The 57,671-nt window shown below is 61.3% G+C and carries 50 protein-coding genes (1 of these 50 running past the window's edge); 26 read left to right on the top strand and 24 right to left on the bottom strand.

Annotation, left to right across the window (positions count from 1 at the left end; genetic code table 11):
- The 6 genes from PMI03_RS22275 to PMI03_RS22250 form a co-directional block, all read left to right on the top strand.
- Positions 1-186 carry the final stretch of a sugar phosphate isomerase/epimerase gene (locus PMI03_RS22275; RefSeq protein ID WP_012649921.1) on the top strand. Its footprint begins 768 nt before the window's first position, so only the last 186 of its 954 coding nucleotides appear in the window; the start codon falls outside the window, past its left edge; its stop codon occupies positions 184-186.
- A 58-nt stretch (positions 187-244) separates the two neighbouring features.
- Positions 245-1,477: an ABC transporter substrate-binding protein gene (locus PMI03_RS22270; RefSeq protein ID WP_007698379.1), complete on the top strand. Its 1,233-nt coding sequence runs from the start codon at positions 245-247 to the stop codon at positions 1,475-1,477.
- Positions 1,478-1,545: 68 nt separating this feature from the next.
- The gene (locus PMI03_RS22265; RefSeq protein ID WP_007698377.1) at positions 1,546-2,433 is read left to right on the top strand and encodes a carbohydrate ABC transporter permease; all 888 of its coding nucleotides are present in this window, start codon (positions 1,546-1,548) and stop codon (positions 2,431-2,433) included.
- Positions 2,433-3,317 (top strand): carbohydrate ABC transporter permease, encoded by an 885-nt coding sequence (locus PMI03_RS22260; protein WP_007698375.1) that lies wholly within the window; start codon positions 2,433-2,435, stop codon positions 3,315-3,317. The genes PMI03_RS22265 and PMI03_RS22260 overlap by 1 nt, the downstream gene beginning before the upstream one ends.
- Before the next feature lie 4 nt (positions 3,318-3,321).
- The gene (locus tag PMI03_RS22255; protein ID WP_007698372.1) at positions 3,322-4,404 is read left to right on the top strand and encodes an ABC transporter ATP-binding protein; all 1,083 of its coding nucleotides are present in this window, start codon (positions 3,322-3,324) and stop codon (positions 4,402-4,404) included.
- Positions 4,405-4,434: 30 nt separating this feature from the next.
- On the top strand, positions 4,435-6,087 hold the full coding sequence (locus tag PMI03_RS22250; RefSeq protein WP_007698368.1) for a GMC oxidoreductase: 1,653 nt from the start codon (positions 4,435-4,437) through the stop codon (positions 6,085-6,087).
- 76 nt (positions 6,088-6,163) lie between these two features.
- On the opposite strand, the gene PMI03_RS22245 is transcribed toward PMI03_RS22250, so the two are convergent.
- Positions 6,164-8,365 carry a M48 family metalloprotease gene (locus PMI03_RS22245; protein ID WP_007698361.1) on the bottom strand — a complete coding sequence of 734 codons (2,202 nt, stop codon included), beginning with the start codon at positions 8,363-8,365 and terminating at the stop codon, positions 6,164-6,166.
- A 252-nt stretch (positions 8,366-8,617) separates the two neighbouring features.
- Here PMI03_RS22245 and PMI03_RS22240 point away from each other — a divergent pair, with 252 nt between their 5' ends.
- Positions 8,618-9,289: a hypothetical protein gene (locus PMI03_RS22240; RefSeq protein WP_007698358.1), complete on the top strand. Its 672-nt coding sequence runs from the start codon at positions 8,618-8,620 to the stop codon at positions 9,287-9,289.
- Here the strand turns inward: PMI03_RS22240 and PMI03_RS22235 are convergent.
- The 7 genes from PMI03_RS22235 to PMI03_RS22205 all read right to left on the bottom strand — a co-directional run bounded on the left by PMI03_RS22235 (position 9,286) and on the right by PMI03_RS22205 (position 18,023).
- Positions 9,286-9,789: a lysozyme inhibitor LprI family protein gene (locus tag PMI03_RS22235; protein ID WP_309574465.1), complete on the bottom strand. Its 504-nt coding sequence runs from the start codon at positions 9,787-9,789 to the stop codon at positions 9,286-9,288. The genes PMI03_RS22240 and PMI03_RS22235 overlap by 4 nt on opposite strands.
- 86 nt (positions 9,790-9,875) lie before the next feature.
- Positions 9,876-11,810: a beta-galactosidase gene (locus tag PMI03_RS22230; protein WP_007698352.1), complete on the bottom strand. Its 1,935-nt coding sequence runs from the start codon at positions 11,808-11,810 to the stop codon at positions 9,876-9,878.
- Positions 11,810-12,901, bottom strand: coding sequence for an ABC transporter ATP-binding protein (locus PMI03_RS22225; protein WP_007698349.1), 1,092 nt, complete (start codon positions 12,899-12,901; stop codon positions 11,810-11,812). The genes PMI03_RS22230 and PMI03_RS22225 overlap by 1 nt, the downstream gene beginning before the upstream one ends.
- Before the next feature lie 5 nt (positions 12,902-12,906).
- A complete protein-coding gene (locus tag PMI03_RS22220) occupies positions 12,907-14,997 on the bottom strand; it encodes an alpha-galactosidase (RefSeq protein ID WP_007698347.1) in 2,091 nt (696 codons plus the stop codon).
- Positions 14,994-15,845, bottom strand: a complete 852-nt coding sequence (locus PMI03_RS22215; RefSeq protein WP_007698344.1) for a carbohydrate ABC transporter permease — start codon at positions 15,843-15,845, stop codon at positions 14,994-14,996. Before PMI03_RS22215 ends, PMI03_RS22220 begins: the two co-directional genes overlap by 4 nt.
- The gene (locus PMI03_RS22210) at positions 15,845-16,663 is read right to left on the bottom strand and encodes a carbohydrate ABC transporter permease (RefSeq protein WP_012649910.1); all 819 of its coding nucleotides are present in this window, start codon (positions 16,661-16,663) and stop codon (positions 15,845-15,847) included. The genes PMI03_RS22215 and PMI03_RS22210 overlap by 1 nt, the downstream gene beginning before the upstream one ends.
- Positions 16,664-16,832: 169 nt before the next feature.
- A complete protein-coding gene (locus PMI03_RS22205) occupies positions 16,833-18,023 on the bottom strand; it encodes an ABC transporter substrate-binding protein (RefSeq protein WP_051696718.1) in 1,191 nt (396 codons plus the stop codon).
- A 202-nt stretch (positions 18,024-18,225) separates the two neighbouring features.
- Between PMI03_RS22205 and PMI03_RS22200 the strand changes: the two genes are divergently transcribed.
- Complete coding sequence (locus PMI03_RS22200) at positions 18,226-19,140, top strand: helix-turn-helix domain-containing protein (RefSeq protein ID WP_007698333.1); 915 nt, start codon at positions 18,226-18,228, stop codon at positions 19,138-19,140.
- Between the two features lie 34 nt (positions 19,141-19,174).
- On the opposite strand, the gene PMI03_RS22195 is transcribed toward PMI03_RS22200, so the two are convergent.
- Positions 19,175-19,621: a DUF1772 domain-containing protein gene (locus tag PMI03_RS22195; RefSeq protein WP_007698330.1), complete on the bottom strand. Its 447-nt coding sequence runs from the start codon at positions 19,619-19,621 to the stop codon at positions 19,175-19,177.
- 53 nt (positions 19,622-19,674) lie between these two features.
- Entirely contained in the window at positions 19,675-20,043 is a 369-nt protein-coding gene (locus PMI03_RS22190; protein WP_007698327.1) for an antibiotic biosynthesis monooxygenase, read from the bottom strand.
- Positions 20,044-20,140: 97 nt separating this feature from the next.
- On the opposite strand from PMI03_RS22190, the gene PMI03_RS22185 reads away from it, so the two are divergent.
- Together PMI03_RS22185 and PMI03_RS22180 are read left to right on the top strand one after the other, a co-directional pair.
- The gene (locus PMI03_RS22185) at positions 20,141-20,614 is read left to right on the top strand and encodes a MarR family winged helix-turn-helix transcriptional regulator (protein WP_007698319.1); all 474 of its coding nucleotides are present in this window, start codon (positions 20,141-20,143) and stop codon (positions 20,612-20,614) included.
- Entirely contained in the window at positions 20,598-21,125 is a 528-nt protein-coding gene (locus PMI03_RS22180) for a cytochrome b (protein ID WP_007698316.1), read from the top strand. Before PMI03_RS22185 ends, PMI03_RS22180 begins: the two co-directional genes overlap by 17 nt.
- Before the next feature lie 89 nt (positions 21,126-21,214).
- On the opposite strand, the gene PMI03_RS22175 is transcribed toward PMI03_RS22180, so the two are convergent.
- The gene (locus PMI03_RS22175; protein ID WP_007698313.1) at positions 21,215-21,844 is read right to left on the bottom strand and encodes a TetR/AcrR family transcriptional regulator; all 630 of its coding nucleotides are present in this window, start codon (positions 21,842-21,844) and stop codon (positions 21,215-21,217) included.
- A 129-nt stretch (positions 21,845-21,973) separates the two neighbouring features.
- Here PMI03_RS22175 and PMI03_RS22170 point away from each other — a divergent pair, with 129 nt between their 5' ends.
- The 4 genes from PMI03_RS22170 (at position 21,974) to PMI03_RS22155 (ending at position 27,813) form a co-directional block, all read left to right on the top strand.
- Positions 21,974-23,053, top strand: coding sequence for an efflux RND transporter periplasmic adaptor subunit (locus PMI03_RS22170; RefSeq protein ID WP_007698305.1), 1,080 nt, complete (start codon positions 21,974-21,976; stop codon positions 23,051-23,053).
- The gene (locus tag PMI03_RS22165; protein ID WP_007698303.1) at positions 23,050-24,135 is read left to right on the top strand and encodes an efflux RND transporter periplasmic adaptor subunit; all 1,086 of its coding nucleotides are present in this window, start codon (positions 23,050-23,052) and stop codon (positions 24,133-24,135) included. The genes PMI03_RS22170 and PMI03_RS22165 overlap by 4 nt, the downstream gene beginning before the upstream one ends.
- A complete protein-coding gene (locus PMI03_RS22160) occupies positions 24,132-27,200 on the top strand; it encodes an efflux RND transporter permease subunit (RefSeq protein WP_007698301.1) in 3,069 nt (1,022 codons plus the stop codon). Before PMI03_RS22165 ends, PMI03_RS22160 begins: the two co-directional genes overlap by 4 nt.
- Before the next feature lie 199 nt (positions 27,201-27,399).
- On the top strand, positions 27,400-27,813 hold the full coding sequence (locus PMI03_RS22155; RefSeq protein ID WP_007698298.1) for a hypothetical protein: 414 nt from the start codon (positions 27,400-27,402) through the stop codon (positions 27,811-27,813).
- 80 nt (positions 27,814-27,893) lie between these two features.
- On the opposite strand, the gene PMI03_RS22150 is transcribed toward PMI03_RS22155, so the two are convergent.
- From PMI03_RS22150 to PMI03_RS22105, 10 genes are all read right to left on the bottom strand, one after another.
- A complete protein-coding gene (locus tag PMI03_RS22150) occupies positions 27,894-29,396 on the bottom strand; it encodes an aldehyde dehydrogenase (protein WP_007698281.1) in 1,503 nt (500 codons plus the stop codon).
- A gap of 11 nt (positions 29,397-29,407) precedes the next feature.
- Complete coding sequence (locus PMI03_RS22145; protein WP_007698277.1) at positions 29,408-30,991, bottom strand: GMC family oxidoreductase; 1,584 nt, start codon at positions 30,989-30,991, stop codon at positions 29,408-29,410.
- Between the two features lie 92 nt (positions 30,992-31,083).
- On the bottom strand, positions 31,084-31,383 hold the full coding sequence (locus PMI03_RS22140; protein ID WP_007698274.1) for a putative quinol monooxygenase: 300 nt from the start codon (positions 31,381-31,383) through the stop codon (positions 31,084-31,086).
- On the bottom strand, positions 31,383-32,897 hold the full coding sequence (locus tag PMI03_RS22135; protein WP_007698271.1) for an amidase: 1,515 nt from the start codon (positions 32,895-32,897) through the stop codon (positions 31,383-31,385). The genes PMI03_RS22140 and PMI03_RS22135 overlap by 1 nt, the downstream gene beginning before the upstream one ends.
- 77 nt (positions 32,898-32,974) lie before the next feature.
- Positions 32,975-33,676 carry an ABC transporter ATP-binding protein gene (locus PMI03_RS22130; RefSeq protein WP_007698268.1) on the bottom strand — a complete coding sequence of 234 codons (702 nt, stop codon included), beginning with the start codon at positions 33,674-33,676 and terminating at the stop codon, positions 32,975-32,977.
- Entirely contained in the window at positions 33,673-34,401 is a 729-nt protein-coding gene (locus PMI03_RS22125; protein WP_007698266.1) for an ATP-binding cassette domain-containing protein, read from the bottom strand. The genes PMI03_RS22130 and PMI03_RS22125 overlap by 4 nt, the downstream gene beginning before the upstream one ends.
- Position 34,402: 1 nt before the next feature.
- The gene (locus tag PMI03_RS22120; RefSeq protein ID WP_007698264.1) at positions 34,403-35,452 is read right to left on the bottom strand and encodes an ABC transporter permease subunit; all 1,050 of its coding nucleotides are present in this window, start codon (positions 35,450-35,452) and stop codon (positions 34,403-34,405) included.
- Entirely contained in the window at positions 35,452-36,318 is an 867-nt protein-coding gene (locus PMI03_RS22115) for a branched-chain amino acid ABC transporter permease (protein WP_007698260.1), read from the bottom strand. Before PMI03_RS22115 ends, PMI03_RS22120 begins: the two co-directional genes overlap by 1 nt.
- Before the next feature lie 67 nt (positions 36,319-36,385).
- Positions 36,386-37,624, bottom strand: a complete 1,239-nt coding sequence (locus tag PMI03_RS22110) for an ABC transporter substrate-binding protein (protein ID WP_007698255.1) — start codon at positions 37,622-37,624, stop codon at positions 36,386-36,388.
- Positions 37,625-37,692: 68 nt separating this feature from the next.
- On the bottom strand, positions 37,693-38,742 hold the full coding sequence (locus PMI03_RS22105) for a substrate-binding domain-containing protein (protein ID WP_007698252.1): 1,050 nt from the start codon (positions 38,740-38,742) through the stop codon (positions 37,693-37,695).
- Positions 38,743-39,031: 289 nt separating this feature from the next.
- On the opposite strand from PMI03_RS22105, the gene PMI03_RS22100 reads away from it, so the two are divergent.
- The 3 genes from PMI03_RS22100 (at position 39,032) to PMI03_RS22090 (ending at position 43,809) form a co-directional block, all read left to right on the top strand.
- Positions 39,032-39,442 carry a MarR family winged helix-turn-helix transcriptional regulator gene (locus PMI03_RS22100; protein WP_007698250.1) on the top strand — a complete coding sequence of 137 codons (411 nt, stop codon included), beginning with the start codon at positions 39,032-39,034 and terminating at the stop codon, positions 39,440-39,442.
- A gap of 303 nt (positions 39,443-39,745) precedes the next feature.
- Complete coding sequence (locus PMI03_RS22095; RefSeq protein WP_039974517.1) at positions 39,746-40,255, top strand: (2Fe-2S)-binding protein; 510 nt, start codon at positions 39,746-39,748, stop codon at positions 40,253-40,255.
- Positions 40,252-43,809 (top strand): molybdopterin cofactor-binding domain-containing protein, encoded by a 3,558-nt coding sequence (locus tag PMI03_RS22090; protein WP_007698245.1) that lies wholly within the window; start codon positions 40,252-40,254, stop codon positions 43,807-43,809. The genes PMI03_RS22095 and PMI03_RS22090 overlap by 4 nt, the downstream gene beginning before the upstream one ends.
- Before the next feature lie 4 nt (positions 43,810-43,813).
- Here the strand turns inward: PMI03_RS22090 and PMI03_RS22085 are convergent, their stop codons facing one another.
- On the bottom strand, positions 43,814-44,656 hold the full coding sequence (locus tag PMI03_RS22085; RefSeq protein WP_007698242.1) for a ferredoxin--NADP reductase: 843 nt from the start codon (positions 44,654-44,656) through the stop codon (positions 43,814-43,816).
- A 142-nt stretch (positions 44,657-44,798) separates the two neighbouring features.
- Positions 44,799-45,245, bottom strand: a complete 447-nt coding sequence (locus PMI03_RS22080) for a MarR family winged helix-turn-helix transcriptional regulator (protein WP_007698241.1) — start codon at positions 45,243-45,245, stop codon at positions 44,799-44,801.
- A 363-nt stretch (positions 45,246-45,608) separates the two neighbouring features.
- On the opposite strand from PMI03_RS22080, the gene PMI03_RS22075 reads away from it, so the two are divergent.
- From PMI03_RS22075 to PMI03_RS22045, 7 genes are read left to right on the top strand one after another with little or no spacing between them, the layout of a single operon-like run.
- Positions 45,609-47,102, top strand: coding sequence for a hypothetical protein (locus PMI03_RS22075; protein WP_007698238.1), 1,494 nt, complete (start codon positions 45,609-45,611; stop codon positions 47,100-47,102).
- A gap of 19 nt (positions 47,103-47,121) precedes the next feature.
- Positions 47,122-48,063 (top strand): UPF0280 family protein, encoded by a 942-nt coding sequence (locus tag PMI03_RS22070; RefSeq protein WP_007698235.1) that lies wholly within the window; start codon positions 47,122-47,124, stop codon positions 48,061-48,063.
- Positions 48,056-48,640, top strand: a complete 585-nt coding sequence (locus PMI03_RS22065) for an amino acid synthesis family protein (protein ID WP_007698232.1) — start codon at positions 48,056-48,058, stop codon at positions 48,638-48,640. The genes PMI03_RS22070 and PMI03_RS22065 overlap by 8 nt, the downstream gene beginning before the upstream one ends.
- Positions 48,637-49,221, top strand: a complete 585-nt coding sequence (locus PMI03_RS22060) for an amino acid synthesis family protein (protein WP_007698229.1) — start codon at positions 48,637-48,639, stop codon at positions 49,219-49,221. Before PMI03_RS22065 ends, PMI03_RS22060 begins: the two co-directional genes overlap by 4 nt.
- A gap of 51 nt (positions 49,222-49,272) precedes the next feature.
- Positions 49,273-51,372 carry a hydantoinase/oxoprolinase family protein gene (locus tag PMI03_RS22055; RefSeq protein WP_039974514.1) on the top strand — a complete coding sequence of 700 codons (2,100 nt, stop codon included), beginning with the start codon at positions 49,273-49,275 and terminating at the stop codon, positions 51,370-51,372.
- Positions 51,369-53,114, top strand: a complete 1,746-nt coding sequence (locus PMI03_RS22050; RefSeq protein WP_007698220.1) for a hydantoinase B/oxoprolinase family protein — start codon at positions 51,369-51,371, stop codon at positions 53,112-53,114. The genes PMI03_RS22055 and PMI03_RS22050 overlap by 4 nt, the downstream gene beginning before the upstream one ends.
- Positions 53,115-53,157: 43 nt before the next feature.
- Positions 53,158-54,339, top strand: a complete 1,182-nt coding sequence (locus PMI03_RS22045; protein WP_007698217.1) for an acyl-CoA dehydrogenase — start codon at positions 53,158-53,160, stop codon at positions 54,337-54,339.
- A 54-nt stretch (positions 54,340-54,393) separates the two neighbouring features.
- Here PMI03_RS22045 and PMI03_RS22040 read toward each other — a convergent pair whose 3' ends face one another.
- Complete coding sequence (locus PMI03_RS22040; RefSeq protein WP_039974512.1) at positions 54,394-54,879, bottom strand: MarR family winged helix-turn-helix transcriptional regulator; 486 nt, start codon at positions 54,877-54,879, stop codon at positions 54,394-54,396.
- Between the two features lie 253 nt (positions 54,880-55,132).
- On the opposite strand from PMI03_RS22040, the gene PMI03_RS22035 reads away from it, so the two are divergent.
- Both PMI03_RS22035 and PMI03_RS22030 read left to right on the top strand, forming a co-directional pair.
- Positions 55,133-56,320, top strand: coding sequence for an ABC transporter substrate-binding protein (locus PMI03_RS22035; RefSeq protein WP_007698210.1), 1,188 nt, complete (start codon positions 55,133-55,135; stop codon positions 56,318-56,320).
- A 139-nt stretch (positions 56,321-56,459) separates the two neighbouring features.
- Positions 56,460-57,671, top strand: a 1,212-nt coding sequence (locus PMI03_RS22030) for a branched-chain amino acid ABC transporter permease (RefSeq protein ID WP_007698205.1), incomplete at its 3' end; no start/stop codon positions are given.

Raw genomic sequence — 57,671 nt, 5'->3', positions numbered from 1 at the left:
CACCGCCCTTATTTCTGCGGCTTTGGCCTGGGCCGCGTCGATTGGCCGGGCTGGATCCGGCTGCTGCGCGATCGCGGCTATCAGGGCTGGGCCATTCTCGAGCTTGATGCCGCGCCCGATCCGATCAGTGACATCGCAAACGGGCTGACGCTCGTCCGGCAGGCGCTCTTGCCGATCTATCGCTGAATTTCATAATCCTGGAACCAACGGCCCCGCCAAGAGGGCCTTTTGAAGAGGTGGAACAATGAAGAACAAAGTGAAACTGCTACTGGCGGGCGCTGCACTGTTTGCAGCCCTCGCTCCGGCCCATGCCGAAGACAAGCCTAAGGTCGAGGTGATGACCTCCTGGACCTCCGGCGGCGAAGCGGCGGCTCTTGACGTCATCAAGAAGGAATTCGAAAAGCGCGACGGGGTCTGGACGGATTCCTCCATCGCCGGTTTCGGCGCCGCCGACGCCGCCTTCCAGAACCGTCTGGTCGCCGGCGATCCGCCGACCGCCAAGCAGAGCGTGCTTGGTGTCGCCAACGCCGATTTCGTCAATCAGGGCCTTATGAGCCCGATCGGCGAGGTGGCTAAAGCCGGCAAATGGGCCGATGTGCTGCCGAAATCGATCTATGATCTGATCTCCTATAACGGCCAAGTCTACCTTTCTCCGACCGGCGCCCATGGCGAAAGCTGGGTGTTCTACTCCAAGGATACCTTCGCCAAGGCCGGCATAACCGAAGAGCCCAAGAGCTGGGACGAATTCTTCGCAGCGCTCGACAAGCTCAAGGCCGCCGGCGTGCAGCCGGTCGCCTGGGGCGGGCAATCCTGGCAGGAATCCAAGGTCTTCAACATGATCCTGCTGACCCAGGTCGGCATTGACGGCTTCCTCAAGATCTATGCCGACAAGGATAAGGGCGAAGCCTCCACCGCCGGTGTGAAGAAGACCCTCGACATCCTCGGCAAGCTCCGCGCCTATGTCGACGAAGGTGCTCCGGGCCGCAACTGGAACGACGCCACCGCCATGGTCATCACCGGCAAGGCCGGTGTGCAGTTCATGGGCGATTGGGCCAAGGGCGAGTTCATCGCCGCCGGTAAAGTAGCAGGCAAGGATTACGGCTGCATGCTCGCCCCGCAATCGCCGGGCATGGTCTATGTCGCCGATTCCTTCTCCTTCCCCAAGCTCACTGACCCGGCTGCCCAGAAGGGCCAGACGCTGCTTGCCGAAGTCGCCATGGATCCGGCCGTACAAGTCGAATTCTCGCTGAAAAAAGGCTCCGTGCCGATGCGGACCGATGTCGACAAATCGAAGCTCGACGTTTGCGCGCAGAAAGGTCTCGAGCTTATGAGCGCCGGCAAGATCGTGCCGGATCAGGCGCTGATCCTGTCCCCGCAGCAAGCCGGAGCACTCAACGACTTCGTCGACGAGTTCTGGAGCAATCCTTCCGAGGATAGCGCATCCGGCGTCGAGAAGTTCTTCGCGATCTTTGAATAGCGCTGTGGCAGGCCGGTTGGAACAAAGCGTCCGATCGGCCCGCGCATCCCTTTTGAGAAAGTTTGCTGATGCAAGCCAAGCGCAGACGTTCCCCTGCTGCGACCATCGCGCTCCTGCCGACCTGGATTGCGGCGATCTTCATCTATATCGGCACCATGGTCTGGTCCGTGAGGCTGTCGTTCACGGATTCGACCATCTTTCCATCGTCAAATTATGTAGGCTTCGCCCAGTATGCGAAGCTGTTCCGGACGTCGAGATGGCTCGCCTCCCTGGAGAACGTCCTGATCTTCGGCGTGCTTTATGTCGCGGGCTGCCTGGCGCTGGGCTTCGTGCTGGCCGCCTCGCTTGACCGCAAGGTGCGCTTCGAAGCCGTGTTCCGCACTATCTTCCTCTATCCTTACGCCATGTCCTTTGTGGTCACCGGCCTCATCTGGCAATGGATGCTGAACCCGACCTTCGGCATTCAGGCAACCGTCAGGGCGCTCGGCTGGCAGAGCTTCGCATTCGACTGGATCGTCAGTCGCGACATGGCGATCTACACCGTCGTCTTTGCCGGCATCTGGCAGGGGGCGGGCCTCGTCATGGTCATCGCGCTCTCCGGCATGCGCGGTATCGGCGAAGAGCAATGGAAAGCCGCACAGATCGACGGCATTCCTGTCTGGCGCATCTACCTGTCGATCATCCTGCCGCAGCTGGGACCGGCGCTTGCAGCATCCGGCATGCTGCTCTCCATGGGCGTCATCAAGACCTACGACCTCGTCGTGGCGCTGACCGGCGGCGGGCCGGGCAATGCGACCGAAGTGCCGGCAAAATTCATCATGGACAATCTGTTCGAGCGCCAGAATCTCGGCCTGGCGAGCGCAGGCGCCACGGTGCTGGTACTTTCCGTCGTCATGGCTGTCGCTCCGTTTCGTTATGCGCTCTACATGCGCGCCAGAAGAAAGGGATCGCACTGATGACAGCCCTTCGTCCAAACGGCCCCAAACCATCCAGGCTGACGGTCGGCCGTATCGGGCTCTATGCGTTCCTGATTTTTTCCGCACTGTTCTTCCTGCTGCCGCTCTATACGATGCTGGTCACCTCCTTGAAGACGATGGAAGAGATCCGCCAGGGCCGCATCTTCGCACTTCCCGGCGCTCTCGATTTCAACGCATGGAAAACCGCTTGGTCGGGCGCCTGCATGGGCACGCAATGCCTTGGTGTGCGCCTCGGCTTCTGGAACTCGGTGAAAATCACCGTTCCGGCGGTGGCAATTTCCGTCTTCATCGGCGCGATCAATGGCTATGCCCTCTCCTTCTGGCGACCGAAAGGCTCAGGCTTCCTGTTCGGGCTGCTAATGGCCGGCGGGCTGATCCCCTACCAGATCTTCCTCTATCCGCTGGTGCGGCTGCTCGCCAATCTCAGCCTCTATAATTCGGTGGCGGGTGTCGTCCTCGTTCATGTGATCTTCGGCCTGCCCCTGGTCACGCTCTTGTTCCGCAATTATTTCGTCGCGATCCCCGAAGAGCTCTGCAAGGCCGCGCGCGTCGACGGCGCCGGCTTCTGGCGGATCTTCTTCGAAATCATGCTGCCCATGTCGGTGCCGATGGTGGTCGTCGCCTCCATCTTCCAGTTCACCGGCATCTGGAACGACTTCCTGATCGGGCTGGTCTTTGCCGGGCGAGACAATCTGCCGATGACGGTTCAGCTCAACAATATCGTCAACACCACCATGGGCGAGCGTGCCTACAATGTGAACATGGCCGCCACCATCCTGACCGCCATCGTTCCGCTCGCCATCTATTTCTTTTCCGGCCGCTGGTTCGTGCGCGGCGTGGCCGCTGGCGCAGTGAAGGGATAATTCCATGCAATCCGCCGTTTCCGTAAAGGATCTGAAGATCGCGTATGGCGATCATACCGTGATCGAGAAAATGTCGATCGATATCGCCCCGCGTGAATTTCTCGTGCTGCTGGGACCGTCGGGCTGTGGGAAATCCACGCTTCTGAATGCCATAGCGGGACTACAGGACATCACCGGCGGCGAGATCTCGATCTCCGGCAGGAACGTCACCTGGGAGGAGCCGAAGGATCGCGGCATCGGCATGGTGTTCCAGTCCTATGCGCTTTACCCGCATATGACGGTAAAGAAAAACCTCTCCTTCGGTCTGCGCGTGGCAGGTCTTGCCAAAAACGAAATAGAAGCGCGTATCGCCCGCACCGCATCGCTTCTGCAGCTCGAAAAGCTGCTCGACCGCCGCCCGTCGGCATTGTCCGGCGGTCAGCGCCAGCGGGTGGCGATCGGCCGCGCCCTGGTGCGCCAGGTCGACGTCTTCCTGTTCGACGAACCGCTCTCCAATCTCGACGCCAAGCTGCGCAACGAGCTGCGCGTCGAAATCAAGAAGCTGCACCAGAGTCTCGGCAACACCATGATCTATGTCACGCATGATCAGGTGGAGGCGCTCACCCTTGCCGATCGCATCGCCATCATGCGCGACGGCGTGATCCAACAGCTCGGCAGCCCATCCGAGATCTATCACCGCCCAGCCAATCTTTTCGTTGCCGGCTTCATCGGCGCACCCGCAATGAACTTCATCGAAGGTGAGATCGCGTTCAAGGCGGACCTTCCGATCTTCGAAAGCAACGGGCTCAGCATCGACCTTTCCGACTATCCCTTTCTCGCATCTCCCAAAGCGGGCCCGGCCACCCTCGGCGTCCGCCCGGAACATATCGCGCCCGACGGCAAGGCGAAGGGCTGGCCCACCATCCCGGGCGTGGTTTCCGTCGTCGAGCCGATGGGGGCCGATGCGGTGATCTGGTTCGATTGGGCGGGGCAAAACCTTTCCTACCGGATTATGGGCGATGCGACGCTCGATCCGGGCGCAGAGATCGCGCCTGGGCTCGATATCGCCAAGGCCTCTCTCTTCGGCGCGGACGGCGTGCGCCTGTAACACAGCTTTCAGACCATACGGAAATTGCTCATGTCTCAGACTATCTATGATGCGCTGGTGATCGGCTCCGGCGCGGCAGGCTCCTTCGCCGCCAAGGAATTGACCGCTCAAGGGCTTTCGGTCCTGCTGCTCGAGGCGGGGCCTGCCGTCTCGCATAGGGATTTCGATCCATCGCGAAAGAAGGAGCCGGCGAGCAGCATCAATATCTGGGAGCGCGCCCGCGCCACGCTCAAGGGTCAGCCCATCCAGGCGCGCGCCGCCTTCTTTACCGAGCGCTTCAGCCACTTCTTCGTCAACGACCGCAAGAACCCTTACACGACACCAAAGGATGCGCCGTTTCTCTGGATTCGCGGGCGCCAGAGCGGCGGACGCCTGCATAGTTTCGGCCGCGTGTTGCTGCGCTGGACCGACGATGATTTCAAGATCCAGTCGCGAACCGGCAAGGGCGTCGACTGGCCCGTTTCCTATGACGTGCTGGCCCCCTATTATGCCGAGGTCGAATCCTATCTCGGGCTCTATGGCAACAAGGACGGCGTGGAGACCCTGCCCGACGGCGTCTATGCCCATCCCGCAAAACTGACGCCGGCCGAAGAGACCTTCAAGACCGAAGTGGAGGGCCGCTGGCCGGAACGGAGCGTCGTCTCCTGGCGCTACATCGCCCCGGACACCGAGCGCACGCCAAAACCCTTGCGTGAGGCGCTGGCGACCGGCCGCCTCACTATCCGTCATGACGCCATCGTTCGCCGCATCACGACGGATGATGAGAGCGGCCGGGCGACCGGTGCGGAATTCATCGATCGTGAGACGGGCAAAGTGGAGATCGCGCGCGCCGCGCTGGTGGTGCTTTCGGCCTCCCCGATCGAAAGCGTACGGCTGCTGCTCAATTCGGCATCGCCCAAGCATCCCGACGGGCTGGGCAACAGCTCAGGCACGCTCGGGCGCTATTTCATGGATCAGCTGCCCTGCCTCGCCTTCGGGTCCTTCCCGAAAGCGAAAGGCTGGGCGACCGACACTTCCGCGCCGGCCGATCCCTTCTACAACCCTTCGGGCGGCATCTTCATTCCGCGCTTCGCGGCTAGCGACGCTTCTCGCGGAGACTTCGACTATCAGGGCAGCGTCGGCCGCGCTCCGGCACCGAATGACCAGCCTTCCCGGCTCGCCTTCTTCGGCTTCGGCCGGATGCTGCCCTATGCCGACAACCGCATCACTCTTGATGCCCGGCGCAAGGATGCCTGGAACATTTCGGTCCCGCATATCCGCTGTGCCATGGGAGAGGAAGAACACGCCCTGCTGCGCCGTCAGGAAGAGACGCTGATCGAGACGGTGCGAGGCGTCGGCGGCGAGCTGGAGTTCATCGGCTCGCCCACCGGTCTCAAGGAAATGGGCCGCGGCGCATTTCCCGACGCGGATGCCTTCAGCCGCTTCATGTTCCGAAAATGGTTTCGCAAGACCATGTGCATGGGCGCTGCGATCCACGAGACGGGCGGCGCGCGCATGGGGACATCCGAAAAGGACTCCATCCTCAATGCCTATAACCAGAGCTGGGACGTTCCCAATCTGATCGTGACGGATGCGTCAGCTTTTCCCGGCAGCGGTATTGCCGGTACGACGCTGACAGTCATGGCGCTGACAATCCGCGCTTGCCGAAACCTCGTGGACAACTATCGCGCCGGGCAATTGTGATTGCGCGCTCGAAGCTGTTTCGACACTGAGGCTTGGCTTGGTCGTCCAGCTTGAGGTGACTGCCCCAAGGAGCGCATTATTGATCTACGTTTTCGTCAGCGGTCGCGACCTGGATCGACCCTGATGCAGCGGCGGCCAATTCCTGGCGGGCATAGGCGGCATAAAGATACCGGCCAACGAGGGCGCTGAAATCTGCCGGCTTCATGCCTCGTATCCCCATAGCCCCCAATGTGACGATGCTCCGTCGACGGTCGACCTTGCTATAGAGCGCGCTCCAGTCCTTCTTGGGCACGGTTGCGTCTTGATGGAGCCAGAGACGCAGGGAGAAACGAGTTGATGCGTAGACCGCGTATTTGGCAATTTCCGTCCAGGCAATAGGCCTATCCAACCGCAGCGAAACCAGTCCGTCCGGGTTCAACACCATGAGTGGTCTTGCCGCTCTCCGATGGAGAAAAACCGCATAAATGGCAGCTGCCGCCGCGCATGTGCCGGTGACAACAGCCATCATCATCTGCCCGAATTTGTCATAGCCGAGGCCTGCCTGCGCGGAAAACACCACGACCGTCAGGCCGAATGCGCCGAAAATCCCCGCCACGATCCCCATCGTCCAGATCATCGGCTTGACGTTGTCATAGACAACGGTCTCGTCGGCCACATCAGCGACGACCTTTTCAAGCGCTTCGCGACGAAGGGCACGCGCTTTGCGCGCATCATCGATGAAATCCTGGCTTAAATGGCGGCACAAGCCTGTCCAATCCGGAAACAGCTCATGCACGAAGGATCGAACGCCCTGCTCCGGCCGGCGCGTCGCTCTCCTCAGAATATCCTCATCAAGGTGGACACCCAGGGCCGATATGCGCCGGATCGTCGGTGGATGGCTGTCCGTCGGGTGTGATTGCCGGTCTTCAAGAAGCGGAATGGGATCGGCCCATCCTTCCGTGCGAACCAGCTCCGTCGTCTCAGCGACGAGATCGCGCAACGCATCATTATCGGATTCTGCGTGGGCTCGGCCGAGAACATAGGTGACGGCCGGCGCGATGACGCCGGTGCGGATCAGCGCCGAGGCGGCATCTGCCGGCGTACCGAGCAGACTACCCATGCGGTCGGCTTCGAATTCTCGCAGCCGGCTCCAGTGCCAGACCGCGTGATCGAACTGCTGGATGGCATGAAAGCCAAGCTTAACCGCCGGATACAAAACGAAACGGCCGCCATCGACTCGTTGCAGTGCCGTCAGCGCACGCCAGAAACCTGCATAGATGGGGGTAAACCGTTGGCTGTAGCGGGTATCCTCGCCGGAAAAATGCGCGAACTCATGGCCGATGATGGTTGTGATTTCGGGTCGATCGAGCAGATCGAGATAGGGCGCGGGCAGATAGAGCGACCGTCCGGTCAGTAGCCTGTCTTCCGGCCACAGACGCACCTGGCTTTCGGTAACAAAAAAGCCTTCAGTAAGGCCGACGATAATCGTATCGGGCAGCAAGGCATTTTGCCGATCGGCCAGGCTGCGGGCAAAACGCCAAAGTTCCGGTGCCTCCGCTTCGCCAATGGCTCGCCCCGAGACATCAAGAGGCTCGGGCGTGAACAGCGCAAAGACATCCCGCAGTCCGCGCAGGGCCATGAAGGCGCTATAGGCGGCCACGATGGCCAGCGCCAAGGCGGCGACAAAGAGTTTGGCACTTCCCGTCGTCAGGTCCGCCCATAGGCCGATGCTGATCGCCTCGAACAATATTGCCGCGCTGACGCCGATACAAAACCCAATCACCACCATAGCCAGAATAAACGGCAGCACGGATCCGAGACGTTGAAAGCTCTTGATCAACTGGCGCTGCGAGCGGCGCGCCCGCAGCCCGCTTATGGTCGCGGTGATGAGACCGGCTGCGCCACCTATAAAGGCAAGAACCGCTCCGCCGATCGTTACCCAGACCAGCGGCCGACGAATCCGGGAGATCTCAAGATCCTCGTCGGCCTGCGAAAGGGCGTCCTTGATCCGCGAAACCGCAACCAGCGCGGAGAGGTAGATCGGCCCGCCCTCTCCCTCAAAGGTGAGACTGGCATTGGGATTGGTTGCCGCGATTTCCTTCACCTGGGCAGAGGTTGTCGAAAGTTCGGCCGAAGAGCGCTCCGCGTTTTCGAGGGTTTCGGCCGCGCGATGCGCCTGCCAGAGCCCCAGGGCGGTTAGCGCGATGGGCACGAGAAGAACCCACACGACCAAAACCAAGCTCGCGCGGAAATCGATCTTGCGGTTGCCGTTCCCGCCGCTGGTCTGGGTCACATTCATCTCGTGTGCTGCTCCATGCCAATTCGCGGTGACGAAAGTCTTGCCGCGAGGTTTTCTACCATAGCGATATCGACCTCCCCACTGAAAACATCAGCATTCAGCGGGGCAAGCGACGTCGGCGGCACGGCGATGGTGTCGCCAGGATTGTGGCTCGGCCCTAGATTGGCATTCAAGTGTTTTTGATTATAACGGAACGGCTCAACTCAAGGATCACGTCCACGATTCGAGCAATTGAAAGTGGAGGAGACGAATTTGCCCTACAGCCTTGCGCATATTCTGATCTATGTGATCCTCATCGTGCTGTTCGCCGCGGTTTTCCTGAACTCCCGCAGACGCCGCGCCAATCGTCTCGCCGGAACAGGCACGGTAGATCCAACAGACGCGCAAAGCGGCCTGCAGAAGAAGCGTATGAACGCCGCTTTGTTTCTGGCCGCCGTCGGTATTGGGTCGACAGTATATGGCCTCTCCCAGCAGGTGCCATCCGAGCAGGAACTGACCCAGGTCGCCGCTCATATAACGAGCATTTCGACAGTGCATCGGGCGGAAGAAAACAGCGATCAGTCGGCGAGCTCGATCAATCCGTTTGCATCCAACTGGTGGATAGAACTGACAGTCGTACCCACTGGATCGTCGGCCGCGGGAACGGAACCACGGGTGTGGAAGGTCAATGCTGTGATGTCCGATGAGGAGCTTCGCAGCTGGATCGACACCGACATCGTCGGGCTAGTCAAGGATCAGACGGGCCGCTCCGAAGCGTTCGAGCTGAAAAACAAGGCCGGAGAGACGCTGGTCAGTTATGACGCGACGACACAAAGCAAGAAGCTGTCTTCCATGCTTTTCTTGTCATTGGGGGCGATAGCCTTGTTGGCTGGACTGCTGGTCTACCTGATTTTTCGACCGAAAAGAAACCAGCGCATCGCTTAGGGGCCGTCAATGTCCAGCACCCGAACGTAGCGCTCCAGAAGTAACGCGCGCTCCTTGGTCAGAGCCACTTCCGCATCCGCCTCCATCGGGGCATACATGCTGCCGTTCCGGGTCTCAAAGAGGCTTTCCCGCGCCTTCGCTTCCAGATCGCGATAGGCGATCCAACTGCGCTGTGCGGTCTTGAGGTCCTGTGCGGCTGGCGGCGAAAGCTCCTTGAGGAGTGTGGAATAAGCGAGATTCATTCGCTTGTCGTAGGATGCGAGCGCTTTTGTTTCGCAGGCCGTCTGGTCGCCCGTCGATCCGTTATTCGGATCTTGCAGGCAGAGATCAAGGCTGCGGTCGGTTGGATCTTTCTGGTCTGCGGCAAGTGCCGGAAGAGATACGAAAGAGGCCAGCAAAAGTGCTGCGAGGTATTGCTGTGCAGACATCATGGCGGAACAACCGAAGCGAAAATGCTTGTAGCGGTGCAGTCGTCCTTTCTCCATGCCATTCCATCGCAACAAATGAAATAGCTTTTCGTCTCGACATGGGGCCACGGCGGCGAAACCGCCGCCGTGCTATTCCACGTTGCACGCCAGCCCAGTGTCTATTTCCAGGCTGAAAGAGAGAACGGAGCGATCTCCTGCTCGCCGAGCACGAAATCCTGCTCTCCGGGAATTGTCCACGCATCTGGCCCGTAATTGAACGCGAATGTCAGCTTGCCGGCGCGGCGAAGACGGATGAAATCGGGTATCGCCGTGGTTGACAGGTCGAGGCTGGACGCGAGGTAGGACATCAGATTGCCGAGGAGTGCACCGTCCGCCCAGCAGGCGAGGTAGAGATAACGGCCCTTCGACACCAGCGCCGGAGCGCCGTCTTCGAAGGTCGCCACGACAGTCGCATCCGACTGCGTCTCGATATGTTCGCGCCATCTTGTCGCCTGACCGTTGACCGCACCGGCCAACGAGGCGCGGAGCCCCGGCCGCAAGGACGCGACCTGCGTGACCCTGACACCGGTGAGGTCGCCGATCGGTCCCGGCGGAAGATTGGCCGGAATGCGGAAGTGGCGGTCCCGCGATCCGGTCCGCGGACCGAAAAGCACGGTCCCATCAGCCTGTTCGAACGCGGCCAGAGCCACATCGGAGACATGCATCAGGCAGGGAACGAGAACAAGCTTGTAGCCTTTCAGCGACTGACCCGGACGGACGAAATCGACGTCGAGCCCGAGCTTCCTGACCGCCTCGTACCAGCGGAAGGCGAGCTCTTCATAGCGAAAATCCTTGCCCTGCGGCTGAATGACGGCGGACCAGTAGCTTTCATAGTCGTAGACGATTGCGACCGGGGCCTGAGCGGCTTCCGGCAACGGACCGACGGTCTCGATCTCACGCCCGACGATTTCGGCTTCCTTGCCTCCCGGCGAGAGTTCGTTGAGACCGGGCAGGTTCAGGCCGGCATGCATCTGCTCCTGCGCGAACGGCGCCTGACGCCAGCGGAAATAGCTGACGACCTCGGCCCCATGAGCAAGACCTTCCCAGCTCCACAGGCGCACCATGCCCGGCTTGGGCACCGGGTTCCATGGCGCCCAGTTCACAGGCCCCGGCTGCTGCTCCATGATCCAGAACCGGCCATTGCCGACGCCGCGATAGAGATCGTGATGAAAAGCGGCAATGTCGGGGTGGGATGTCTCCGCCCAGCGCACGCGCTCTTCCTCGCTGAAGGGAAACTTCTCGACAAAGCCGATCGGATAGGAATCCCAGGAGGCCAGATCCAGGTTCTCGGCAACCTTCCAATGATCGAAATCGTTGACGAAGCCCATGAAATTATGGGTGATCCAACGGTTTGGAGAGTGCTTTCGGATGATATCGCACTGCATGCGGTCATAGGCGGCGATCTGGTCGGAATGGAAGCGCCAGAAATCGAGCCGGACGGCGGGGTTCGTTTCCGTCACCGTCAAATTCGGCAGCACGACATCCTCGAAGCTCTGGACCTCCATCGACCAGAAGACGCTGCCCCAGGCCTCGTTCAATTGCTGCGCCGACTGATAGCGGAGGCGAAGCCAGCGGCGAAACGCCTTCAGATCTTCGGCGCCCCAGGAAAGGCTGGTATCGTGGCATCCATATTCATTGTCGGTCTGCCAGCCGACAATACCGGGATGCTCACCATATCGCTTCGCGACGACCTCGACGATACGTTCCGACTCCTTCCACCAGACGTCCGATGAGAAAGTGTAATGACGGCGCGAGCCGAAGCCCCGCACCCTGCCCTGCTCATCCACCGGAGCGATCTCCGGATATTCGTCCATCAGCCACTTCGGCGGCGTGGCGGTCGGCGTGCCGAGCACGACCTTTAGACCGGCGGCCGCCAGCGTGTCGATCGCCCGGTCGAGCCAGCCGGAATCGAAGGAGCCGCGCGTCGGCTCAAGACGCGACCAGGCGAACTCGCCGATGCGGACATGAGAAATGCCAAGCGCCCGCATGCGACGCGCGTCTTTTTCCCACCAGCTCTCGGGCCAATGTTCCGGATAATAGCAAACGCCAAGCATTATTTCGTCAGATCTCCGTTGAGGATGGCATTGCCGGCATCGTCGAACAGATGGCAGGCAGCCGCAGGAATATGAATGGCAAAATCATCGCCGGGCTTGGCCTGCGCGAGACCATCCGCCTTCACCGCAATCTCGGTGCCATCGGCAAGGGCGATGTAGAACATCGTTTCCGATCCCAGATATTCGGCAAGGCGCACCTTGCCCTGAAGCGTCGCGTCACCGCCTTCGCTTCGATCGAGGTGTTCGGGGCGGATGCCGAGAGTAACCGATTGGCCTTCTTTCACCGAACCGCCTTGCAGCGTGATCGACTGGCCGCCGGGAAGATCGACCTTCACACCGCCATCGACCGGCGAAGCCTTGGTCTTCAGGAAATTCATCTTCGGCGATCCGATGAAGCCAGCCACGAAGATATTCTTCGGGCGATGATAAAGCTCCAGCGGCGACCCAACCTGCTCGACCAGTCCGCCCTGCAGCACGACGATCTTGTCGGCCATGGTCATGGCCTCGACCTGGTCGTGGGTGACGTAGATCATCGTCGTGCGGATATCCTGATGCAGCTTGCTGATCTCCGTACGCATCTGAACCCGGAGCGAGGCGTCGAGATTGGACAGCGGTTCGTCGAAAAGAAACACCTGCGGATTGCGCACAATGGCGCGGCCGATGGCGACGCGCTGACGTTGGCCGCCCGAAAGCTGGGACGGCTTGCGGTCGAGCATGGACTTCAACTGCAGCATCTCGGCGGCGGCATCGGTGCGGCGAGCGACCTCATCCTTGGAGTGGCCGGTCATGCGCAGGCCGAAGCCGATATTCTCCGCGACCGTCATATGCGGGTACAAAGCGTAGCTCTGGAACACCATGGCGACACCGCGCTCGGCGGGGCCGACCCTGGTCATGTCATTGCCGCCGATCTTGAGTTCGCCGGAGGAAATATCCTCAAGCCCTGCAATCATGCGCAGAAGCGTGGACTTGCCGCAGCCGGACGGCCCGACGAAGACGCAGAACTCGCCATCTTCGATCGTCAGATCGACGCCCTTGATGACGCTGGCAGCACCAAACTGCTTGGTCACGCGGTTAAGCGTTACATTCCCCATGAGACTTAGTCTCCCGTCACTGGTTCGAATTCAAGAAGAAGCCCGCTTTCGGGCCGAAGCATCGGCAGCGGCAAGCCGACATGCCGGAGCGTATCGAGACTGAAGGTCAGTTCGCCGTTCAGAAGCCGCTGTTGTCCTTCCGATATCCGGATGAACTCGGGCTCGGCGGGATGGATCGCCTTCACACGCCACTTGCCAGCACCTTCACCGCTCACCGGCAGGCGAACCGGCGCCGGCTGCTCGCCAACCATTTGCGGACCCTGCGCGACGAAAGCCACGATACGGCTCTCGTCCGCAGCACCCCAGACGTAACGGCCGTCGAGTGGCGGCAGGCGAAATTGCTTGCCAGGCGCATGCAGGAGCGGACGCAGGCTCTTATGAAGCGCGATCCAGCCTTCAAGCTCCTGCTTCTCGTCCGCATCGAGGGTCAACGGGTTGAGTTCGACGCCCAGATGATAGGCGAGCGCGACGAGCGCCCGGAAGGAAAGCGTCAGCCTGCGGCCGGTCTGGTGGTTCGGCGACGCGGCGATGTGCGCGCCGAGAAGTTCCGGCGGAACGAACTGCGAGGCCCCATGCTGTATTTCAAGCCGTTCGAAGGCATCGGTGCAATCGGAGGTCCAGACGCGGTGCGTGTGTCGGAGAACACCATAATCGATACGCCCGCCGCCCGATGCGCAGCTTTCGATCTCGACGGCCGGAAACGCCTGCCGGATCCTATCCATCAGGGCATAGACCGCCCGCGTCTGCTGCGCGGTCCGAGCACGGCCATCCGCGCCGCCTGCATGGGTCAGGTCGCGGTTCATGTCCCATTTGATATAGGCGATCGCATGCTGGGAAAGCACGGCTTCCATGCATCTGAAGAGATAGCCGCTGACCTCCGGCCGCGTCAGATCCAGCACCAGCTGGTTTCTCGACAGAAGCAGCGGACGCCCTTCGACCTGCAGAGCCCAATCGGGATGAGCACGGAAGAGCTCCGACTCGGGATTTACATTCTCGGGCTCGAACCAGAGCCCGAATTCCATGCCAAGGGAAGTCACATGGTCGACGAGCGGCTTAAGCCCTTCGGGATATTTCCGCTCGTCGATGAACCAGTCGCCGAGGCTGGTGGTATCGTCATCGCGCTTGCCGAACCAACCGTCATCGAGGACGAAGCGCTCGATGCCGACGGCCGCCGCCGCATCGGCCTGGGCCTTGAGAGAGTCCATGCGGTGATCGAAGTAATTGCCTTCCCAGGTGTTCAGCGTCACCGGCCGGGGCTTCATCTCGCCGCCCGGCCAAGCAATTACGCTCTCTCGCACGAAGGCATGGAAAGCTTCACTGTCAGGCCCGGCAAAGGCTGTCGGGCTAGCATAGGTTTCGCCGGTTGCCAGACGTATTTCGCCTGGTTCGAAGAGCTCGCCGAGATGCACCAGCCGGCGCCCGTCATCAAGCGTATCGATCGCCATCAGGTGATTGCCGCTCCAGCCGAGATGGAAGCCCATCCGCTCGCCACCGCATTCGAGGCAAGCGAAGGGGAAGCGGTCATGCGAGGTGCGCCCGCGCCGGCTTTCCTGCATCCAGAGCCCGTCGGCAATTGCCGTGCGGCGTGTCTGGAATTCCCGGCCCCACATGCCTGTGAAGGTGGTCAGCTCCGCCGCACCGGCAGGCATGAGGAAGCTCGCCGCCATGCATCGGTCGAGGGTGTAATCGCCGGAACCAAGATTGGTCAGCGATGTCGAAATCGACAACACTTCGGCGGGGCTCGCCTCGATGCAGATCCGCAGGCCGATCTCCGCGAGAGGATCCTCAACCTTCAGAATGACACCGGAAGCGATCTCCTCGGCCTGCCAGTTCTGGAACTCCAGGATGAACGAGCGCCCGTCGCGGTGCCCTGAGATCGCCGGCCAGCCGAAGAAGCCGAGCCCGCCGACAGGCAGCAGAACATTCGACGGCACGGCGATATCCATGCCGTTGACACGGCTCGAACGCGGAACGTCAGGCCAGAATTCCGGCGCAAGCGCTCCGCGACCGAAGCCGAGGATCTCCGGCATGCCGCTTACAGGCAGGCCGAGCGCCAGCGACACCGCGCCGGCTTTGATAACAACAGTCTTGCTCATCCCTTGGTCGCTCCGAGAGTGAGGCCCGCAATAAAGTGCCTCTGCATGAAGAAGAACATCAGAACCGGCGGCATCGCCGCGACGATGGATCCCGCCGACACCAGATGCCACGCGGCAACCCACTGTCCGTTGAGGGAATTAAGGCCGGCGGTGACTGGCATGGCGCTCTGTCCCTGTACGAGTACCGTTGCCCAGAAATAGTCGTTCCAGACGAAGGTGAAGATCAGCACCGACAATGCCGCGATCGCCGGACGCATCAGCGGCAGCACGATATGGACGAAGATCCGCCATTCAGAAACGCCCTCCACGCGAGCCGACTCGATCAGCGCGAAAGGCAAGCCCTTGATGAAGTTGCGCATGAACAAGGTGCAGAAGCCCGTCTGGAACGCGACGTGGAACAGCACGAGCCCGGTTACCGTGTCATAGAGGCCCATCTTCAGCGTCATGTCGCGCACCGGAACCATCAGGATCTGGAACGGGATGAAGTTGCCGGCAACGAAGATGAAGAACAGCGCCAGGCTTCCCTTGAAGCGGTAGACGGCGAGCGCGAAGCCGCAAAGGCATGACAGCCCGACCGCGCCGATGACCGTCGGGATGGTGATCTTGAACGAATTGAGGATGTAGTGGCCGATTGGCGAATCCCGGAAGACAGCGGTGTAGTTCTCGACACCGGCAAAGCCCGAGGGAATGCCAAAATAATTGCCGGCCGCCAAATCCCCCGAGGGCCGGATCGAGGTGACTGCGACGCCGATCAGCGGCAGGAGCCAGATGATCAGCGCGATCGGCAGGATGATCTGGTAGGCGGAGGACACCCATGGTGCCGATTTCTGGACAGGTGTTGGAAACATCAGGAATTCCTTTCCTGTCTCAGCATGCGGATGAGAAAGAAGGTGATGAAGATCATCATGATCAGGAAGAGCACGACCGCGATGGCGGCGCCATATCCCATCCGGAAACCGTATTCGGAGAGGGCTTCTTCATACATGTAGTAGGAGAGAACGCGGCTCGATCCGTAGGGACCGCCGGCCGTCATCACGGAGACGAGGTCGAAGGACCGAAGCGCGCCGATGACCGTCACCACCACCGCGATGAAGGTGGCCGGCCGAAGCTGCGGCAACACGATATTCCAGAACAGGTGCCAGCCCTTGGCGCCATCCATGCGCCCGGCCTCAATCTGTTCCGGATTGATGTTGTTGAGGCCGGTCAGGTAGAGGATCATGCAATAGGCGATCTGCGGCCAGAGGCCGGCCGCGATGATGCCGTAGGTGACCAGACGCTCATCCGCGAGGATGGCGATCTGCGTCCCCGTCAAAGCCTCGGTCAGCACCGAGAATAGCCCGAAATTCGGCGCATAGAACCAGGTAAAGATCAGGCCGACGACGACCTGGCTGATCACGAAGGGGAAGAAGAACAGCGATTTGTAGATCCGGATGCCGGCAACGGTCTGGTTCAGGAACAGGGCCGCGGCCAGGCCCGCCGGGACCGCCAGCAGATAGAGGACGAGCCAGATAATGTTGTTTTCCAGCGACGTATAGAAGGCGTCGTCGGAGAAAAGCTCGACGTAATTTCCAAGACCGATCCAGGTTTTTGGCCCCAGACCATCCCAGTCGTGAAAGCTGATCCATACGGATTGGAAGACCGGGAGGATCACATAGACCAGGAACATCAGGGCGCCCGGCGCAAGAAAGAGCCAGGGTGCGAAGGTCCGCTGATTGCGTTTCCAGAACCCCGGTAGAGCGGTGCTGCTCGTGCCCACTGTCTGCTCCTATGCAAATGCGAGTAAGAACGCTGCCGGACGTCGTGAACGTCCGGCAGCGGGTCATCGTTGGAATGGACTACTTGTAGGCGCGGGCGCGTACCTTATCGAGGCGTGCCAAGATCGCGTCGATCTTGTCGGGCTTCACCATGAATTCCTGGAAGCCTTCCATGCCGGCCTTTGCCATATCGGCCGGAGCGTCGCGGTCGTAGAACTGCGAGAGAGCCTGGGCCTTCGACACCAGCTCGAAGCCGGCCTTCAGGAACTTGTCGTCCGCAGGCGTCGACTGGTTGTTGACGGGCAACTGGCCGAGGGTCGCATTCATTTTCGTCTGCGCTTCCGGGGATGCCAGATAGGCGAGGAACTTCTTGGCGTCTTCCTTGTTCTTCGCGCCCGACGGGATGTGGAACGTGTCGAGCGGTGCTTCTTCTGCCGCAGGCAAGCCAGCGGTGATTTCCGGGAACGGCAGGAAGCCGATCTGGTCTTCCTTCAGCCCGCCATCCTTCATCGGAGCGACGGCGAAGTTGCCCATGAGATACATGGCCGCCTTGCCCTGAACGAACTGAGGCATGGCATCCTGCCAATCGAGTGCTGCATGGTTCTCAAGGAAATAGCCCGGCTTCACCAGTTCCGCCCACTTGGCGAACACGGCCTTCACCTTCGGATCGGTGTAAGGCACCTTACCGGAGGTCAGGTCCATGTGGAACTGGTAGCCGTTGACGCGCAGGTCGAGATAATCGAACCAGCCGGCGGTCGGCCAGAGTGCCTTGCTACCGATCGTAAACGGCGTAATGCCGGCGCTTTTCAGCTTGGCGCAGGCAGCCAGCAGCTCGTCCCAGGTCTTCGGCGGCGTAATGCCCTTATCCTTGAAGATGTCGGCGCGATAATAGATGCCCCACTGATAGTAGGTGTAGGGAACGCCCCACTTCTTGCCGTCGATGGTCATCGATGCCGCGGCAGACTTCAGCTGGTCGTTCAGCCCGTTTGCAGCCCAGACGTCGCTGACGTCTTCGAAAAGCCCTGCCTTGACGAAAGGCTCCATGCGGTTGCCGGCATACCAGGCGACGACATCAGGCGGCGTGGCGGTCAGAAAGTTGCGGATCGCGGACTTATAGCCTTCGTGATCGAAATTGTTCCACTTGACCTTGATATCCGGGTTCTTCGTCTGGAAGTCCGCAATCAGCTGCTCCATCGCCTTTTTCGGCACGGGATCCGACTGGTCGGAATTGAGAACGATTTCACCGGCGCAAGCCGCCGAGGCGACCAGCATGTAGCTCAATGCGATCGAGCTGATATTCTTCAAAAGGGTCACGTATATCCTCCACTGACCTGTTGCGGCGCGGAGCGCCGGCGCGCACATCGCCCCCAATGTGCGGCGTTGATATTCATCATTCAAATTCGTAGACCTCTACCGCCATATTAAAGTTCGTTTCCGGTTTTCTAAGATCGCGACCGCAATGGAGACTCTTGCAATGCTGATCGAAGACGAGTCAGTTCCAGTTCATGACGGCCCGACGCGCCACCCTCTCGTCGTCTTCGGCGATCATCGCTTCTGTGCCGGGGAGCGGTTGGACGTGCGGCGGATGAGCGGTCCGCACATGCACAGCCAGGTGGAACTCAACTATGTCCTCGACGGCCGTATCACATACTGGTTCGACGGCCGCAGGCTTCAGATCTCGCAAGGGCAGCTCTGCCTTTTCTGGGGAATGATCCCGCACCAGGTCGTAGACGTCACCGAGCCGGCAAACTTCGTCTGCCTCTATGTCCCCATGTCCGTGCTCGTCAACCTGCACAGCATGGGCACCTTTCGCGACGCCGTCTTCCGTGGCGGGTTGATAGAGGCATTGAGCGTCAGAGCACACGACCGCGATGTTTTTCTGAAATGGCGCGAGGAGTTGCTGTCAGGCGATCCGGAGCTGGAACAGATCGTCCGCGACGAGCTTGTCGCCCGCATACGCCGAATCGCCCGCGAGGGCTGGCAGGACTTGCGGGAACAGGGCTCCGCCATCGAAGCCTCGCGCAATCAGGATCCCGATCGCCTGCCGAGGGTGGAAAAGATGCTCCGCTTCATCGCCGAACGCGCGCTGGGCGAGATATCGGCGATCGATGTCGGATCGGCGGCCGGACTGCATCCCAACTATGCCATGTCGATCTTCAAGAAGACCGTGGGCCTAACCGTCAATCAGGCGATCACGCGCCATCGGCTCGATACCGCGCAGTCCCTGCTGATCTCCAGCGATTTGCCGGTGGCCGCAGTCGCATTCGAATCCGGATTTGGCTCGCTGTCGCGCTTCTACGAAGCCTTCGAGGAGCGCTTTTCCACGACGCCGGCCAAATATCGCAGCGGCTTCGGTCTGGTGACGACAAAGGGAGCCTCGGCGGCCTAGCATCGTCATTTTGAACTTCGGGCTTGCCCGCCGCTCAGCGTGCGACCGCCAGAATGCCGAGTACCGAAGCCATGGCGGCAAGCACGATCCGTACATTATGGATCATGAGCCAGGTGTCGAGCCGTGCGGAGACCTGATCGAGAGGAACCGACTTGACGGCAAATTGCGCGTTGCTCGGAAAGAACCAGGCAATGGTGAGAACCAGAACAGCCACAACGCAGGCGATCGCCCCTAGCCAAAACACGCGCGCTCCTCCCTCGTTCCAGCCAAGCCAGAGAGAGCCGACCAGACCAATGAGGGTAGGAGCGACCGCAAGAGGAATCGTGCGCGCGACAAACTGGCCGTTCTGGCTGAACCAATCTAGAAAGTCGGAAGCTGGAAGGCTTTTCCAGTAGCCTCCGAGCGTCACGCCGATCGCCAACATGACACCGGCGAACATTGCGGAGCCGGAGATGGCGAGAATGTTGAATAGGAGCCGCATCGGCCTCTCTCCTGTTTCTTTTTACGTCGATCTTGATGAGGTTGACGTTGCGTCTACGCCAGGCAGATGCCCGGAATGGCGACCTTCTGGAACAGGTGCGGGGAGGCAACTGCCGAGGATGGATAAGTCAAGAGCTTCTCCCTGAACTGCGGATGCGTAAATGCGGCGCGAAAATCAGCCATCGTCTCCCAGACGGCATAGTTGAAATACGTCGGGCTTTCACCGATCGCCCGGTGAAGCTGGGTCGAGATGAAGCCGGGTTGCCGCTTCATGAATGTCGCATCGTCTTGCCATGCCTTGAGGAAGATCTGTTCGTCCTGTTTATCGAGCGTGAAGACGTTCACGAGGATGACGGGGGCGGCATCGACCGCGACCTGACGTTCGATAGGAAATGAGGGGTCCATTGGACGCATATGCGACATGGCATACTCCGTTCGATATGGTTACATGGCGTCAATCTGGTGCGGCACACACATAGATAATTGACATTATGATGTCAAACTGATTATATGGTGACAAATGAACAAGACCGAATTGACCCCCGCCGCAACTGCCTTGACCGATCTGATCTTGGACCTGTTCAGGCTCAACAGCCGCGTTCTTGCCTCCGGCGACAGGCTGGTTGCCCCTCTTGGCCTGACGAGTGCCCGCTGGCAGATTCTCGGCGCGATCATCTCGGCCGGCCGGCCACAGCCGGTCGCATGGCTGGCGCGTGACATGGAAGCCAATCGCCAGAACGTTCAGCGCATCGTCAACGATCTGGAAAAGGAAGGGCTCATCGCCTTTGAAGCCAATCCGCATCACCGGCGGGCGCAACTCGTGGTGCTGACCGACAAGGGCAAGCAGACATTCGACGCCGCCATGCGCCTGCAGGCGCCGTGGGCCAACGAGCTCTCCGACGGGCTTCAGATCGAGGACATCGAAACGATGCACAGGGTCATTTTGGCGATGCGCAGCAAGCTGGAAGGAAACGGAGATGAAGAGCACACCTGATCGTTATGGCACGGTCGCAATCTCAATTCACTGGATCAGCGCCATTCTGATCCTAGCTCTGCTCGGCTCCGGTTTCCGGGCGACCAATGCCATGGATGCCGCTGCCAAAGCCGGTCTCCTGCGTTTTCATATTCCGGTGGCGATCGTCGTTCTGTTTCTCACTATCTTCCGCATCGTCTGGTGGCGGTTCGATCTGAAGCCGCTTCCGATGAAGGGATCGCCCGCATGGCAGGAGCGCATCGCTCGCTGGGTCCATCTCGCCTTCTACATCGTCATTCTTGGCATGATTGCCAGTGGCATCGGCATGATGATCCTGAGTGGTGCCACCCCAGCGGTCTTTGGCGAAGCCGGCGCCGCGCTGCCAAATTTCACCGACTATCCACCACGCGCGCCACATGGCCTGGGCGCCTTCTTGCTGGTCGGGCTTCTCATTTTCCACGCGGGAGCAGCCCTCTACCACCAGTTCGTTCGCCACGACGGGCTACTTTGGCGGATGTGGTACGGCGGCTAGTCAGGTCAGTCAGGGATATCCTCAATCCCCGCGCGGCTGCGATCCTGCTTGAGAGCCGACGATCGATGACCGCCTCATTCGCAGCCAGTTCAGTCCTTTGCGATCAATCCGTGGAGAATGACATCCACATGTGCCTTGAAAAACGCCTCCACATCCTGCGGCTTGCGATCGGCAAAGAGCATCTGCCATACGGACAGCATCATGGTCGCCCCTAGTACCGCATCCGGAATCCTGATTGCCGGCGCATTTCGAAACTCACCGGCGGCAACACCTGCTTCAAGGATATCCCTTGCCGCCTCCTTGAACGGCACAATGAATTCTTCATGATGGCGATCCACCACCTGCGGAAACCGCGATCCCTCCGTGAGGACGAAGCGCAGCAACTCTCGCGTATTCCGGTCCATCACGATGCGATCGTAAAGCAAGCGGATAAACATACTGATCCTTTCGGAATAGGATCCACTCAAGTTTTTCGCGTCGGCGCTAATATCGGAAAATGGGACGGAGATATGGTGGATCATCTCCTCAAACAGCCGCTCCTTCGTCTCGAAATAGAAATAGATCGTCCCCTTGGTGACGCCGACACGACTGGCAATATCCTCGATGCGCGTCGCCACATAGCCACGCTCCACGAATTCCTCGAAGGCCGCTTCCAGAATTTCCTGAGGACGCTGCGCCTTGCGTTGCGCCCGCTGCCCGAGTTGTTTTTCCGATGACATGCAACCTCCTCGTTTTCTTAGGAAAATCTGATATAACAATCTCAATTGTAACGGATTATTTCATTGACTAGTCAGTCAGTCAATAATATTGGACAAGCGCAATCGTAAAAACCCGCGCTCGGGGGATATATGAAAAGATCAGCACCCATCATGGGGTTGCTCACACTGACGCTGGCCCTATCGTCCTGCGATCAGAAAGACGCGCCCGCCGTACAGGCGTCACAAAACGTCCGAACTATCGAGACAACGCTCAGCAAGCCCACCGCACAGACAACCGTCACCGGCGAAGTGAAGGCCCGCATCGAGTCGGAACTTTCATTTCGCGTCAGCGGCAGAATCATCGAGCGCAGCGTCGATGTCGGAGCCAAGGTGAAGGCAGGCGATCTCCTGGCGAAGATCGATGCGGAGGAGCAGCGGGCCGACGTCGACGTTGCGACGGCGAGCCTTCAGGCCGCCGAAGCGCAGCTCACCCAGGCGCAACTCGCCGCGACCCGCCAGGAAAGCCTCTTCAAGAACCAGGTCACGACCCGCGCCGCCTATGATTCCGCCAATGAAGCGCTTCTGACCGCCCAGGGATCCGAAGAAGCCGCAAAGGCTCAGCTCGAGACCGCCAAGGACGCACTTTCCTACACGGAACTGCGCGCCGACGCGGACGGGATCATCACGGCGCGCAACGCCGAAGTCGGCCAGGTGGCGCAGGCGGCACAATCCGTCTTCACGCTTGCCCATGACGGTCCGCGCGACGCGGTTTTCAATGTCTTCGAATCCCTGTTTCTGAAGGAACAACCCGACAAGCAGGTCCTGGTCACCCTCCTGTCTGGCACACCCAAGCAGGTAACCGCCACGATCAGGGAGATATCGCCGACGATCGATGCTTCGACCGGCACCATTAAGGTCAAGGTCGGGCTGGATAATGGCGGGGATTTGCCGCTTGGTGCGGCCGTTTCCGGAACATTCAGCAAACCGTCGCCGGAAGCCATCCTTCTGCCATGGAGCGCCATGACTTCGGCGAGCGGCCAGCCAGCGGTATGGGTCGTCGACCCCGCAACGAGCGAAGTCTCCTTGCGGAAAATTCAGGTCGCCGAATACGAAACCGGACAATTCGCGGTCAGCGGCGGACTGAAGCCGCAGGAGGTCGTCGTCACCGAAGGCGGCAAATTCCTGCGCGCCGGCCAGCGCGTGGCCAGCTCCCAGGAGGCTGCGAAATGAGAAACGCCTTGATTGCAGCGTCGCTATTGCTGGCCGCGTCGACACTATCGTCCTGCGACAGCAAACCCGCCGAGGCAGAACAGAAAGTACGGCCGGTTCTTTCGACCATCATCAAATCGGTGCCGGTCGTCAGCCTGCAACTGCCGGGAACGATCGAGCCGAGGATCGAGACGGACCTTGGTTTCCGCGTCCTCGGGCGAGTCATCGCGCGCGACGTCAATGTCGGAGATCTCGTCACCAAGGGACAGGTGGTCGCCGCCATCGATCCGCTTTCCCTCGAACTTGCCGTCCGCAGCGCCCGTGCCGATCTGTCGAACAGCCAGGCGCAACTGACCAATGCTTCGGCATCGGAGGAACGCCAGCGCGCGCTTGCCGAATCCAGATCGGGCAGCGAGGCAGCGCTTGAAAGCGCCGAGCAGGCGCAGAAATCGGCCGTCGCTTCTGTCGCCAAGGCGCAAGCCAATCTGGCAAAGGCGGAAGAACAGCTTGGCTATGCCCAGCTGAAGGCGGAATTCGACGGCGTCGTCACCGCAACCTCGGCGGAAGTCGGCCAGGTCGTCTCCGCTGGACAGACCGTCCTCACCGTCGCTCGCCCCGACGTGCGCGAAGCGGTCATCGACATTCCCGAGGCAAGTCTCGACGGGCTGAAGCCGGGATCGCCCTTCGAGATCTCCCTGCAACTTGATCCCACCATCCGGGTCACTGGCATCGTCCGTGAAATCGCCCCTGAATCGGAGGCAACCACGCGGACAAGACGGACAAAGATCACGCTCAGCAATCCGCCGGACGCATTCCGCCTGGGCTCGATTATCACCGCAAGCGCCGTCATCAATGCCGAGCCCACCGTGTCCCTGCCGTCGACCGCCATTCTGATGCAGGACGGCAAGCCCAATGTCTGGGTGATCGACACGGAAAACGCAACAGTATCCCGCAAACCGGTCACCCTGGACAGCTCCTTTACCGACCCTGACCGCGTGCGGATTCTCGACGGACTGAAGATCGGTGACCATGTCGCGATTGCAGGCGTTCGTCATCTGACAGACGGCCAGAAGGTCAAACTTACGCAGGAGAACCAGCTTTGAAGACCTTCAACCTCTCCGACTGGGCGCTCGAACATCGTTCGATGGTCTGGTATTTCATGATCGTCTTCATTCTTGCCGGCGTGTTTTCCTATATGGGGCTCGGCCGCGAAGAAGACCCTTCCTTCACCATCAAGACCATGGTCATCCAGGCACAATGGCCGGGAGCGTCTGCTGAGGAAGTCACCAAGCAGGTGACCGATCGCATCGAGAAGAAGCTGGAGGAGCTCGAGTCCCTCGACTACACCCGCAGTGAAACCGTTGCGGGGCAGACGACCATCTTCGTCGAGCTGCTTCCGACGACAAAAGCCAAGAATGTCGAAGCCACCTGGGTCCGGGTCCGCAACATGATCGCGGACATCAAGGGCGATTTCCCGTCCGGCGTGGTGGGTCCGTTCTTCAACGACCGCTTCGGCGATGTCTACGGCAACATATTTGCCTTCACCAGCGACGGGCTCACCCAGAGGCAGCTTCGCGACCGCGTCGAAGACGCGCGCGCCAGGATCCTGACCGTTCCGAATGTCGGAAAGGTCGACATCATCGGCGCGCAGGACGAGGCCGTCTACCTGGAATTCTCGACCCGCAAGATCGCGGCGCTCGGCATCGACCGCTCCGCCATCATCTCGACGCTGCAGGCGCAAAATGCCGTCACACAGTCCGGTTTCGTGGAGGCAGGGCCTGAACGCATCGCGCTCCGGGTCGGCGGGCAGTTCTCCTCGGAAGAGAGCCTGCGGGCGATCAACCTCAGGGTCAACGACCGCTTCTTTCCGCTGACCGATGTCGCGACGATCAAGCGCGGCTATGTCGATCCGCCGTCTTCGCTCTTCCGAGTCAACGGCGAGCCGGCGATCGGCCTTGCCATCGGCATGAAACAGGGCGCCAACCTGCTCGAATTCGGGAAGGCTTTGGAAAAGAAGGTCGACGAGATTGTCGCCGACCTGCCGGTGGGCGTCGATGTTCACCGCGTCTCGGATCAGCCGGCCGTGGTCGACGAGGCCGTCTCCGGCTTCACGCGCGCCCTCTTCGAAGCCATAGCCATCGTGCTTGCGATCAGCTTCATCAGCCTCGGCCTCAGGGCCGGTCTTGTTGTCGCGATCTCCATCCCGCTCGTCCTTGCCATTACATTCGTCGTGATGGCCTATTCGGGCATTTCGTTGCAGCGCATCTCGCTCGGCGCCCTGATCATCGCACTCGGCCTCCTGGTCGACGACGCCATGATTGCGGTCGAGATGATGGTGGCGCGCCTGGAGGTTGGCGACGACCTGCGCAAGGCTGCCACCTATGTCTACACCTCGACGGCATTCCCGATGCTCACCGGCACGCTCGTCACCGTCGCCGGCTTCATTCCGATCGGCCTCAACGACAGCGCCGCCGGCGAGTTCACCTTCACTCTGTTCGTCGTCATTGCGGTGTCTCTGCTCGTCTCATGGATCGTGGCGGTTCTCTTCACCCCATTGCTGGGGGTGACGATCCTGCCCAAGACGATGAAGAAGCATCACGAGAAAAAGGGCTGGTTTGCCGCGCTGTTTTCACGACTGCTGACGATGGCGATGCGCTTCCGATGGGCAACCATTGCCCTCACCGTCTTTGCCTTTGCCCTTTCCATCTTCGGCATGGGCTACGTGCAACAGCAGTTCTTCCCATCATCGGACCGGCCGGAGCTCATCGTCGACTGGAACCTGCCGCACAACAGCTCGATTACCGAAACGAACCGGCAGATGGCCCAGTTCGAACGTGAGAAGCTCGCGAACAACCCGGGCATCGATCACTGGACCACCTATGTCGGACAGGGCGCACCGCGCTTTATCCTGTCGTTCGACGTGCAGACGCCGGACGTGACCTTCGGGCAGACGGTCATCGTCACGAAGAGCCTGGAGGTGCGCGACAAGGTGCGGGCGGAGCTTCAGGACTACCTCAACAAGACCTTCCCCGGCACGGACGCCTTCGTGAAGCTGCTCGATATCGGCCCGCCGGTCGGCAAGCCTGTACAATACCGGATAAGCGGCCCGGACATCCAGAAGGTCCGCGGCATAGCTCAGGATTTTGCCGGCGTCATGGGTAGCAATCCCTCACTGACTGGCATCATCTTCGACTGGAACGAGCCGGCGCGCGTCGTCAAGATCGATGTTCTCCAGGACAAGGCGCGCCAGCTGGGCGTTTCGTCCGAAGACATCGCCACCGCGCTCAACAGCATCGTCGAAGGATCGAGCACGACCCAGATCCGCGACGACATCTACCTGATCGACGTGATCGGGCGTGCCCAGACGGCAGAGCGCGGTTCCATCGAAACGCTCCAGAACCTGCAATTGCCGGCCTCGAACGGTAAAGCGGTCCCGCTCTCGGCCGTGGCAACCTTCCGCTACGAGCTGGAACAACCGACCATCTGGCGTCGCGCGCGCATCCCGACGATCACGATCAAGGCCGGCGTCGTCGGTGCGATCCAACCGGCAACGGTCGTCAGCCAGCTCGATGCCAAGGTCGAGCAGTTCGAGAAGACATTGCCGGTCGGCTATTCGATCGTCGTCGGCGGTGCCGTCGAAGAAAGCGCCAAGGCACAGGGACCGATCGCCGCCGTTGCACCCATGATGATTTTCATCATGGCGACGATCCTCATGATCCAGTTGCAGAGCTTCAGCCGGCTGTTCCTGGTCTTTGCGGTCGCCCCGACAGCCCTCATCGGCGTGGTCGTCGCGCTGTTGATGAGCAATGCGCCGCTCGGCTTCGTTGCGATATTGGGCGTGCTGGCGCTGATCGGCATCCTGATCCGAAACTCGGTCATCCTCGTGGTGCAGATCGAGCATCTGCGAGAAACCGGGGTCAGCGCATGGCATGCTGTGATCGAGGCGACCGAGCATCGTATGCGACCGATCATGCTGACGGCCGCCGCCGCCACGCTCGCCCTGATCCCCATTTCGCGAGAGGTGTTCTGGGGACCGATGGCCTATGCCATGATGGGCGGCATCGTCATCGGCACGGCCCTGACGCTGTTGTTCCTCCCCGCCCTTTACGTGGCATGGTTCCGGATACCGCGAGAAGAAGCGGTCAAGGAACCGGAAGTATCTGCATAATCCAAGATAACAGACCCGCGCCGCGCTCTTTCGAGCGGCGTGGGTCTGTTGCCAGTCTCTATATCGCTGCCGATGCACCAAGGATCGGCCATGATCTTTCGCGGCGGATAGGCGCAACCAGATAGCGAAAAACTGACTTTACTAATACCGTATTTATTGCAACATTCCCGACATTCTAAAAATTGCTCGGGATGCGAATATGAAACGGGTTGTTGAAATTCTGATTGCTTTCACCATGTCGGCAGGCGTGGTCGAAGCCGCCTCGTGCGAAAGCAATTTCAAGACGAGCGGAGTGCCGATGGTCACGGCTGTCAGCTACAAGACCTGGCAGGAACTCCCGAAGGCAAAGGCGGCAACGGTTCTGAAAACGCTTGCCCAAGCCGTTGCGGCAGAGGGATTTTCCGGTATCAAGATCGACCGGGACCTTTCGGCCATCGACGCCTATCAGGAAACCACGGGGTCCGGCAGAATTCAGACCCTTAGAGTGGTCGCACGTCAAATCGGCGCCGGAGTGCGCGTCGACGCGATATTCGATATTCAGGCCGGCCAAGTCACCTCGAACAATGCGGTCCGAACCGGTCTTTGCAACATCGTGAATTCCGTATCGCGGTAAAAGCCGGACGTTTCCGCTTCCTACATCCGGTAAGATGTAAATGGTGCGGAAACGCCGATTGCCATTCGGTAATTATACGCTTACCCAATCGTCGCCCAGACGCCCTTGGTCTGGGTGTAGGAGGTGAGCGCATCCATGCATTTGTCGCGGCCGTTGCCGCTTTCCTTCCAGCCGCCGAAGGGAAGCTGCATGTCGCCGGTCATATAGCTGTTGATGTAGACCATCCCGGCCTCCACATCGCGCGCGAAACGATGCGCCTTGCCGAGATCCGATGTCCAGATGCCGGCGGCGAGACCGAAGCTGGTATCATTCGCGATCGAGACCGCCTCCTCGAAACCATCGAAAGCAATGATGCTGGCGACAGGACCGAAGATCTCCTCGCGGGCGATGGTCATCTGGTTGTTGACACCGGTGAAGATCGTCGGCGAAACGAAGGCACCCTTTTCCAGCCCTGCCGGAATGCCGCCGCCGAGCACGCATTCCGCGCCGGCCTGTTTGCCGATGCCGATATAGTTCAACACCCGCTTCTGCTGGCCGAAATCCACCAGCGGCCCCATGCTGGTGCTAGGGTCCAGCGGATCGCCCGGACGATAGCCCGTTTCGGCTTTTTCACGGAAGATGTCCGTGAAATCCTTGAGGATCTTGCGTTCCACGAGGATGCGCGAGCCGGCGCAGCAGACCTCGCCTTGGTTTCCGAAAATACCCATGGCCGCCCAGGAGGCTGCCGCCTCGAGATCGGTGGCGTCGGCCATGATGACATGTGGAGACTTGCCGCCACATTCGGTCGAGACCTTCTTGAGGTTCGACTGGCCGGAATAAACCATCATCAGCTTGCCGATCTCGACCGAGCCGGTGAAGGCGATCTTCTCGACGTCATGATGAAGTGCGAGTGCCTTGCCGGCCTCCGGCCCGAAGCCGTTGACGACGTTGAGCACGCCCTCGGGGCCTCCTGCTTCGACGAAGAGGCGCGCGAGAAGAATGGCCGACAGCGGTGACTGCTCGGCCGGCTTCAGCACCACCGAATTGCCCGCCGACAGTGCGGGAGCGATCTTCCACGCGGTCATCAGCAACGGGTAGTTCCAGGGCACGATGCACCCGATAACCCCGAGCGGCTGGCGCAGCAAGTAGGAAAGGATATCGGGGGAGGTCGCGCCCACACTTCCCTGTACCTTGTCGATGCATTCGGCGGTGAAGCGAAAGCAGAGAAGCGCCAGCGGAATGTCCACGTTCAGCATCTCGCTGATCGGCTTGCCCATGTCCATGGTGTCGATCAGCGCGAATTCCTCGCGATGCGCCTCGATGAGATCGGCAAAGCGCAGCATCACCGCCATGCGCTCGCGCGGCGCCTTTCGTGACCAGATGCCGGATTTGAAGGCCTTCAGGCCTGATGCCACGGCACGATCGATATCGGCGGCATCACCCTGGGCCACTTCGGCGATCACCGCGCCGTTCGCCGGATTGATGCTTTCGAACAGCTTGCCAGACCTTGCCGGCAGGAGCGTGCCGTCGATGAACAACCCGCCCTCGAGCTTCAATTTTTCGGCCTTCTGGTGCCAGGTCGCATGGGTGGAAACAGCGGTCATTTTCGTTCTCCTCAAGCCGCAAGTATTTTCTGGCAGGCACGCTCGGCAAGCATGATTGTCGGCGCGTTGAGATTGCCGGACACCATTTTCGGAATGGCGGAGGCATCGGCGATGTGCAGGCCCTCGAGGCCATGCACCTTCATCGTGACGGGATCGGTTACGGCGAACCTGTCGACGCCCATCCGGCAGGTGCTGGAGGGATGATAGAGCGTCGTCATATGCCCCCGGACATAATCGGCGATCTCGGCATCCGTCTCGCACTCCGCGCTCGGCGACAGCTCGTAGTCGATAAGCTCTGTTATCGGCGATTGGGCGAGGATATTGCGGTTGATCCGCGCCCCGGCGATCATCGTTGCAAGATCCGCCCCGTCGAGATCGGAGACGAAGTATTTCGGATCGATCGCCGGATGCTCCGTGGGATCCGCCGAACGCAGCCTGATCTCGCCGCGGCTGTTCGGACGCTGGAGAACGCAATGGGCGGTGATACCGGAACGGCCGCCGAGGAACCGGGCATAGTCGCGATGCGGGCTGATGGCGCCATAAAGCTGGAGATCGGGCTCGACGCCTTGCCGGCTGCAGACGTGGGCGCCCGCCGCCACCCAAGGCGAGGTGCGGATGCCGCTTCGATGATCACGCCATTCCGCAAAACTGTCTTCAAGGATTTCCTCTGTCCACGCCCCGATCCCCATCGGCTCCTTGGCGTAGAAGGATATCGGGATATTGAGGTGGTCCTGCAGATCCTTGCCGACGCCGGGAAGATCGTGAACCGGCGTGACGCCCGCCGCTTCCAGCTCCGTGGCCGGGCCGATGCCGGACAGCATCATGATCTGACATGTCCCGATGGCGCCGGCTGCCATGACGACTTCGCTGGCCGCATAGGATGTCTCCGGAATGCCGTTCACCAGGTAGTTCACGCCGATGACACGGCCCTTCTCGATAATCAGACCGGTGACGAGAACGCCTTTTTTCAAGGTCAGGTTCGGCCGGTCGAGGACGGGGCGCAGATAGGCCTTGCCGGTCCCCCATCGTTCGCCATTCCTGATCGTGAACTGGAAGAGCCCGGCCCCCTCTTGGCTCTCGCCATTGAAATCCGGGTTGAACGCGAAGCCCGCCACCTGGGCGGCTTCGAGCCATAGGTGCTCGTGCCTATCGACATAGGGCACGTTGGCGACATGAAGCGGCCCTTCATTGCCGTGATAGGGGTCGGCCTGGAAATCGGCATTGTTCTCGGCGGCGAGGAAGGCCGGAAATACGTCCTTCCAGCCCCAGCCGGTGCAGCCCATCTCCTGCCAGGCGTCATAATCCGACGGCAGGCCGCGAATATAGATCATGGCATTGAGCGCGCCGGATCCGCCGACCATTTTACCGCGCGGCCAGAAGATGCGGCGGCCCCGGCAGCCGGGCTGCGGCTCGGTATAGTAGCCCCAGTCGGCGCCGGTATTAAACATCGTCACCCAGTCGGACGGGATATCGGAAGCAATCGGCGCATCCCGCCCGGCCTCCAGCACCAGAACCTTTCGCTTCGCATCCGCGCTCAGGCGATGGGCCGCCACGCAGCCGGCTGAGCCCGCCCCGATAATGATCGTATCGAACATCATCCCATTCTTTCGTTGGAAAATCGGCAAAGAGCCATGCGTTGCCCCGTGCCGGCGCGCTCGACGCCGCCGGCACTTCGGGACTGTCAAAATCAGGCTTTCGCCGATGCCTCGAGCGCCGTCACCAGTGTCACAGGCCCATCCAGGATGGGGCTTGCGATGGCAAAAAACACAGCCACCGCATCCGAACCATTGTGGCGGTCCATGGCGGCGCGATCCGCGAAGCGTTCATAGGTGGTGAACAGGCACGGATCGTCCTCACTCTGGGAAATGAAGAAGCCGAGAGTTTCCGGCTCATTCATGGCCACATGCGAGGCGACCGCCATCAGGGCGTCGCGCATGGTCGCCTCCTGCCCGGCCTTAACCCGGATGATCGCGCTGATGGTGTGCATCAGAACGACCTCCAGTCGCCGTCGGCCTCAAATGCACTGGCCGCACGATAAATCGTGCTCTCGTCGTAATCCTTGGCGATCAGCATCAAGCCAACGGGCAGTCCGTCCACGAGGCCGCAGGGCAAGGACATGGCCGGATGGCCGGTGACGTCGAAGGGGCTGGTGGACGCGGTCATCTCGAAGGCGCGCTCAATGATCTCGGAGAGCGGCGCATCCTTCTCGGGCAATTTCGTTGCCACGCAAGGCAGGGTCGGCATCAAGAGCAGATCATATTCACCGAAGACCGCGTCATAGGCAGCCTTTGCCGCGATAGCGATATTGCGGGACTTGGCATAGTAGCGCCCGCGATAATGAGTAAGCCCCCACTGACCAACCAGCATGCACAGCTTGAGTGTCTTCGACAGATCGTCGGCCCGGTTCCGCCAGGACGAATGCGCGTCCAAGAGACCGACATCATAGAGCCCCTTCCAGTTGAACCCCATGCCATTGCCATGCATCATCTGCACCATGAAGCCTTCCAGCGTGATCGGATTCCAGGCCGCAAGCGCATTGAGATGATCCGGAATGGAGACCTCGGAGATCTCGGCACCGAGGCCGGCCAGACGCTCCGCACCCGCCCGCACCTTGTCGGCAACCGCCTCCTGCATGTTCGACACGGCAAAGCCTTCCTTCAGCAGGCCGATCTTCAAACCCCTGACGCTTTTGCCCAGGGCCTCGGTATAGGACGAAACCTTCGGCGCATACTGGCGCGGATCGAAGCCGTCGGCACCGGCAAGCACTTCCAGCAGCAGAGCATTGTCGGCCACCGTCGCGGTCATCGGCCCGGTATGGTCGATGGTCGATTCGATCGGCATGACGCCGGTATAGGGCACGAGACCATGCGTGGCCTTCATCCCGTAAATGCCGCAATAGGAGGCCGGAATTCGGATCGAGCCGCCCTGATCGCCGCCGATCGCCATGTCCACTTCGCCGGCCGCCACCAGTGCGGCGCTGCCGGAAGACGATCCACCCGCCGAATAGCCCATGCGGTGCGGGTTATGCACCGGGCCGGGATCGGAGGTGTGGCTACCACCGGAGAGGCAAAAATGCTCGCAGACCGCCTTGCCGACGATGGTAGCACCTGCATCGAGCATGCGGGTGACGATGGTCGCGTCGGCGGCCGGCACGAAGCCTTCAAGCGTCGTTGACCCGTTCATCATCGGAACGCCGGCGAGCGCGACATTGTCCTTGAGAGCGACTGTTCGTCCCTTGAGCTTGCCCTCGGACGCGCCCTTCACCTCGCTCTTGTAGGCCCAGGCCCCGTATTTATTTTCCTCAAGGCCCGGCTTGTAGCCGGGAGTGCGCGGATATTTGGCCGGTGGCAACGGATTGGGCAGCGAGTCGACCACATCATAGGCATCGAACATGCCGCCCATCAGAGACTGATAACTGGCGGCCTCTTCGGCAGACATGTTCATGTGCAGGCTGGAGGCCAGCTCGACGACATCGGCAACGGTTGGACGGGTAATGGACATGAGTCATCCTTTCTTGTGAAGACAAGCGTTTTGAGATCGGATTTCGGTTGGAACGGAGCCGGAACGGCTCCGGTAAACTAGACGGGGGCCATGCCTACCTCCCCGGACAGGATGGCATCCCGATCGATTTCTCCGGTGATGCGGCCCTTCTGGATATGCAGGATCCGGTCGGACAGCGACGTAATGAATTCGAGGTTCTGTTCGACGACGATCAGCGACAGTTTCCAGCGGCTCTTCAGCGCAATCAGCGTCTCGATAATCTCCTCGATGATTGACGGCTGAATGCCCTCAGTCGGCTCATCAAGCAGAATGAGCCTCGGCTTGGTGCACAGGCAGCGGGCAAGCGCCAGAAGCTGCTGTTCGCCGCCGGAAAGCGCCCCGCCGCGACGGTCGAGCAGGCGAACGAGACGCGGAAAATCCTGAAGAACGGTATCGATAATCGATCGGTCCTCCTTTCGGGCCGCCACCAGCCCCATCCGCAGGTTTTCATAGACAGAAAGCTCCGGAAAGATCTCGCGCCCCTGCGGCACCAGCCCCATGCCGAGCCTCGACCGCTCGAAAGGTTTCATCCCTGTCACGTTGCGGCCGGAGAATTCCACCGAGCCGGCTGTTGCCGGCAGATGCCCCATGAGAGTACGCATGAGCGTCGTCTTGCCCATGCCGTTATGGCCGAGGATGCCGAGATACTCGCCCTCTTCCATCGCCATATCCACGCCTGCGAGGATCGGAATCCGCCCGTAGCCGGATCGCAAGTCCTTCACGCTCAGAAGCTGTGTCATGCAACCACCTTCTTTCCGAGGTAGATGTCTCGAACCCTCTGATCGGCGAGCACGCGGTCGATCGTGTCCTCCACCAGCACCTTGCCCTGGTGAAAGACCGTGACCTTCTTGGCGATCAGCTTGATGAAGGCCATGTCGTGCTCGACGACGATAATGGCGCGCGACTGGTTGATGTCGCGGATGATCTCCGCGGTTCTAAGCGTCTCTTCGTCCGTCATGCCGGCGGCGGGCTCGTCGAGCAGGATGAGGTCCGGCTCGGCGGCAAGCACCATGCCGATCTCGACCCATTGGCGCTGGCCGTGCGACAGCGTCGCGACGACCCTGTCGGCGAAGTCGCTCAACCGGATCAGGGAAAGCACGCTTTCCACCATGGGCGCGAGCCCCCTCGGGGTCGCCTTGCGGCGGGCCGCCATCCAGATATTTTCGCGGACACTCAAGCCGTTGAAGACGCTCGGAACCTGCGTCTTGATGCCGATGCCCATGCGGGCGATCTCATGCGGGAGCTTTCCCGCGATCGGCTGCCCCCGGAACGCGATCGTCCCCGATGTCGGCGTCTGCTGGCCGGTGAGTGACTTGAAGAAGGTGCTCTTGCCGGCTCCATTCGGGCCGATCAGGCAGCGTAGCTCCATCTCCTCCAGCGTGAAGTTGATGTCGTCATTGGCGACGACGCCGCCGAAGCGCATGGTCAGATGTTCTGTCTTGAGAAGCAAAGTGGGCTCGGGCATGTCACTTGGCTCCCACAGGCTGGACGGAGGGTTCTGGAGCTGGGTTAGCCGATCTCGGCTCGATCTTGGGGAGGAGCCGCAGCAGAAGGTCGCGGACGGTTGGCACCAATCCCTTGGGCAGCAGCAGGACGAAGAAAATGAGAACCGCGCCCAGGACGAGGTTCGAATTCAATGTCTGCTGCGAGCCGATGGCAGCGACGGCATATTCGATCAATATGCAGCCGATGATCGGGCCGAGCAGCGTGCCAAGACCGCCGATGGTGATCCAGATGATGATCTCGGCCGACAGCGACAGGCTGAAAATCGTCGGCCCGACGAAAGCGCCCCAATTCACATAGAGGGCGCCTGCCAATCCAGCGATCGCGCCGCCGATCACGAAGGTCACCAGCTTGATCAGGCGCGGGTCATATCCCAGCAGGGAAGCACGCACCTCGTTTTCCCGGACGGCGACCACGACACGGCCGAAAGGGCTCGCCAGAATAAGGCGCAGCAGGAGGTAGACGGCTATGAGCGCCCCGCCCGTCACCCACCATGATTGCTCCGGCGACAGCGGGGTCGAAGGATCGAAGGGCATGTTGAAGGTCGGCACCGCCGGGATGCCGTTGAAGCCGCCCAGCATCGCCGTGCCGATATGATACTCGTCCCCCGACGTCGAGTTGATGACGTTGAACAGGATCAGGGTCACCGTCAGGGTGATGACCCCGAGATAGACATCGGAGATCCGCCCGTAGAAGACGAAGTAGCCGAGCAATGCCGAAAACACGGCTGGAATGAGCAGCGCCAGCATGATGCCTTGCGTGGAATCCTGGAAGTTGATGGCGGAGATTGCATAGACATAACCGCCGAGGCCGAAGAAGGCTGTCTGCCCAAAGGACAGAATGCCGCCGAAACCCCAGATGAAGGCAAGGCTGAGCGACAGCACCGCCATGGCGGCAAACAGCGTGAACTGCATCAATGTAAAGAGTTCGAGCTGGCCGGGTGCAATGGCGACGGCAATGATGGCTACGAGAACGGCCAGGCTCTGGGCAAACAGGCGAAGACGTGGCGTCATCACAGGTTCCCCTTGAAAAAGCGCCCGGAAATGCCCTGAGGCAATAGCCGGATCAGGACGATGGCGGCGGTGAAGACGATGACCTCGCCATAGACGGGGGTGGTGAGATAGGCACCGATCTGGTTGATGCTGCCGAACAAGGTCGCCGCCGAAAGCGTCCCGGACAGAATAGCCGCGCCGCCGCCGACAACCGTGATGAAGGCCTTGGCGACATAGGCGCCGCCCATGACCGGCGTGACGCCCGATACCGGTGCCAGCAGGCCGCCGGCAAGGCCGGTAATGGCTGCCCCAGCCGCAAAGGTCATCATGTAGACACGCGCCGGATTGACGCCGAGCGTATTGGCCATGGCCGGGTTCTGCATGGTGGCGCGCGCGATCAGGCCGAACCTGGTGTAGCGCATGACGGCATAGACCAGCGCCATCATGATGATCGCCATCGCCAGCAGGAACAGCGTGTAGTAGCTCGACCGGTAGGCGCCGATGGAGAAGCCGCCGAGCGGGGTCGGCACGCCCTGAATGGTATTGCCGAAGATCGTGGTGACGATACCGATGATCAGCAGGCTCAATCCCCAGGTCGCCAGCATGGAATCGACCAGCCGCCCGTAGAGGAAACGGATCAGGCAGCGCTCGACGATCAACCCGACCAGCCCGACGAAAAGCGGCGCGACGACCAGCATCGCGATCCAGATGTTGACGCCCGCATTGGCGGAAATAACCGTGGCATAGGCTCCGAGCATGATGAACTCGCCATGCGCCAGATTGATGATCTTCATCATCCCGAAGATGATCGCCAATCCCAGGCATAGGAGGAACAAAGAGGCCGTGCCGTTAATGACGTCGAGCGCCACTATGATGTAGATATCCAAAATCGAGCTCCTTTCTCGCGAAGACTGCGGATTGCCCAGGCTTTGCCGCGCAATCCGCCGGCGGGCTTTAGAAGCTGATGACGTATTGCTTGTTGTCGGCCGGGTTCTTCACCAGATCGCAGACGCTGGCGGTGTCCAGCGGCTTGACGTCCGGAAAGCTCTCGAGAACGCTCCATTTGCGATCCTTGACCTCTGCGAGGAAGGCATTGCGCGTAGTGTGATGGGTCGCGTGGTCGAGAGTGGCTGTGCCGGTCGGTCCGGCAAAGGAGAGGCCCGATTCCAGCGCGTCGACGACCTTGGCGCGGTCGATGCTGCCGGCCTTGCGCACGCCTTCGGCCCAGAGCTGCGCCCCTTCATAGGTGGCCGCGGCAAGCTCGCTGATATAGGGCGTATCCGGATGAGCCTTCTTGATCTTCTCGACGAAGCTTTTGCTCGCGGGCGTATCGAGTTCCTCGAAATAGCCATAGGCGCCCAGAATATTCTCGCTTTCCGCCGCGTCCAGCGTCGTCGGCTCGTTGACGAGGCCAAAGGTGGTGGAGGCGATCGGGATCTGGCCCTTCATTCCGGCTGAAGTCCACTGCCGATAAAAGGCGGTGTGGTTGCCGCCCACGAGAGCCGACAGGATGAGATCGGGCTTGGCCGCCTGGATCTTGGAAATGGTCGGGCCGAAATTGGTGACATCCAGCGGGAAGAAGTCGATCGAAGCGACCTCGCCACCATTGTCCTTGACATATTTGGTCATCCACTTCGCAGTGATCTGACCGTAATTATAGTCGGCGGCGATGATGTAGGCCTTCTTGCCGGCCTTCTTCATGGCCGCGGGCACCAGCTTCTCGACGGTCTGCGCCGGCGTCGTGCCCGTGCAGAACGTATTGCGGTCGCAGACGCCACCCTCATAGAGCACGTTGTAGAAATAGAGCACCTTGAAGCGGTCGAAGGTCGGACGGACGGCCTCGCGCGACGCCGAGGTGATGCCGCCGTGAACAACCGCGACCTTGTCCTTCAGGGCCAGTTGCTGGGCATATTGCGAATACATCTGGATGTTCGACTGCGTGTCATAGTGCACGATCTTGACCGGCCGGCCAATGAGGCCGCCTGCCGCATTGATCTCGTCGACCGCCAGCTGAAGCGCATGCACCATCGGTACGCCGGATGCCGCGATCGGGCCGGACTGGTCGTGCAGGCTGCCGATCAGGATGGGGTTATCCGCGCCAAGAGCCGAATGACGGAGGATCATGGGGGCGGTGAGGAGCGTGGCGGAGGCGAGCGCGGAGCGATGCAGGAAGCGGCGGCGAGACAGATGCATTGAAGAGTTCCCCTTGTTGCTTATGGCGGGGATACTTAAATCCGCAATATTTGAAAAATCAAGTTATTTTATGCGCTGGCGAGAATCTTAAAATCATAGCCGTCCAGACGCGCGACATGCACGGGATGGCGCCCACCAACCACCGCCTTGGGCTCGCTGCCACGAGCGGTGCGTTGCTGCAGGATGCGGCCATAGAGGCGCCCGAGCTGTTTGGTATCGAAGCCGCCGGCCTCTTCGACAAGGGCAGCCAGGGAGTAGACGCCCTCATAGCAGGATTGCCCGAAGGCATTGGCCGGCGGCGGATTTTCGCCATAGGCCATGTGATAGCGCTCCAGGAAGGCGCCGTTGTTGCGAGACCGGATCGATGAGAAATAGGCCGAGCTGACATAGAGATTTTCCGTCTCGTGCGGCGCAAGGCCATAGACGATGGTCTCGTCGATCGCCGAGGTGAAGCGCAAGACACTCGAGCTCAGGCCCGCCGCGCAAAAGGCCCGGTTGAATTCAATGGCGTCGGAGCCGAGAAAATAGGGCAGAACCACATCCGCGCGCGTCGTCTTGATGCGATCTAGGATTTCATCGTAGTCGAGCACGCCGACGGGAACGAAGCTCTCTCCCGTGACGATGCCGCCGGCACGCTGGATAAGTTTCCGCGCGATGGAGAGGCTTGAGCGCGGCCAGACATAATCGTTACCGCAGAGAAAATAGCGGCGCGCGCCGCTATTTTCTGAAAGCCAATTGATCGCCGGCGCCAGGAGTTCGTCGGCCGTCTCTCCGGTGGTCATCACCTGACGCTCCGGCGCAAAGCCTTCGAATTGCGGGGTATAGACGAACGGCACCGTGTCATTGGTCGCGGCGGCAACAGCTTCGCGCGCGTAGCTCGGCATCATGCCGATGATACCATGAACACCATCGAAGCGGATCGCGTGCGCCGCCGCGCGGCCGGCGGTTTCGCTCGTCGACCCGGCATCGATAACAGAAAGCTCGACAGGCCGGCGCAAGATCCCGCTTGCACGGTTAATCTCGTCAACTGCCAGACGGCCGCAAGCCTCGGCAGACGGCGCCCATAATCCCGCTGAACCACTTTGTGCAGTGAGCAGACCAAGCCGAATCGTGAACAAGACCGTTGCCTTTCATCTTCGTCGCTTCGCCAGGGATCTATGAAAGCAGGAAATGTGCCAACCCTTCTTGGCCGTCTGTTTGCACCCGTCGGACGGCCATAGACCGCCGCAAGTCATCAGATTCAGGTCCTTGAGAGGCGCCGACGACGATTGTGCACAAAAAACGACAGGGCCAGATGCTCAGTTGTTAAGCATATTAGCTCAATCGCCGGCTTGATCATTTGCGTTTGAAAATTTATATGGAAAGGAAAATATTGAAAATGAATATATGCACGCGAGGATCAACCAAGTGCAACTGACGCGCCTCATCTGCGGCGTCAACCGCAAGCTCGAGCAGGCCATGGAGGCACACCTGAGACCGGTTGGCCTATCCATAGAACAATACAGGATCCTGGAAGCGCTCGACGAACATGACGGCATGTCGATGGGAGAGCTGGCAGCCAGGGTTTTCGTCGATTCGCCGACCCTAACCAAGATCATCGACAAGATGGTCGCATCCTCCGACGTCTATCGCGCTCCCGACGCCAAGGACCGGCGCAAGGTTCTTATCTTCCGCTCGAACAAGGGCAAGGAAATCTTCCTGACATTACAGGGTCTCAGCACGAAGGCGCAGCAGGATGTGATGAACATATTGGGCCACAAGGAAGCGGCCGATCTTTCCAATCTGCTTTCCGAGGTTTTCCAGAAGCTGGATCAGTAAGCAATGGATTACTTGCGCTAAAGAACCCCAAGATATCGGGCGCTCGGAATTGGAGTTTTCCGGATGGCGTCCCGCACCGAAGATAACGCGACATCACCATAAATAGTTTTCAAGCTCTGCCCATTGACAGATAGCCGCTCCGCGGCAATCATTCGTATACAAACGAAGGGCGATTAAGACCCTTGGGAACAGAGCGATGATTATCTTGACAAAGCGCGGCAGCGACTGCTCGGTTTCGCATGGCTTCCCGCCATCTCGGGAGATGACGATCCATTCCATCTTGCTCGTGACAGGAAGGGAGATGTGGTGAAGACTCGTCCGATCGCCCTTGATGTCAATGGGCGCCGCCACACGCTCGACCTGTCCCCCGAAACGCCACTCCTCTATATCCTGCGCAACGATCTCGGTCTCAACGGGCCGAAATTCGGATGCGGTCTCGGCGAATGCGGCGCCTGCGCGGTGCTGATCGGCAAGCGCGCCGTGCGTGCCTGCACGATATCGGCGGCAGCTGCCGAAGGACGCGCCATCGTCACCCTCGAGGGTCTCGGCACAAAGGACAAGCTGCATCCGGTGCAGCAGGCCTTCATCGAAAAGCAAGCCGCGCAATGCGGCTATTGCCTGAACGGCATGATCATCGCAACCACTGCCCTGCTTCTTCGTGATGCGCAGCCGGACGAGACCGCCATTCGCGCGGCTCTTAAGCGCCATCTCTGTCGCTGCGGCACGCATATCGAGATCCTTGCTGCCGCCCGCCGCGCCAGCGAACTGATGGCCGCCCTTCCCTCCTCAGCCATTGCGGAGGATGCGCCATGACCGCGCCGCAGGAGACGCCTCGCGCCCGCTATCTCGAAGCGGATGAAATCCTGCTGGTGATCAAGCCGGGAGATGCACTCCATCCCGACATCTTCCTTGCCCTTCATCCCGATGGAACCGCCAGCGCCTTCAACGGCCATGTTGATCTCGGCACCGGCATCCGGACGGCCCTGGCACAGATCGTCGCCGAAGAGCTCGACCTGCCTTTCGACCGGGTCCGGATGGTGCTCGGCAGCACGACGGCGGCACCCGATCAGGGCGCGACGATCGCCAGCGAAACCATTCAGGTGACGGCGATACCGCTGCGCCAGGCTGCGGCAACGGCACGACGCTGGCTTCTTCAGCAGGCGGCTCTTCGCTATGGCGTCACGCCACAGACGCTCTCAATCGAAGAAGGCATTATTCACCCGGATGCATCGGCAAACTGGTCGGTCACCTTCGGCGAGCTGATCGCCGGGCGCCATGAGCGGATCGTCATCGACGCCACCGCGCCGATCAAATCGGTCGAGAACTACAGGATCGTCGGCAAGCCGCAGCCGCGCAACGACATCGCCGCCAAGGCGACGGGGCAATGGACCTATGTCCACGATGTCCGCGTGCCGGACATGCTGCATGGCCGCGTCGTCCGGCCACCCTATGTCGGCTTCGACCATGGCCCGCATGTCGGCCAGAGCCTGATCTCCGTCGACGAAGCCTCGATCGCCGATATTCCCGGCCTGGTCGGGGTGGTGGCGATCGGCGATTTCGTCGGCGTCGTCGCCACGCGCGAGGAAAACGCGGCGGAGGCTGCACGCCGGCTCGCAGTCATATGGCGCGATCCGCCGCTCCTGCCCGACCTCAACAATCCGGAACAGGCGCTGCGCGATAATCCGGCCACGAAGCGCATTCTTGCCGATCAGGGCGATGTCGAGCGCGCGCTCGAAGGCGCATCTCCGCGTTTTGACCGCAGCTACGTCTGGCCCTATCAGATGCATGGCTCCATCGGCCCATCCTGCGCCGTCGCCGATTGGCACACGGAGCGGCTGGTCGTCTGGTCGGGAACGCAGAACCCCTACCCGATGCGTCGCGATCTGGCGCTTCTTCTCGACATGCCGGAAGAGGCAGTCCTCGTCGAGCGGCTGGAGGCTGCCGGCTGCTATGGGCGCAATTGCGCCGACGACGTGACCGCCGACGCCGCCCTTTTGTCGCGTGCGGTCGGGCGGCCGGTGCGCGTGCAGCTCACCCGCGAACAGGAGCATGGCTGGGAACCGAAGGGGGCCGCGCAGGTGATCGACGTGCGCGGCGGGCTCGATCTCGAAGGCGGCCCGGCGGCTTACGATTTCGAGACGCGCTATCCGTCGAACCTGTCGCCGACGCTTGCCCTGATCCTGACCGGCAAAGCCTCGAACATCACGGCGACGTCGGACATGGGCGATCGGACGGCGATCCCGCCCTATGCTTTCAGCAATATGCGTATCGCCGTGCAGGACATGCCGCCGATCGCGCGGGCCTCGTGGTTTCGCGGCGTTTCGGCCATGCCGAACAGTTTTGCGCATGAAAGCTATATCGACGAACTCGCTTTCGCGGCCAAGGTCGATCCGGTCGAATACCGACTGCGCTACCTGAAGGATCCAAGAGCAGTCGATCTGGTCCATGCCGTGACCGAACGCGCCGGCTGGACGCCGCGCACGGAACCGGGAACGAGGGGCGGCGAGGGCGACCTGCTTTATGGCCGGGGCTTTGCCTATGCGCTCTATGTCCACGGCAAGTTCCCGGGAACGCCGGCCGCCTGGTCGGCCTGGGTCGCCGATGTCGCCGTCAACCGCAAGACCGGCGAGATCGCGGTCACGCGCGTGACCGTCGGCCAGGATTCCGGCATGATGATCAATCCGGATGGCGTGCGCCACCAGATCCACGGCAATGTCATCCAGTCCACCAGCCGCGTGCTGAAGGAAAAAGTGGATTTCTCCAGCACCGCCGTCGAGAGTGCCGAATGGGGCGGCTACCCGATCATCACCTTCCCGGAGGTGCCTGAGATCGACGTGCTGATGCTGTTGCGCCAGGACGAAGAACCACGCGGCGCCGGTGAATCCGCCTCGGTCCCGTCTGCGGCGGCAATCGTCAATGCCGTCTTCGACGCCACCGGCATCCGGTTCCGCGAACTGCCGCTGACACCGGAGCGCGTGCTCGCCGCCCTTGGTGAAACGCTGCCGGCACTCGCTCCTCCGACGCCGATCAAGAAACCATGGTGGCGGCGAGGGTCAATGTTCGCAGGAGCGGGCGGTATCGTCGCGGGCGTATTGGCGGGCGGCATTCTCGCCGCCTCGCCCTGGCGTGGCGCTTATCCGGAAATCACGCGACCGGACCCCGACACCTACAGCGCCACCACGATCGAGCGTGGACGCCTGGCGGCCGCGATTGGCGCCTGCAATGTCTGTCATACCGGACCAGACGGAACGCCCTTTGCCGGCGGCCGCGCCTTCGACACGCCCTTCGGCGTGGTTCATGCCACGAATATCACGCCCGACGCCGAAAACGGCATCGGCGCCTGGTCCTATCCGGCCTTCGAACGGGCGATGCGGCAGGGCGTGCGGCGTGATGGAAAACATCTCTACCCGGTCCACCCTTATCTGTCTTTCGCCGGCGCCACCGATGCCGATCTTCAGGCGCTCTATGCCTTCCTGATGACGCAGACACCTTCCGCCACAAAGACCGCTGACAATGCCTTGCGCTTTCCCTTCAACATCCGGCCATTGCTGGCCGGCTGGAACATGCTTTTTGCGGGCAGTCGGACGGTGCCGACATATGCAACAAAGGGTGAAGCCTGGAACCGCGGCGCTTATCTCGTCGAAACGCTCGGCCATTGCGGCGCCTGCCACACGCCGCGCAATGCGCTCGGTGCGGAAAAGAAGGGTGACTTCCATCTCACAGGTGGCCTTGCGGACGGCTGGGATGCACCGGCGCTGAACGGCGCGGGCCTCGCCCCCGTCGGCTGGAGCCAAACCGCTCTCTACGACTATCTGCGCACCGGCTCCGCCAAAGGCCACGGCAGCGCCGGCGGCCCGATGGGCTCGGTCGTCAGGGCGCTCGCCCCGCTTCCGGACAGCGATATCCAGGCCATGGCGACGTATCTGGCAAGCTTCTCGGGCCAAACGGAAGAGGGTGTTGTCGCGCAACAAACGGCCGCACTCGCCAACACAAAAGCGGCGGAGGCCACGGCAGCACGGATCGCGCCGGTGGGCGCACGCCTCTTTGAAGGTGCTTGCTCAGCCTGTCACACCGAGGCTTCGCCGCTCGGATCGCTCGCCTTCAATAGCAACCTGCACGCCGACCGTCCCGATAATGTGCTGCTGACGATGATGCACGGGGCGCAGGCTCCGGCGCTGTTTGCCCAGAAGGCGGGCGCAGATGCCGCCGAGATCATGTCCATGCCAGCCTATGGCGAAGCCTTAAGCGATCGCCAGCTCACCGACCTCGCCGCCTATCTGCGCGTACGCTTCGCCCCCGACAAGCCTGCATGGCAGGAACTTGGCGCGGCGATCGAACGCGCTCGCGCCGCCCAGCCGATGGATTGAGGGCTTAGCCGACGAAGGCGCGCTCGATGACGAAGGTGGCCGGGGCATTATTGGCGCCTTCGATGAGGCCGAAGGATTCCAGAACAGCCTTGGTATCCTTCAACATCGCCGCCGAGCCGCAGATCATGCCGCGATCCTCATCCGGGTTGATGCGCGGCAGGCCGGTCTCTTCGAAGAACTTGCCGCTGGTCAAAAGGTCGGTGATCCGGCCCATGCGCGCAAAGGGTTCGCGCGTCGTCGTCGTATGCAGACGCAGCCGCTCGCCGACGAGCTCGCCGATCAACGGATCGTCCTTCAGCGTCTCGACCATTTGTGTGATGTAGGTGAGTTCGTCCACGTCACGGCAGGTCTGGATGAGGACGATTTCCTCGAATTTCTCGTAAGTCTCCGGATCGCGGATCAGGCTTGCAAAAGGCGCAACGCCGGTGCCGGTCGAAAGGAGGTAGAGCCGCTTGCCTGGGATCAGCGCGTCGAGCACCAGCGTACCGGTCGGCTTCTTGCGCATCAGCACGGTGTCGCCGGGCACGATTTTCTGCAGATGCTCCGTCAGCGGGCCGCCCGGGACCTTGATGGAATAGAATTCGATTTCCTCGTCCCAGAAGGGGCTGGCGATCGAGTAGGCGCGGAAGACCGGCTTTTCGGCATTCGGCAGGCCGATCATGATGAACTCGCCGGACCGGAAGCGGAATTCCGCCGGCCGCGTGATGCGGAACTTGAACAGCCGGTCGGTGAAATGCCGGACCTCGGTCACCGTCTGGACAAAGACATTGGCAGGGATCGGAAAGGCCGGTGCGGAACCCGCCTGCTGACCGTCAATGATGACTACTTCTTCCGTTGACAAGCTCATCCGTCTTCCCTCGCTTTGGTCACCCATATTCATTTGTACACGAATGAATTTTACTGTGCAATCCATTCCTTGCGCGGACAAGACGATGTTACGCCAGCGCCAAAGGCAGAAGGATGGGGATCGAGGGCTTTAGAGTAGCAGCTCAGCAGATTTTCTGCAGCAGTTCGAGGAACATCATCCGCTCGCCTGAGGTGAGCGGCGCCAACGTGCCTTCAGTCGCGACAAGCGCAGCACCGACATTCGCGGCGATGACGGCGAGGCCGTCTTCGGTCAACGACAGGACGACCCGGCGGCCGTCATTCTGGTCCGGCGCGGTTGCGACAAAGCCGCGTTTCACCAGGCGATCCACGACCCCCTTGATGGTCGCGACATCCATCGCCGTCTCGCGCCCGAGCTGGTTTTGCGAGCAGGGCTGGATTTCCTTGAGCTTCGAAAGTGCCGACCATTGGGTCGTCGTCAGCTTGTCGCCGATGACATTGGCGAAGATCGCGACATGCCGCTGGTTGGCCTGCCGGAGAAAGAACCCGACCTGCCGATCGACATGGTATTCCGGCGCGGCGGATTGTTTGTCTTCACGCGATTTCTGCATTTGTCCCGCCCCGGATCTGCGCATATGGTTGCGACATCAATAAGCTGTTCTGGATTCAAGAGATTAGAGCGTCATTGTGTGTTGATGTAAACGCTCGAGGCCGCAAGCCTCTACTTTGAAGACGATATTTGTCAACGCCACAGCCCTTCGAGAACCGGACCAATCGGAGGCAGCGACGACATGCATTTGTTCCGGCGACAGCATTTTCATCAGAGCTCCCCTCCCTCGCTTGACAGGACCGGCAGACGGGCTGATACTCATTCGCATACAAATGAAAAATTGGGAACAATGACGGTCAAATATCTGTCCATGGGCTGATGGCAGCACCATAGGACGAGCGGCCGCGTTAAAATGGAGAGTGGCATGGTCAAGCAACGCGTGGAAAGCGTCGCGAACGGCAAGATACGCTGCGATGCCTGTCCCGTCATGTGCTACATCTCCGACGGCCGCTCCGGCGCCTGCGATCGCTATGCCAATATCGGCGGCGAGTTGATCCGCGTCGATCCGCTGACGATCATCGAGAACACCATTTCCGAAGGCGGCAATGTCGTGCCGTTCCTCGCCCAGCCGGGCGAGAGCGAATGGGATGGCGACATCGTTCACGCCACCAGACGCTTCGTCACGGCCGTCGGCGCCGGAACGACCTATCCCGATTATAAGCCTGCTCCCTTCATCGTCTCGCAGAAGGAAAACGGCGTCGACATGGTGACCGTCGTCACCGAAGGCATCTTCAGCTATTGCGGCGCCAAGGTGAAGATCGACACCGACCGCTTTCTCGGCCCGGAAACCGCAACCGTGCTGGTCGACGGCGAAGCCATCGGCCATGTCACAACAGGCGAATACGGCTCGCAGATGCTGTCGCTCGGCGGCGTCCACCACTTGACCGGCGGTTCGAAGAAGGAGGGCCGTGTTACCTGCGACGCGCTCTTGAAACTCTGTAATGGCGAAGCCGTCGACATGCAGGTCGACGGCGGGGTCAGCCTGACCATCAAGGCAGGCGCTGCACCAGTGATCAACGACGTCGAGGAAAGCCGCATGCGCGTCGGCTGCGGCTCGGCCACCATCGGCATGTTCGCCAAGCAGTGGATGGGCCATGTCGATGAGGTCGTCGTTGTCGACGACCATATTACCGGCGTTCTCTCCGAACACCAGGCCGGACGCCTGCTCGACGTGCCAGCCACCGGCATTCGCATCAAGGGCCGGCGCTCGACGCCCGGCCGCTATTTCCAGGTCGCCGAGCCCGGCATTGGCTGGGGTGGCACCAACATCTCCGACCCCCTGACGATCCTCGGCGATTTCGACCCCAAGACCGCCTGGCCGGGCATGCGCTTGCTGATGGTATCGACCACCGGCGAGCAATACGGCTACTATATTCTCGACGACAATCTGCGGCCGGAGCTGCAGACGATCCTTCCGGCAGCCTTGCAGGAATCGGTCGAGATCATCGCCGAAAACTGCGAGCCGGCACTGACCTCGGTCCTGTTCATCGGCGGCGCCGGCGGCAGTCTGCGCGCCGGCGTCACCACGAACCCCGTCCGCCTGACGCGTTCCGTCAAGGAAGCACTGACCCATGTTTCCTGCGGCGGCGTCCCGGCCTATGTCTGGCCGGGCGGCGGTATCACCGTCATGGCCGATGTGACGCAAATGCCGAGCAATGCCTTCGGCTATGTGCCGACACCCGCGCTCGTCGCGCCGATCGAATTCACCATGCGGCTCGATGACTACCGCGCGCTCGGCGGCCATATGGAGGCTGTCATGCCGATCGAGCAGGCGCTGGAAGTGGCCGAACGCAAGGTCACGCCGATCGGCCGAGGCCCCTGGCCGACGGAAAGCCGAAACTTCCGGTGGGGCGCCTGACGGCAAAGGGAGCGATAGCATGTCGCGGCCTGTTGCCCGATATCTCGATGGCGATCCGAACGGCCGGCTGCATCTGCAGCACGGGCCGATCGATCTCATCATTGGCGTCGATGACGGCGGCGCGGCCCGCAAGGGCGAAGCCGAACGGCGTGCTCGTGCTTTCGCCGCTGCAACCGCCCGTTTCCAGACTGTCCTTGACGAGCTTGTGAGCGAGCTGCCTCAGCTGCGCGCTCCCGCCGAAATTGGCAGCGCGATGCCCACGGGCTCGGTCGCCCGGCGCATGGTCGCCGCGGTCCGGCCCTTTGCCGCTGATCATTTCATCACGTCGATGGCAGCCGTTGCCGGTGCCGTCGCCGACGAAATCCTTGCGGCGATGCTGGAGGCATTCGATAACGGCGACCGCCCTCTCCGTGCCTATGTCAACAATGGCGGCGACATTGCCGTCCATCTCGACGGCGACGCGGAATTTCATGTCCGCATGGCGCGCGAGGATGGCGCAGCGCTCGGCGATTTCGCGCTATACGCTTCCAGCCCCGCGCACGGCATCGCCACCAGTGGACGCGGCGGGCGCAGCCTGTCGATGGGGATTGCCGACTCGGTGACCGTATTGGCGGCGAATGCGGCGGCGGCCGACGCTGCGGTCACGCTCATTGCCAACGCGGTTGATCTCCCCGGCCACGCCGCCATCAGCCGAGCGCGCGCCATCGACGTCGTCGACGACAGCGATCTCGGCGAGCGCCTCGTCGTCACCGGCTGCGGCCCCCTGACCGATGCGGAAATCGACACGGCTCTTTCGCGCGGCCTTGCCAGAGCAGAGCACTTCATCGCGCTCGGCCTCATCGATCGCGCCGGCCTCTTTCTCAAAAACCAGGGCCTGCTCGCCATGCCGGCCGCAGCTAAGCCATTTGCAGCTTCACCTCTTTCAATCGATCAATCCATGGAGCGGTTTTCCAATGCCTGACGTCAAGATCCGCAAGTTCCTCACCGTCATCGAGGAGATTTATCACGAAGGCGGCAAGCCCGTCGCAAAACCGCTGAAGCGGGGCGCGATCGTCGCCGTCATCGAGAACCCGTTTGCCGGCCGCTATCATGAGGAAATCACCGGGTTCATGAAGGATCTGGAACCGCTAGGCCTCGATATGGCAAACCGGCTGGTCGCGGCGCTTGGTGGCGATCCCACCATTGTCGAGGGCTACGGCAAGGGCATCATCGTCGGTCAGGCCGGTGAACTGGAACATGGCGCGCTCTGGCATGCGCCGGGCGGCTACGCCATGCGCGAGGTGCTGGGCGGCGCCAAGGCGATTGTCCCCTCCTCGAAGAAGGTCGGCGGCCCCGGCACGCGGCTGGACGTCCCGGTCACCCATATCAACGCCTCCTATGTGCGCAGCCATTTCGACTCGATCGAAGTCGGCGTGCCGGACGGTCCTCGGGCCAACGAGATGGCGGTCGTGCTGGTGATGACCACCGGTCCGCGCGTCCATGCGCGCAGCGGCGGCCTCAAGGCCGAGGACATCAAGGGCGAGGACGGCCTGCGTTGACCACCGAGATCCGCAAGATCACCGTCTTTATCGAGGAGACACTGAGCGAGATGGGTCAAACCATCTCGCCGCCGACGCGCAAGGCGGCGGCCGTGGCCGTCATCGCCAATCCTTTCGCCGGCCACTATGTCGAGGATCTGACGCCGCTGATTGACATCGGTGCGGAACTTGGCGGCCTGCTTGGCCGCAAATGCGTCGAAGCGCTCGGGATTTCCCCAGCGCAGGCCGAAAGCTATGGCAAGGCGGCGCTGGTCGGCGAAGATGGCGAGCTGGAACATGCAGCCGCCCTGCTGCATCCCTCACTCGGAAAGCCGCTGCGTGAGGCCTTGGAAAAAGGCGCCGCATTGGTGCCATCCTCGAAGAAGCGCGGCGGCCCCGGCCGGCCCCTCGATATTCCGCTCGGGCACAAGGATGCCGCCTATGTGCGGTCGCATTTCGACGGGATGGAGGTGAGCCTCGCCGATGCGCCACGTCCGGCGGAAATCATGGTGGCCGTTGCCGTCACGGATAGCGGCAGGCCGCTTGCCCGCGTCGGCGGGCTGAAGGCGTCGGATGTCGAAGGCAAGGATGGCCTGCGCTAGGGGCACGCTCCAAGATCGTGGCGTCGTGGATTCATTTGCATACAAACAATAATGGGAACAGTCGTGACTCAGTCTAATTCAAATGAACCATCGGGCCCGACACCTGAACAATCGCAGGTCGCGGGTATCGATGTCGGCGGCACATTTACCGATCTCGTGCTCTTCGACACGGTCTCCGGCAAGGTCCGTCTCGCCAAGACGCCGACCACGCTCGACAATCAAGCTTTCGGTGTTCTCAACGCGCTGGATGCGGCGGAAGCCGATGTCGCAGCGCTCGACCTGATCGTTCACGGCACCACCACCACCACCAATGCCGTCCTTGAGCGCAATCTCTGCCGAACGGGTCTCATCACCACCCGCGGCTTTCGCGATGTGCTGGAACTAGGCCGGCGCACACGCCCGAACCCCTACGGCATGAAGGGCGAGTTTCGTCCGATCATCCCGCGCGATCTCAGGCTCGAAGTTCCCGAGCGCATGGATGCCGCCGGCAACGTGCTGATCCCGCTCGATGAGGAGGCGCTTCGCATCGCCTTGAAAGCTTTGGTGGACACAGGTTGCCAGTCGCTGGTCATCCACTTCCTGCATGCCTACGCCAATCCGGCGCATGAATTGCGCGCCGGCGAGATCGCCGCAGAGATCTGGCCAAACGACAACATCACGCTCGGCCATGCGCTTCTGTCCGAAAGCCGCGAGTTCGAGCGCGGCGTGACGGCGGCCGTCAATGCGTCTGTGCAGCCGCTGCTGGCGCGCTATATCAAGCGCCTGGCCGACCAGCTCGCGTCCAAGGGCTACAGGCACGACGTTCTCGTCATGAACGGCAATGGCGGCATGGTCTCCGCCCGCCACGTCGCCAAGGAAGCCGCAAAGACCGTCATGTCCGGCCCCGCCTCCGGCGTCATGGCCGCCGCCTATACCGGCCGCCGCGCCGGCATCCCCAACCTCATCACCTATGACATGGGCGGTACGTCCACCGACGTTGCCCTCATCCGCAACGCCGAACCGGCGGTCTCCAACGAGATCGAGATCGAATATGCCATGCCGATCCATGTGCCGATGGTCGATGTTCGTACCGTCGGCGCCGGCGGTGGCTCGATCGCCAAGGTCACCGCCGCAGGCCTCCTCCAGGTCGGCCCGGAAAGCGCCGGCGCCATGCCGGGGCCGATCTGCTATGGCCGCGGCGGCACAACGCCGACTATCTCCGACGCCAACCTGCTGCTCGGCCGTCTCAACCCCTCCAAGCTCAACTCGGTTCCTGGCGGCATTTCCATCGACGGCATCCGCGAGCTGTTCGAGGAAAAGCTCGGACGGCCGCTCGGGCTTGATGCCACGGCAGCGGCCGCTGCCGTCATCCGCATCGCCAATGCCCGCATGGCCGACGCCGTACGCATGGTCTCGGTCAGCCTCGGTGAGGATCCGCGCGATTTCGCGCTGTTCTCCTTCGGCGGCGCCGGCCCGCTGCACGCGACCGCAATCGCGCGGGAGCTCGGCATTCCAAGGGTACTGACGCCGTCTCGTCCTGGGATCACCAATGCGCTCGGCTGTGTTGTCGCCGATCTCCGGCACGATTTCGTCAATACCGTCAACCGCCCGCTCGATGTCGCCGATATGGATGTCGTGCACGCACTCTTCGAAAAGCAATCGGCGGAAGGGCGGCGTCTGATCGGCAAGGAAGCGGTCGCCATTCGCGAGATCCGTGAGATCTATTCCGTCGACATGCAGTTCATCGGCCAGACGCATCTGCTGCGCGTGCCGCTGCCAAGCGCCATGCCGACCAGGGCTGAATTGCAGGCACGGTTCGAGGAGGCCTATTTCAACCGCTTCCATGTCGAGCTCCCGGAAATCCGCGCCAGCCTCGTCAACGTCAACACCTCGGTCATCGGCCGGCGCACCGAGATCGATCTGTCGATGCTGATCGATGCGGCCGGACGCAAGTCGACGCTTGCCGAGGCGCAGACCGGCACGCGTTCGGTCTGGTTCGACGGCTGGCGGGAGACGCCGATCTATTGGCGCGATCACCTGCCGATCAAGGCAACGATATCGGGGCCGGCGATCATCGAGCAGATGGACACGACCATCATTCTCGAGCCAGGCGACGTCGCCAACCAGGACGACGACGGCAATATCATTATCTCGATCGGAGCCGGCCAATGAGCATCGACCCCATCACGCTGAGCGTCATCCAGTCCGGCCTGCAGCAGGTCTGCGATGAAATGGACCTGACCTTTTCCCGCGCCGCCTTCTCGCCCGTCATCGCCGAGGCCAATGACCGTTCGGACGGCATTTATTCGGCCGAAGACGGCTCGCTGATCGCCCAGGGCGCCGGCGGCCTGCCGGTCTTCGTCGGCACCATGCAATATTCGACGCGCACGCTGATCGAGATGATCGCCTCCGGCAAGGCCGCCGCGCCGAAGCCGGGCGATATTTATATCGTCAACGACCCCTATCTTGGCGGCACGCATCTGATGGACGTTCGTTTTGCGATGCCGGTCTATAGAAACGGCGAGATCTTTTGCTGGCTGTCGAACACCGGCCATTGGCCGGATACGGGCGGTGCCGTCCCCGGCGGTTTTTCGGCCTCGGCCACTTCAGTCGAGCAGGAAGGCTTGCGCCTGCCGCCGGTGCGGCTCTTCAAGGAAGGCAAGCTCGACACCGAGATCTACGCGATCATCTGCTCGAATATCCGCGTTTCCGAACAACGCATCGGCGATGTGAAAGCTCAAGCCGCCGCCCTTCTGGTCGGTCAGGAACGGCTGGTGCGTATTCTCGAACGATACGGCGACGATACGGTCGCCCAAGCGATCGGTGAGCTGCGCCGTCGAGCGGCCGAGCAGATGCGCGCCAATATCCGGCTGATCCCGGAAGGCACCTACCGCTCTGTCGCCTATATCGACAGCGACGGCGTGGTCAACGAACCCCTCGAAATCCGCCTGACGATCACCGCGACGGGCGACGAACTCTCTTTCGATTTCGAGGGATCGTCGAAGCCCTGCGCCGGGCCCATGAATTCGGTATTGGCGACGACGCTATCCTCCGTCTATCTCGCCATGCGCCATATCTTCCCGGACGTCCCGATCAGCGCCGGCGCCTTCGAGCCGTTGAAGGTGAAGACGCCTGAGGGAACCTTCCTCGACGCTCATTATCCGCGCCCGGTTTCGGGTTGTGCCGCGGAAGTCAGCCAGCGTATCGCAGAGGCGGTATTTGCAGCCCTGGTAGAGGCGCTGCCCGACCGGGTGACGGCGTCGCCCGCCGGAAGCTCCGGCAATTTTGCGCTGGGCGGCCACGATCCGGAACGCGGGCGCGGCTACGTCATGTACCAGATTTCCGGCGGCGGCTATGGCGGCAACAGCGATCACGACGGGCTTGCCAACGGTTGCTCGACCATCGGCATTTCCAAGGCGCCGCCGGTCGAGATCATGGAGCAGCAGTTCCCAGTCCTCTATCATCGCTATGCCCTTCGCGAAGGGTCCGGCGGTGCCGGCAAACATCGCGGCGGCTTCGGTCTCGACTACGAGATCGAACTTAGGCGCGGTGCCGCGACCGCGAGCTTCGTCATGGATCACGGTCGTTTCGGGCCGCAGGGCGCGCTTGGCGGCAGCGACGGTCGGACGAACAGCGTCACGGTCTGGCGCGGCGGCGAAGCGATGACGCCGGAGCATTTGTCGAAAGCGCAGGACATCGCGCTGAAACCCGGCGACCGCGTCCGCGTCGGCACGCCGGGCGGCGGCGGCTATGGCGACCCGTTGACACGCGACCCGCTAGCCGTTGTAGAAGATGTGCGGCTCGGTCGTTATACATCGACCGAAGCGCTCGATCTGTTTGGCGTTGTCGTAACAGCGGATTGCCATCCGGATGCGGCCGCCACCGAGCGAGCCCGCGCCAGCCGCAAGGCGTAGACTAAGCTGTGATTGAGAAAAGAGAGAATTGGGAGACGAGAGCATGAGCCGCGAGATATTCGACTGGGCCGATCCGTTCCGGCTGGTGGAGCAGCTGAACGATGACGAACGCATGGTGCTGGACACAGCCCATGCTTATGCGCAGGAGAAGTTGGCGCCCCGCGTGCTCGACGCTTTCCGCCATGAGAAGACCGACCCCTCGATCTTCCGCGAGATGGGCGAACTCGGCCTGCTCGGGCCGACGATTGCGCCCGAATATGGCGGCGCCGGCCTCGGCTACGTCGCCTACGGCCTGATCGCCCGCGAAGTGGAGCGTGTGGATAGCGGCTATCGTTCGATGATGAGCGTGCAGTCTTCCCTCGTCATGGTGCCGATCGATGCCTTCGGGTCGGAAGCGCAGAAGCAGAAATACCTGCCAAAACTTGCCACCGGCGAATGGATCGGCTGCTTCGGCCTCACCGAACCGAACCATGGCTCCGACCCCGGCTCTATGGCGACGCGGGCGAAGAAGGTCGACGGCGGCTATAGCCTCACCGGCGCCAAGACCTGGATCTCCAATGCGCCGATCGCCGATGTCTTCGTCGTCTGGGGCAAGACCGAGGATGGCGTCATCCGTGGCTTCATTCTGGAGAAGGGCTGGAAGGGCCTGTCCGCGCCCGCCATTCATGGCAAGGTCGGCCTGCGTGCCTCAATCACCGGCGAAGTCGTCATGGAGAATGTCTTCGTGCCGGAAGAAAACCTGCTGCCCAACGTTTCCGGCCTCAAGGGTCCGTTTACCTGCCTCAACTCCGCCCGCTTCGGCATCGCCTGGGGTGCGCTCGGTGCTGCGGAAGATTGCTATGCCAAGGCGCGGCAATATGTGCTCGACCGCCAGCAGTTCGGCCGGCCGCTTGCCGCCAATCAGTTGATCCAGAAGAAGCTTGCCGACATGGTGACCGAGATCACGCTCGGGCTGCAAGGCTGCCTGCGTCTCGGCCGGATGAAGGAAGATGGCCATCCGCCAGTCGAGCTGACCTCGATCCTGAAGCGCAACAGCTGCGGCAAGGCGCTCGATATCGCCCGCGCCGCCCGCGACATGCTTGGCGGCAACGGCATTTCCGACGAGTTCGGCATTGCCCGTCATCTCGTCAACCTCGAAGTGGTCAACACCTATGAGGGCACCCACGACATCCACGCCCTCATCCTCGGCCGCGCCATCACCGGCATCGCCGCCTTTTCGAACTGAGGCCGAATAGCCAAAAAAGAGAGATGCTGTCGAACGGCAGCATCTCTCGCCGGTTTATTTCTCCGGCGCACCCGATGATCTGTCATCGTGGTAGTTCAGAATACGGCGCAACAGATAAAGCAGGGCCACTCTTTCGGCGGGATTGAGGTCGGCCATCGTCAGCTCGCTGATGACACGAGCCGCAGGTATCATCTCGTCCAGCAGGTGCTCCGCCGCCAGCGTCAAGGACATGATGATCTTGCGTCCGTCCTGCTCGTCCCCGGAGGTGGTAATCAGCCCCCGTGCGGACAGCCGTTCGATGATGCCCCGGATCGTGCCCTGATCGACGGCCGTGGCCTTGACGAGTTCGGTCTGCGAACTCGGCCCGTGGTCGCGCAGCGCGCAGAGGGTAACGAACTGAACCGAGGTCAGATTGGGATCGGAGGCGTTGTCCTGGAAGATCGAAAGATGCCGTTGATACACCCTGCGCAGCAGATGGCCCACTTGCTGCGTGACGTCATAGTCATTGGTATCCGGCCTATCGTGCTTCACATCAGCCATCCATTGCCAAGATTAGTGTGTACACGCGAACTTCCACGTTCTCCGAACGATTGGCAAGCCGGAAATACGGGATTTCAGGGCAATTTTGCCTAAAAAATACACAGAGAAAGACCTTGCATTTATAGTGAACACACCAGATCATACCTCAAGGCGACAAGCTATGGATCGCGATTGCACGCGCTCGAAATTCGATGCCGCCGATGACGTGCCGTAATAACAAGAATCAAAACAGATCAATCCAGAGAGGACGGAAATGAGAGGACTTTTTGCGATTATGGGTACGGCCCTTTGTCTGGCGGCCGGGACACAAGCAATGGCCGGCGAGATCAAGGTCGGCGAGATCAACAGCTATTCGGCGCTACCCGCCTTCACCGATCCCTACAAGAAGGGCTGGCAACTGGCACTTGACGAGATCAATGCGGCCGGCGGCATCAACGGCGATAAGCTGGTGATCATTTCCAAGGACGACGGCGGCAAGCCCGGCGACGCGCTGACGGCCGCCAACGAGCTGGTTGCAAAGGAAGGGGTTGTGATGATCTCCGGCTCCTTCTTCTCGAATGTCGGCATGGCGGTTGCCGATTTCGCCAAGCAGAAGAAGGTCTTTTACTTGGCCGGAGAGCCGCTGACCGACGCAATGATCTGGTCGAAGGGGAACGACTACACCTTCCGCCTGCGTCCGCCGAACTACGTGCAGGCCGCCATGCTGGCGCAAGAAGCCGCCAAGCTGCCGGCAAAACGCTGGGCAACCATCGCGCCGAACTACGAATACGGACAAAGCGCCGTGGCGGTGTTCAAGGAACTGCTCCAGAAGGCCCGGCCCGATGTGGAGTTCGTCGGCGAGCAATGGCCACCGCAGGGCAAGATCGATGCCGGCTCCGTGGCGCAGGCCATCGAGGCCGCCAAGCCGGATGCGATCCTCAATGTCGAATTCGGTGCTGATCTGGTGAAGCTAGTGCGCGAAGGCACGACCCGCGATCTCTTCAAGGGCCGCTCGGTGGTTTCCTTCCTGACCGGCGAGCCGGAATATCTCGATCCGCTGAAGACCGATACGCCGGAAGGATGGATCGTCACCGGCTATCCCTGGTATTCCGTCGACACACCCGCGCATAAGGCATTTCTCGACGCTTACCAGAAGCGCTACAACGACTATCCCCGCCTCGGCTCGGTGGTCGGCTATGCGTTGGTCAAATCGATGGCCGCTATTCTGACCAAGGCCAAGTCGACGGATACGGACGCGCTGATTGCCGCCGCCAAGGGCATTTCGGTCGACACTCCCTTCGGCCCGATCACCTATCGTGCCGCGGACCATCAATCGACACTCGGCGCCTTCATCGGCAAGACCGCCCTCAAGGATGGAAAAGGCGTGATGGTCGATTTCCAGTACCATAGCGGCAACGACTTCCTGCCGGACGAGGCCGACGCCGCCAAGCTCCGCCCCTAGCGCAACCGTCAAAGGCCGGCGGTCGCGGCTTCATGCCCTTCCGCCGGCAAGATGGACACGCATTCCGTCAGAACACATTGCGCCGGCATTCGCTCCGTGGATCGAATGCCACCCTTGTTAAATGGGCAGGGAGCCTCCGTTGGACCTTTATCTTCTGCAGTTCCTGACCGGGCTTTCCAATGCCGCCTCGCTGTTCCTGGTCGCCTCCGGACTATCGCTGATCTTCGGCGTGACCCGCATCGTCAATTTCGCCCATGGCGCCTTCTATATGCTTGGCGCCTATATCGCCTATAGCCTGACGACCCGCTGGGAGAGCGCCTTCGGCTTCTGGGCAGCACTGCTTGTCTCCGGCGCCATCGTCGCAATCTGCGGTGCTCTACTGGAAATCCTGCTGCTGCGCCGCATCTACCGCGCTCCCGAACTGTTGCAGCTTCTGGCCACATTCGGCGTTACGCTCGTCGTCGAGGACGGCGTGCGGCTGATCTGGGGACCTGAAGATCTCGTCGGGCCACGGGCGCCCGGACTGTCCGGCGCCGTCGAGATCCTCGGTCGGCCCTTTCCCGCCTATGATCTCGTGCTCATTGCCCTCGGACCCGCCGTTCTCGGCCTGCTATGGCTGCTGCTGCACCGCTCACGATGGGGCATTCTGGTGCGCGCGGCCACCCAGGACCGCGACATGGTCAGCGCGCTTGGCGTGAACCAGAAGTGGCTTTTCACCGGGGTCTTCGCGCTCGGCGTCTTCCTGGCCGCTTTCGGCGGCGGCCTGCAAATCCCGCGCGATGCCGTTACTCATTTCATGGATCTGTCCGTCATAACGGAGGTTTTCGTGGTGGTGGTGATCGGCGGGCTTGGCAGCATCGGCGGCGCTTTCCTCGCCGCCATCGTCGTCTCGGAGCTGAACGCCTTCGGTATCCTGGTGTTCCCGGGTATTTCGCTGGTGCTGATGTTCGTGGTCATGGCGGTCGTCCTTGTCCTGCGTCCCTGGGGCTTCTTCGGCAAGCCGTTGCCGGCCTCCCGTGCCGGCTATGCGGCAAGGACGACGTGGCAGCCACTTGGCCCACGCAGCCGCGCTGCTGCCGGCGTGCTCATCCTTGGCGCGGTCCTGCTGCCGCTGGTGCTCGGCAATTACGGCCTTGGGGTCGCAAGCGAAGTCCTGATCGCCGTGATCTTCGCCACCAGTCTCCAGTTCATGATGTCGGTGGGTGGGTTGGACTCCTTCGGCCATGCCGCAAGCCTCGGCCTCGGCGCCTATGGGGCGGCACTATCGGTCCAGTGGCTCGGCGCGCCGATGGAGCTCGCCCTCATCATCGGGCCTGTGGTTGCGGCTGGCATATCCCTCGTCTCGGGGGGG

The organism is Rhizobium sp. AP16 (genome assembly GCF_000281735.1).
Classification (GTDB): domain Bacteria; phylum Pseudomonadota; class Alphaproteobacteria; order Rhizobiales; family Rhizobiaceae; genus Rhizobium; species Rhizobium rhizogenes.
The sequence above is the reverse complement of the archived record's forward strand: the minus strand, read 5'-3'. Positions and strand labels throughout refer to the sequence as shown.

Excerpts from the sequence above, each read along its gene's own strand:
- PMI03_RS22265 (WP_007698377.1), top strand. The coding sequence starts at position 1,546 with ATGCAAGCCAAGCGCAGACGTTCCCCTGCTGCGACCATCGCGCTCCTG.
- PMI03_RS22130 (WP_007698268.1), bottom strand. The coding sequence starts at position 33,676 with ATGACACAGCTTCTGAGCGTGAAGGACTTGCGATCCGGCTACGGGCGG.
- PMI03_RS22185 (WP_007698319.1), top strand. The coding sequence starts at position 20,141 with ATGAACAAGACCGAATTGACCCCCGCCGCAACTGCCTTGACCGATCTG.
- PMI03_RS22165 (WP_007698303.1), top strand. The coding sequence starts at position 23,050 with ATGAGAAACGCCTTGATTGCAGCGTCGCTATTGCTGGCCGCGTCGACA.
- PMI03_RS22075 (WP_007698238.1), top strand. The coding sequence starts at position 45,609 with ATGGTCAAGCAACGCGTGGAAAGCGTCGCGAACGGCAAGATACGCTGC.
- PMI03_RS22125 (WP_007698266.1), bottom strand. The coding sequence starts at position 34,401 with ATGCCCGAGCCCACTTTGCTTCTCAAGACAGAACATCTGACCATGCGC.
- PMI03_RS22210 (WP_012649910.1), bottom strand. The coding sequence starts at position 16,663 with ATGTTCCTGGTCTATGTGATCCTCCCGGTCTTCCAATCCGTATGGATC.
- PMI03_RS22245 (WP_007698361.1), bottom strand. The coding sequence starts at position 8,365 with ATGAATGTGACCCAGACCAGCGGCGGGAACGGCAACCGCAAGATCGAT.
- PMI03_RS22050 (WP_007698220.1), top strand. The coding sequence starts at position 51,369 with ATGAGCATCGACCCCATCACGCTGAGCGTCATCCAGTCCGGCCTGCAG.
- PMI03_RS22175 (WP_007698313.1), bottom strand. The coding sequence starts at position 21,844 with ATGTCATCGGAAAAACAACTCGGGCAGCGGGCGCAACGCAAGGCGCAG.
- PMI03_RS22145 (WP_007698277.1), bottom strand. The coding sequence starts at position 30,991 with ATGTTCGATACGATCATTATCGGGGCGGGCTCAGCCGGCTGCGTGGCG.
- PMI03_RS22110 (WP_007698255.1), bottom strand. The coding sequence starts at position 37,624 with ATGCATCTGTCTCGCCGCCGCTTCCTGCATCGCTCCGCGCTCGCCTCC.
- PMI03_RS22080 (WP_007698241.1), bottom strand. The coding sequence starts at position 45,245 with ATGCAGAAATCGCGTGAAGACAAACAATCCGCCGCGCCGGAATACCAT.
- PMI03_RS22255 (WP_007698372.1), top strand. The coding sequence starts at position 3,322 with ATGCAATCCGCCGTTTCCGTAAAGGATCTGAAGATCGCGTATGGCGAT.
- PMI03_RS22150 (WP_007698281.1), bottom strand. The coding sequence starts at position 29,396 with ATGACCGCTGTTTCCACCCATGCGACCTGGCACCAGAAGGCCGAAAAA.
- PMI03_RS22215 (WP_007698344.1), bottom strand. The coding sequence starts at position 15,845 with ATGTTTCCAACACCTGTCCAGAAATCGGCACCATGGGTGTCCTCCGCC.
- PMI03_RS22170 (WP_007698305.1), top strand. The coding sequence starts at position 21,974 with ATGAAAAGATCAGCACCCATCATGGGGTTGCTCACACTGACGCTGGCC.
- PMI03_RS22070 (WP_007698235.1), top strand. The coding sequence starts at position 47,122 with ATGTCGCGGCCTGTTGCCCGATATCTCGATGGCGATCCGAACGGCCGG.
- PMI03_RS22065 (WP_007698232.1), top strand. The coding sequence starts at position 48,056 with ATGCCTGACGTCAAGATCCGCAAGTTCCTCACCGTCATCGAGGAGATT.
- PMI03_RS22205 (WP_051696718.1), bottom strand. The coding sequence starts at position 18,023 with ATGCTGGTCGCCTCGGCGGCTTGCGCCGGTGAAATCGTTCTCAATTCC.
- PMI03_RS22230 (WP_007698352.1), bottom strand. The coding sequence starts at position 11,810 with ATGCTTGGCGTTTGCTATTATCCGGAACATTGGCCCGAGAGCTGGTGG.
- PMI03_RS22195 (WP_007698330.1), bottom strand. The coding sequence starts at position 19,621 with ATGCGGCTCCTATTCAACATTCTCGCCATCTCCGGCTCCGCAATGTTC.
- PMI03_RS22055 (WP_039974514.1), top strand. The coding sequence starts at position 49,273 with ATGGGAACAGTCGTGACTCAGTCTAATTCAAATGAACCATCGGGCCCG.
- PMI03_RS22135 (WP_007698271.1), bottom strand. The coding sequence starts at position 32,897 with ATGTCCATTACCCGTCCAACCGTTGCCGATGTCGTCGAGCTGGCCTCC.
- PMI03_RS22250 (WP_007698368.1), top strand. The coding sequence starts at position 4,435 with ATGTCTCAGACTATCTATGATGCGCTGGTGATCGGCTCCGGCGCGGCA.
- PMI03_RS22190 (WP_007698327.1), bottom strand. The coding sequence starts at position 20,043 with ATGTCGCATATGCGTCCAATGGACCCCTCATTTCCTATCGAACGTCAG.
- PMI03_RS22260 (WP_007698375.1), top strand. The coding sequence starts at position 2,433 with ATGACAGCCCTTCGTCCAAACGGCCCCAAACCATCCAGGCTGACGGTC.
- PMI03_RS22120 (WP_007698264.1), bottom strand. The coding sequence starts at position 35,452 with ATGACGCCACGTCTTCGCCTGTTTGCCCAGAGCCTGGCCGTTCTCGTA.
- PMI03_RS22270 (WP_007698379.1), top strand. The coding sequence starts at position 245 with ATGAAGAACAAAGTGAAACTGCTACTGGCGGGCGCTGCACTGTTTGCA.
- PMI03_RS22090 (WP_007698245.1), top strand. The coding sequence starts at position 40,252 with ATGACCGCGCCGCAGGAGACGCCTCGCGCCCGCTATCTCGAAGCGGAT.
- PMI03_RS22035 (WP_007698210.1), top strand. The coding sequence starts at position 55,133 with ATGAGAGGACTTTTTGCGATTATGGGTACGGCCCTTTGTCTGGCGGCC.
- PMI03_RS22225 (WP_007698349.1), bottom strand. The coding sequence starts at position 12,901 with ATGGGGAATGTAACGCTTAACCGCGTGACCAAGCAGTTTGGTGCTGCC.
- PMI03_RS22220 (WP_007698347.1), bottom strand. The coding sequence starts at position 14,997 with ATGAGCAAGACTGTTGTTATCAAAGCCGGCGCGGTGTCGCTGGCGCTC.
- PMI03_RS22200 (WP_007698333.1), top strand. The coding sequence starts at position 18,226 with ATGCTGATCGAAGACGAGTCAGTTCCAGTTCATGACGGCCCGACGCGC.
- PMI03_RS22045 (WP_007698217.1), top strand. The coding sequence starts at position 53,158 with ATGAGCCGCGAGATATTCGACTGGGCCGATCCGTTCCGGCTGGTGGAG.
- PMI03_RS22155 (WP_007698298.1), top strand. The coding sequence starts at position 27,400 with ATGAAACGGGTTGTTGAAATTCTGATTGCTTTCACCATGTCGGCAGGC.
- PMI03_RS22085 (WP_007698242.1), bottom strand. The coding sequence starts at position 44,656 with ATGAGCTTGTCAACGGAAGAAGTAGTCATCATTGACGGTCAGCAGGCG.
- PMI03_RS22140 (WP_007698274.1), bottom strand. The coding sequence starts at position 31,383 with ATGCACACCATCAGCGCGATCATCCGGGTTAAGGCCGGGCAGGAGGCG.
- PMI03_RS22040 (WP_039974512.1), bottom strand. The coding sequence starts at position 54,879 with ATGGCTGATGTGAAGCACGATAGGCCGGATACCAATGACTATGACGTC.
- PMI03_RS22180 (WP_007698316.1), top strand. The coding sequence starts at position 20,598 with ATGAAGAGCACACCTGATCGTTATGGCACGGTCGCAATCTCAATTCAC.